The organism is Dysgonomonas sp. Marseille-P4361, assembly GCF_900343125.1.
GTDB lineage: Bacteria > Bacteroidota > Bacteroidia > Bacteroidales > Dysgonomonadaceae > Dysgonomonas.
In genome coordinates, this window is the sequence record NZ_OPYL01000005.1 from 1 (window position 1) to 57,671 (window position 57,671).

50 protein-coding genes and 3 tRNA genes (1 of these 53 running past the window's edge) are annotated in these 57,671 nt (G+C 37.6%); 29 read left to right on the forward strand and 24 right to left on the reverse strand.

Translation table 11 applies throughout. The features are described 5' to 3' along the window. From DHU68_RS14460 to rpsU, 16 genes are all read right to left on the reverse strand, one after another. Positions 1 to 222 (reverse strand): Arm DNA-binding domain-containing protein (locus tag DHU68_RS14460; RefSeq protein WP_369831338.1); only part of this gene is annotated, 222 nt, incomplete at its 3' end. Between the two features lie 388 nt (positions 223 to 610). Then, positions 611 to 4,894, reverse strand: a complete 4,284-nt coding sequence (gene rpoC, locus DHU68_RS10210; protein WP_108822897.1) for a DNA-directed RNA polymerase subunit beta' — start codon at positions 4,892 to 4,894, stop codon at positions 611 to 613. A gap of 114 nt (positions 4,895 to 5,008) precedes the next feature. Then, positions 5,009 to 8,821 carry a DNA-directed RNA polymerase subunit beta gene (gene rpoB / locus DHU68_RS10215; RefSeq protein ID WP_108823083.1) on the reverse strand — a complete coding sequence of 1,271 codons (3,813 nt, stop codon included), beginning with the start codon at positions 8,819 to 8,821 and terminating at the stop codon, positions 5,009 to 5,011. A gap of 104 nt (positions 8,822 to 8,925) precedes the next feature. Next, on the reverse strand, positions 8,926 to 9,300 hold the full coding sequence (rplL, locus tag DHU68_RS10220; RefSeq protein ID WP_108822898.1) for a 50S ribosomal protein L7/L12: 375 nt from the start codon (positions 9,298 to 9,300) through the stop codon (positions 8,926 to 8,928). A gap of 50 nt (positions 9,301 to 9,350) precedes the next feature. Then, positions 9,351 to 9,863, reverse strand: coding sequence for a 50S ribosomal protein L10 (gene rplJ, locus DHU68_RS10225; protein WP_108822899.1), 513 nt, complete (start codon positions 9,861 to 9,863; stop codon positions 9,351 to 9,353). 17 nt (positions 9,864 to 9,880) lie between these two features. Beyond that, positions 9,881 to 10,576 (reverse strand): 50S ribosomal protein L1, encoded by a 696-nt coding sequence (gene rplA / locus DHU68_RS10230; protein ID WP_108822900.1) that lies wholly within the window; start codon positions 10,574 to 10,576, stop codon positions 9,881 to 9,883. Between the two features lie 19 nt (positions 10,577 to 10,595). Further along, positions 10,596 to 11,039: a 50S ribosomal protein L11 gene (gene rplK, locus DHU68_RS10235; protein WP_108822901.1), complete on the reverse strand. Its 444-nt coding sequence runs from the start codon at positions 11,037 to 11,039 to the stop codon at positions 10,596 to 10,598. Positions 11,040 to 11,106: 67 nt separating this feature from the next. Continuing rightward, positions 11,107 to 11,649: a transcription termination/antitermination protein NusG gene (gene nusG / locus DHU68_RS10240; protein WP_108822902.1), complete on the reverse strand. Its 543-nt coding sequence runs from the start codon at positions 11,647 to 11,649 to the stop codon at positions 11,107 to 11,109. An 18-nt stretch (positions 11,650 to 11,667) separates the two neighbouring features. After that, the gene (gene secE / locus DHU68_RS10245; RefSeq protein ID WP_108822903.1) at positions 11,668 to 11,862 is read right to left on the reverse strand and encodes a preprotein translocase subunit SecE; all 195 of its coding nucleotides are present in this window, start codon (positions 11,860 to 11,862) and stop codon (positions 11,668 to 11,670) included. Between the two features lie 20 nt (positions 11,863 to 11,882). Beyond that, positions 11,883 to 11,954: transfer RNA gene (locus DHU68_RS10250), tRNA-Trp, on the reverse strand. Positions 11,955 to 12,002: 48 nt separating this feature from the next. After that, on the reverse strand, positions 12,003 to 13,190 hold the full coding sequence (tuf, locus tag DHU68_RS10255; protein WP_108822904.1) for an elongation factor Tu: 1,188 nt from the start codon (positions 13,188 to 13,190) through the stop codon (positions 12,003 to 12,005). A 76-nt stretch (positions 13,191 to 13,266) separates the two neighbouring features. Next, positions 13,267 to 13,338 (reverse strand) — tRNA-Thr (locus tag DHU68_RS10260). A gap of 123 nt (positions 13,339 to 13,461) precedes the next feature. Then, a tRNA-Thr gene (locus DHU68_RS10265) sits at positions 13,462 to 13,535 on the reverse strand. A gap of 184 nt (positions 13,536 to 13,719) precedes the next feature. After that, positions 13,720 to 14,019 (reverse strand): ribosome hibernation-promoting factor, HPF/YfiA family, encoded by a 300-nt coding sequence (hpf, locus tag DHU68_RS10270; RefSeq protein WP_108822905.1) that lies wholly within the window; start codon positions 14,017 to 14,019, stop codon positions 13,720 to 13,722. Between the two features lie 14 nt (positions 14,020 to 14,033). After that, on the reverse strand, positions 14,034 to 14,927 hold the full coding sequence (locus tag DHU68_RS10275; protein ID WP_108822906.1) for a tyrosine-type recombinase/integrase: 894 nt from the start codon (positions 14,925 to 14,927) through the stop codon (positions 14,034 to 14,036). A 73-nt stretch (positions 14,928 to 15,000) separates the two neighbouring features. Beyond that, positions 15,001 to 15,192, reverse strand: coding sequence for a 30S ribosomal protein S21 (gene rpsU / locus DHU68_RS10280; RefSeq protein ID WP_108822907.1), 192 nt, complete (start codon positions 15,190 to 15,192; stop codon positions 15,001 to 15,003). Positions 15,193 to 15,629: 437 nt separating this feature from the next. Between rpsU and prfB the strand changes: the two genes are divergently transcribed. The 5 genes from prfB to DHU68_RS10305 all read left to right on the forward strand — a co-directional run bounded on the left by prfB (position 15,630) and on the right by DHU68_RS10305 (position 21,433). Further along, positions 15,630 to 16,743, forward strand: a protein-coding gene (gene prfB / locus DHU68_RS10285) for a peptide chain release factor 2 (protein ID WP_108822908.1) whose coding sequence is annotated in 2 segments (ribosomal slippage) — positions 15,630 to 15,692 and positions 15,694 to 16,743 — 1,113 coding nt in all. Because the reading frame shifts where the segments join, the coding sequence is not laid out codon by codon here. 21 nt (positions 16,744 to 16,764) lie between these two features. Beyond that, entirely contained in the window at positions 16,765 to 19,533 is a 2,769-nt protein-coding gene (locus tag DHU68_RS10290) for a S9 family peptidase (RefSeq protein WP_108822909.1), read from the forward strand. Between the two features lie 121 nt (positions 19,534 to 19,654). Further along, on the forward strand, positions 19,655 to 20,734 hold the full coding sequence (locus tag DHU68_RS10295; protein WP_185117508.1) for a metallophosphoesterase: 1,080 nt from the start codon (positions 19,655 to 19,657) through the stop codon (positions 20,732 to 20,734). 144 nt (positions 20,735 to 20,878) lie between these two features. Beyond that, positions 20,879 to 21,175, forward strand: coding sequence for a GNAT family N-acetyltransferase (locus DHU68_RS10300; protein ID WP_108822911.1), 297 nt, complete (start codon positions 20,879 to 20,881; stop codon positions 21,173 to 21,175). 39 nt (positions 21,176 to 21,214) lie between these two features. Beyond that, the gene (locus DHU68_RS10305) at positions 21,215 to 21,433 is read left to right on the forward strand and encodes a (4Fe-4S)-binding protein (RefSeq protein ID WP_108822912.1); all 219 of its coding nucleotides are present in this window, start codon (positions 21,215 to 21,217) and stop codon (positions 21,431 to 21,433) included. Between the two features lie 74 nt (positions 21,434 to 21,507). On the opposite strand, the gene DHU68_RS10310 is transcribed toward DHU68_RS10305, so the two are convergent. Together DHU68_RS10310 and DHU68_RS10315 are read right to left on the reverse strand one after the other, a co-directional pair. Then, positions 21,508 to 22,212 carry a tol-pal system YbgF family protein gene (locus DHU68_RS10310; RefSeq protein WP_108822913.1) on the reverse strand — a complete coding sequence of 235 codons (705 nt, stop codon included), beginning with the start codon at positions 22,210 to 22,212 and terminating at the stop codon, positions 21,508 to 21,510. Between the two features lie 90 nt (positions 22,213 to 22,302). Beyond that, a complete protein-coding gene (locus tag DHU68_RS10315) occupies positions 22,303 to 23,589 on the reverse strand; it encodes a M64 family metallopeptidase (RefSeq protein ID WP_108822914.1) in 1,287 nt (428 codons plus the stop codon). Positions 23,590 to 23,788: 199 nt separating this feature from the next. Between DHU68_RS10315 and DHU68_RS10320 the strand changes: the two genes are divergently transcribed. Genes DHU68_RS10320 through DHU68_RS10335 form a run of 4 tightly spaced genes read left to right on the forward strand, consistent with a single transcriptional unit; the run spans position 23,789 to position 30,126 of the window. After that, positions 23,789 to 26,536 (forward strand): putative LPS assembly protein LptD, encoded by a 2,748-nt coding sequence (locus DHU68_RS10320; RefSeq protein ID WP_108822915.1) that lies wholly within the window; start codon positions 23,789 to 23,791, stop codon positions 26,534 to 26,536. A gap of 34 nt (positions 26,537 to 26,570) precedes the next feature. Further along, complete coding sequence (locus tag DHU68_RS10325; protein ID WP_108822916.1) at positions 26,571 to 29,243, forward strand: transglutaminase family protein; 2,673 nt, start codon at positions 26,571 to 26,573, stop codon at positions 29,241 to 29,243. Between the two features lie 23 nt (positions 29,244 to 29,266). Further along, a complete protein-coding gene (locus DHU68_RS10330) occupies positions 29,267 to 29,800 on the forward strand; it encodes a hypothetical protein (protein WP_160111119.1) in 534 nt (177 codons plus the stop codon). Continuing rightward, positions 29,782 to 30,126 (forward strand): hypothetical protein, encoded by a 345-nt coding sequence (locus tag DHU68_RS10335; RefSeq protein ID WP_108822918.1) that lies wholly within the window; start codon positions 29,782 to 29,784, stop codon positions 30,124 to 30,126. Before DHU68_RS10330 ends, DHU68_RS10335 begins: the two co-directional genes overlap by 19 nt. A 54-nt stretch (positions 30,127 to 30,180) precedes the next feature. Here DHU68_RS10335 and sufB read toward each other — a convergent pair whose 3' ends face one another. Then, positions 30,181 to 31,638, reverse strand: a complete 1,458-nt coding sequence (gene sufB, locus DHU68_RS10340; RefSeq protein WP_108822919.1) for a Fe-S cluster assembly protein SufB — start codon at positions 31,636 to 31,638, stop codon at positions 30,181 to 30,183. 301 nt (positions 31,639 to 31,939) lie between these two features. Here sufB and DHU68_RS10345 point away from each other — a divergent pair, with 301 nt between their 5' ends. The 3 genes from DHU68_RS10345 (at position 31,940) to DHU68_RS10355 (ending at position 34,388) form a co-directional block, all read left to right on the forward strand. Beyond that, positions 31,940 to 33,004 (forward strand): aldose epimerase family protein, encoded by a 1,065-nt coding sequence (locus tag DHU68_RS10345; protein ID WP_108822920.1) that lies wholly within the window; start codon positions 31,940 to 31,942, stop codon positions 33,002 to 33,004. An 83-nt stretch (positions 33,005 to 33,087) separates the two neighbouring features. Continuing rightward, complete coding sequence (locus DHU68_RS10350; RefSeq protein WP_108822921.1) at positions 33,088 to 33,741, forward strand: hypothetical protein; 654 nt, start codon at positions 33,088 to 33,090, stop codon at positions 33,739 to 33,741. A 38-nt stretch (positions 33,742 to 33,779) separates the two neighbouring features. Then, positions 33,780 to 34,388, forward strand: a complete 609-nt coding sequence (locus DHU68_RS10355; protein ID WP_108822922.1) for a hypothetical protein — start codon at positions 33,780 to 33,782, stop codon at positions 34,386 to 34,388. A gap of 1 nt (position 34,389) precedes the next feature. On the opposite strand, the gene coaA is transcribed toward DHU68_RS10355, so the two are convergent. Further along, complete coding sequence (coaA, locus tag DHU68_RS10360; RefSeq protein ID WP_108822923.1) at positions 34,390 to 35,331, reverse strand: type I pantothenate kinase; 942 nt, start codon at positions 35,329 to 35,331, stop codon at positions 34,390 to 34,392. 253 nt (positions 35,332 to 35,584) lie between these two features. Here coaA and DHU68_RS10365 point away from each other — a divergent pair, with 253 nt between their 5' ends. The 6 genes from DHU68_RS10365 to folK are packed head-to-tail and all read left to right on the forward strand — an operon-like array spanning position 35,585 to position 39,830. After that, entirely contained in the window at positions 35,585 to 36,463 is an 879-nt protein-coding gene (locus tag DHU68_RS10365; protein ID WP_108822924.1) for an ABC transporter permease, read from the forward strand. Positions 36,464 to 36,466: 3 nt separating this feature from the next. Further along, on the forward strand, positions 36,467 to 36,715 hold the full coding sequence (locus DHU68_RS10370; RefSeq protein ID WP_108822925.1) for a DUF3098 domain-containing protein: 249 nt from the start codon (positions 36,467 to 36,469) through the stop codon (positions 36,713 to 36,715). 31 nt (positions 36,716 to 36,746) lie between these two features. Beyond that, on the forward strand, positions 36,747 to 37,562 hold the full coding sequence (locus DHU68_RS10375; protein ID WP_108822926.1) for an undecaprenyl-diphosphate phosphatase: 816 nt from the start codon (positions 36,747 to 36,749) through the stop codon (positions 37,560 to 37,562). Between the two features lie 3 nt (positions 37,563 to 37,565). Continuing rightward, positions 37,566 to 38,258, forward strand: a complete 693-nt coding sequence (gene truB, locus DHU68_RS10380; protein ID WP_108822927.1) for a tRNA pseudouridine(55) synthase TruB — start codon at positions 37,566 to 37,568, stop codon at positions 38,256 to 38,258. A 31-nt stretch (positions 38,259 to 38,289) separates the two neighbouring features. After that, positions 38,290 to 39,339 (forward strand): tRNA preQ1(34) S-adenosylmethionine ribosyltransferase-isomerase QueA, encoded by a 1,050-nt coding sequence (gene queA / locus DHU68_RS10385; protein ID WP_108822928.1) that lies wholly within the window; start codon positions 38,290 to 38,292, stop codon positions 39,337 to 39,339. Then, the gene (folK, locus tag DHU68_RS10390; RefSeq protein ID WP_108822929.1) at positions 39,339 to 39,830 is read left to right on the forward strand and encodes a 2-amino-4-hydroxy-6-hydroxymethyldihydropteridine diphosphokinase; all 492 of its coding nucleotides are present in this window, start codon (positions 39,339 to 39,341) and stop codon (positions 39,828 to 39,830) included. Before queA ends, folK begins: the two co-directional genes overlap by 1 nt. Positions 39,831 to 39,832: 2 nt before the next feature. On the opposite strand, the gene DHU68_RS10395 is transcribed toward folK, so the two are convergent. From DHU68_RS10395 to DHU68_RS10410, 4 genes are all read right to left on the reverse strand, one after another. Then, entirely contained in the window at positions 39,833 to 41,287 is a 1,455-nt protein-coding gene (locus DHU68_RS10395; RefSeq protein WP_108822930.1) for a glycoside hydrolase family 10 protein, read from the reverse strand. Positions 41,288 to 41,302: 15 nt separating this feature from the next. Continuing rightward, positions 41,303 to 42,625 carry a TldD/PmbA family protein gene (locus tag DHU68_RS10400; RefSeq protein ID WP_108822931.1) on the reverse strand — a complete coding sequence of 441 codons (1,323 nt, stop codon included), beginning with the start codon at positions 42,623 to 42,625 and terminating at the stop codon, positions 41,303 to 41,305. A gap of 1 nt (position 42,626) precedes the next feature. Continuing rightward, positions 42,627 to 44,054 (reverse strand): TldD/PmbA family protein, encoded by a 1,428-nt coding sequence (locus DHU68_RS10405; RefSeq protein ID WP_108822932.1) that lies wholly within the window; start codon positions 44,052 to 44,054, stop codon positions 42,627 to 42,629. A 93-nt stretch (positions 44,055 to 44,147) separates the two neighbouring features. After that, complete coding sequence (locus tag DHU68_RS10410; RefSeq protein ID WP_108822933.1) at positions 44,148 to 45,530, reverse strand: MATE family efflux transporter; 1,383 nt, start codon at positions 45,528 to 45,530, stop codon at positions 44,148 to 44,150. A 371-nt stretch (positions 45,531 to 45,901) separates the two neighbouring features. On the opposite strand from DHU68_RS10410, the gene lysS reads away from it, so the two are divergent. The 11 genes from lysS to DHU68_RS10465 all read left to right on the forward strand — a co-directional run. Next, a complete protein-coding gene (gene lysS / locus DHU68_RS10415) occupies positions 45,902 to 47,629 on the forward strand; it encodes a lysine--tRNA ligase (protein WP_108822934.1) in 1,728 nt (575 codons plus the stop codon). 29 nt (positions 47,630 to 47,658) lie between these two features. Further along, positions 47,659 to 48,657 carry an NAD(P)H-dependent glycerol-3-phosphate dehydrogenase gene (locus DHU68_RS10420; protein ID WP_108822935.1) on the forward strand — a complete coding sequence of 333 codons (999 nt, stop codon included), beginning with the start codon at positions 47,659 to 47,661 and terminating at the stop codon, positions 48,655 to 48,657. Positions 48,658 to 48,669: 12 nt separating this feature from the next. Further along, positions 48,670 to 50,016: a glucose-6-phosphate isomerase gene (locus DHU68_RS10425; RefSeq protein ID WP_108822936.1), complete on the forward strand. Its 1,347-nt coding sequence runs from the start codon at positions 48,670 to 48,672 to the stop codon at positions 50,014 to 50,016. 71 nt (positions 50,017 to 50,087) lie between these two features. Next, positions 50,088 to 51,107 (forward strand): 23S rRNA (adenine(2503)-C(2))-methyltransferase RlmN, encoded by a 1,020-nt coding sequence (gene rlmN, locus DHU68_RS10430; RefSeq protein WP_108822937.1) that lies wholly within the window; start codon positions 50,088 to 50,090, stop codon positions 51,105 to 51,107. 11 nt (positions 51,108 to 51,118) lie between these two features. After that, positions 51,119 to 52,204: a 4-hydroxythreonine-4-phosphate dehydrogenase PdxA gene (gene pdxA / locus DHU68_RS10435; RefSeq protein WP_108823084.1), complete on the forward strand. Its 1,086-nt coding sequence runs from the start codon at positions 51,119 to 51,121 to the stop codon at positions 52,202 to 52,204. A gap of 48 nt (positions 52,205 to 52,252) precedes the next feature. Beyond that, entirely contained in the window at positions 52,253 to 52,948 is a 696-nt protein-coding gene (locus DHU68_RS10440) for a sugar phosphate nucleotidyltransferase (protein ID WP_108822938.1), read from the forward strand. A gap of 32 nt (positions 52,949 to 52,980) precedes the next feature. Further along, a complete protein-coding gene (locus DHU68_RS10445) occupies positions 52,981 to 53,850 on the forward strand; it encodes a hypothetical protein (RefSeq protein WP_108822939.1) in 870 nt (289 codons plus the stop codon). 28 nt (positions 53,851 to 53,878) lie between these two features. Next, positions 53,879 to 54,796: a CDP-alcohol phosphatidyltransferase family protein gene (locus DHU68_RS10450; RefSeq protein WP_108822940.1), complete on the forward strand. Its 918-nt coding sequence runs from the start codon at positions 53,879 to 53,881 to the stop codon at positions 54,794 to 54,796. A 5-nt stretch (positions 54,797 to 54,801) separates the two neighbouring features. Next, entirely contained in the window at positions 54,802 to 55,527 is a 726-nt protein-coding gene (locus tag DHU68_RS10455) for an HAD family hydrolase (RefSeq protein WP_108822941.1), read from the forward strand. Between the two features lie 233 nt (positions 55,528 to 55,760). Then, the gene (locus tag DHU68_RS10460; RefSeq protein ID WP_108822942.1) at positions 55,761 to 57,056 is read left to right on the forward strand and encodes an inositol-3-phosphate synthase; all 1,296 of its coding nucleotides are present in this window, start codon (positions 55,761 to 55,763) and stop codon (positions 57,054 to 57,056) included. A gap of 332 nt (positions 57,057 to 57,388) precedes the next feature. Continuing rightward, positions 57,389 to 57,671 carry the 5' portion of a sulfide/dihydroorotate dehydrogenase-like FAD/NAD-binding protein gene (locus tag DHU68_RS10465; RefSeq protein WP_108822943.1) on the forward strand. It continues 500 nt past the right edge of the window, so 283 of the gene's 783 nt are visible here — the first part of the coding sequence; the start codon lies at positions 57,389 to 57,391; its stop codon lies beyond the right edge, outside the window.

A 57,671-nucleotide genomic window follows, 5' to 3' on the forward strand; every position in this document is an offset into this window, starting at 1 on the left:
CAAAACTATGCGTGAATTTTCATCATCCCATTCTTCCTGCATTAATTTTAGTCCGGTGGCAACCTGACGCGTCTGACGTTTATGATAAATTCGGAGACTGAGAAAACCTTCTTCTTTGTTTTTTTTTGATGGTCGGAATACTATACGTATACTCATAGGTATGTTTTTTAGGTTAAAAGATAAGAGGCAAAAATAGAATAAAAAACGATGCTCTCTTAGCATATCATCAAGACTATTTGTACAAACAAAGTTAAGAATCTCTATCTTTTTTTATCTAAAAAGTTGCTTGTAACTTAAGCTTTTATTAAACAAATGAAAATTTTGTACAGGAAAGCTCTCTGTATTAATATAAGGTAAGGTCTTATTTTGTTAGTTTCATCTTGGGATAATGCCTCTTTTTTAATGAAAAAGAGAGACAAATAGCAAAAAATATACACAAAAGATTAAAGGATAGTTTTGTAGAGATCTCAGTATAGTGTATCACGAACGTAAAGGGATACTTATAAAATTAGGATTGTATAAGAAATAAAGATATTTACCCTATAAAAATTGAAGGGGGAACAATGCATATACGTTGTTCCCCCTTCTAACTATATAAAAGAATAATTAATTATTCAACTGAATCGAAGTCAACAACAGTTTTTCTTGTTGCAGCTATTCTGTCAAAGTCCTCTTTAGTACCCACTACAAGTTTTTCGAATTCACGCTGACCAGTACCTGCAGGAAGTAAGTGTCCGCAGATTACGTTTTCTTTCAAACCTTCCAGTCTGTCCACTTTTGCATGGATAGCAGCGTCGTTCAGTACTTTCGTTGTTTCCTGGAACGAAGCAGCAGACATAAAGCTTTGAGTTTGAAGGGCAGCACGTGTAATACCTTGAAGTATCTGGTTTGCAGTAGCCGGAACAGCTTCGCGTACAATCACCGGACGAAGGTCTCTACGTTTTAGCATAGAGTTTTCATCTCTTAGTTTACGAGCTGTAACAATCTGTCCTGGTTCGAATGTAGAAGAGTCTCCGGCGTCAACAACAACCTTCTTACCCCATATTCTGTCATTCTCTTCCATTACATCGTATTTATCGATTACTTGTTGCTCTAGGAAGCGAGTATCTCCCGGATCCATCACTTCTACCTTACGCATCATCTGACGTACGATAACTTCGAAGTGCTTATCGTTGATCTTCACTCCTTGTAGACGATATACGTCTTGTACTTCGTTAACAATGTATTCTTGTACAGCTGTAGGTCCCATAATTGCAAGGATGTCGGATGGAGTTGTAGCTCCGTCAGATAGTGGCATACCTGCTCTTATAAAGTCATTTTCTTGAACAAGAATTTGTTTCGAAAGAGGAACAAGATATTTCTTAACCTCTCCAAGCTTTGAAGTAACGATTACCTCTCTGTTACCACGCTTGATCTTACCGAATGAGATTTCTCCATCGATTTCAGATACAACCGCAGGGTTAGATGGATTACGTGCTTCGAATAGCTCAGTAACACGAGGAAGACCCCCTGTGATGTCACCTGCTTTACCTACAGCACGAGGTATTTTTACTAAGATATCACCTGACTTGATAGTGTCATTATCATCTTTAACGATGTGTGCACCTAGAGGTAAACTGTATGTTTTAATGGTTTTACCTTTTTCGTCAAGAATATGTGCTTCCGGAGCTTTAGTCTTATCACGCGATTCGATGATAATTTTCTCTTTCAATCCTGTTTGTTCGTCAGATTCTACTTTGTAAGTAACCCCTTCGATAACATTTTCGAATTTGATACGTCCGGCAGCCTCAGAGATGATAACTGCGTTAAATGGATCCCATTCACAGATTAAATCATCTTTCTTCACTTTATCTCCATCTTTGAAGTAAAGTTTAGAACCATAAGGTATATTATGAGTAAGCAATACGATCTTAGTATTTGGATCAACTAAACGAAGTTCAACCAAACGGCTAATCACGATTTGTGTTTTCTTGCCTGCTTCATCTATTGAATCTACAACACGTAGGTCGTCAATTTCTAATACTCCATCATATTTAGCACGGATGCTGCTTTCTGTTGCAATATTGGAAGCGATACCCCCAACGTGGAAAGTACGTAGTGTCAACTGAGTACCCGGCTCTCCAATTGATTGTGCTGCGATAACTCCCACAGCTTCTCCTCTTTGAACCATACGGCCTGAAGCTAAGTTACGACCGTAACATTTGCCACATACACCTTTTTTAGATTCACAAGTAAGAACCGAACGAATTTCGACACTTTCTATTGGTGAGTTTTGGATCATTGTTGCATTTTCTTCAGTGATTTCTTCACCCGATCTTACAATCAATTCTCCTGTTTGAGGATGATATACATCATGAACAGAAACACGACCTAAGATACGTTCGTAAAGAGATGCAACAACTTCTTCATTATTTTTAAGTTCAGTAGCCACAAGTCCGCGTAGTGTACCACAGTCTTCTTCGTTGATGATCACATCTTGTGATACGTCAACAAGACGACGAGTTAAGTAACCGGCATCGGCAGTCTTCAAGGCTGTATCGGCAAGACCTTTACGCGCACCGTGAGTAGAGATAAAGTACTCTAGTACCGAAAGACCTTCCTTAAAGTTAGATAAGATCGGGTTTTCAATAATTTGTCCACCTTCCGATCCGCTCTTTTGAGGTTTTGCCATCAAACCACGCATACCTGATAACTGACGAATCTGCTCTTTCGATCCACGGGCTCCTGAGTCTAGCATCATATATACAGCATTGAAACCTTGGTCATCTTCTGCCAATTGTTTCATCAGGATATTAGATAGCTTAGAGTTGATGTGAGTCCAAGTGTCGATGATCTGGTTGTAACGCTCGTTGTATGTAATGAATCCCATATTATAGTTATTCATTATATGTTCAACTTCGCTATAACCTTGAGCTACCAATTCATCTTTTTCTTTAGGGATGATTACATCCTCCAAGTTAAATGATAGACCTCCACGGAAGGCCATTGTGTAACCCAGATCTTTTATATCGTCAAGGAATTGAGCCGTTCTGGCAACTCCACATTTCTTAATTACATTACCAATAATGTCGCGAAGAGATTTCTTAGAAAGAAGTTCATTAACGAATCCTACTTCTACAGGTGTTTTCTCGTTAAAGATTACACGACCTACTGTAGTTTCACGCATTACGTTGATGATATTTCCATTCTCGTCGATATCTTCTACATATACTTTGATAGGAGAGTGGATATCCACTTTGCCTTCGTTGTATGCGATTACTGCTTCTTCCGGACCGTAGAATGTAAGACCTTCACCTAACGCACCTCTACGCATTTTAGTGATATAATACAATCCAAGAACCATGTCCTGAGAAGGTACTGTAATAGGAGCACCATTAGCAGGGTTAAGAATGTTGTGAGAACCAAGCATCAACATTTGAGCTTCAAGAATAGCTTCATTACCTAACGGTAAGTGAACAGCCATCTGGTCACCGTCGAAGTCGGCATTGAACGCCGTACAAGATAGTGGGTGTAGCTGAATAGCTTTTCCTTCAATCATTTTAGGTTGGAAGGCTTGGATACCCAAACGGTGAAGGGTAGGGGCACGGTTGAGAAGAATTGGATGTCCTTTCATTACATGCTCTAGAATATCCCAAACCACAGGTTCTTTGCGATCTACAATTTTCTTCGCAGACTTAACTGTTTTAACGATTCCACGTTCAATAAGCTTGCGAATGATAAATGGTTTGTAAAGCTCAGCCGCCATATCCTTAGGAATACCACATTCGTGCATCTTTAATTCAGGACCAACGACAATAACCGAACGTGCAGAATAGTCAACACGTTTACCTAACAAGTTTTGACGGAAACGACCTTGTTTACCTTTCAAACTGTCAGATAGAGATTTTAACGGACGGTTAGCATCTGTTTTAACAGCGCTTGATTTACGAGAGTTATCGAATAGTGAGTCAACTGCTTCTTGAAGCATACGTTTCTCATTACGAAGGATAACCTCAGGAGCTTTAATATCAATAAGTCTTTTCAGACGATTGTTACGTATAATAACACGACGATATAAGTCGTTCAAGTCAGATGTAGCAAAACGACCTCCATCTAATGGAACAAGCGGACGAAGTTCTGGTGGAATAACCGGAACGATTTTTACAATCATCCATTCAGGTTTATTCTTTCCTTTCGATCCACGGAAAGCCTCTACAACTTGTAGTTGTTTCAAAGCTTCGTTTTTACGTTGTTGAGAAGTATCTGTATTTGCTTTATGACGTAGGTTATTTGCCAACGAATCTAAGTTGATACGTGACAATAAATCATAGATTGCTTCAGCTCCCATTTTAGCAATAAACTTGTTTGGATCTGAATCATCTAGAAGTTGATTCTCTTTAGGAAGAGTATCTAAGATTTCCAAGTATTCATCTTCAGTAAGAAGATCTTTAACTGCAACCCCGTCTTCAGCTTTGATCCCCGGTTGGATAACTACATAACGTTCGTAATATATAATTGTATCCAATTTTTTAGTAGGAATACCTAGCAGATAACCCATCTTGTTAGGTAGAGAACGGAAATACCAGATGTGAGCCACCGGAACTACAAGATGGATATGTCCTGTACGTTCACGACGAACTTTCTTTTCTGTTACTTCAACCCCGCATCGGTCGCAGACAATACCTTTATAACGGATTCTCTTGTATTTTCCACAATGACATTCGTAGTCCTTTACAGGTCCGAATATACGTTCGCAGAAAAGTCCGTCGCGTTCAGGTTTGTATGTACGATAATTGATTGTTTCGGGTTTCAAAACTTCACCGCTCGATGCTTCCAGAATTTCTTCCGGTGAAGCAAGACTTACAGTTATTTTTGAAAAGCTACTCCTTACTTTATTTTCTTTTCTAAAAGCCATATACTTTTCTTTCTTTAAAAGCTGTTAGCTACAGTCAGATACTGATAGCTGTTTGTTAGAGTATTTAGAAATCCGTTAGTTTACAACCAAGGCTATAAACTAACGGTATATAATTTAGTCAAGCGAAACGCTTAGGCCCAGACCTCTCATCTCATGAAGAAGAACGTTTAGTGATTCTGGTATACCTGGTTGTGGCATAGGTTCACCTTTAACGATTGCTTCATAAGCTTTAGAACGTCCTACTACGTCATCGGATTTGATTGTCAAGATTTCTCTCAAGATGTGAGCAGCACCGAATGCTTCAAGTGCCCAAACCTCCATCTCTCCGAAACGTTGACCCCCGAATTGAGCTTTACCTCCAAGTGGTTGTTGAGTGATAAGTGAGTATGGTCCGATAGAACGAGCATGCATTTTATCTTCAACCATGTGACCTAGTTTCAGCATGTAGATAATACCTACTGTTGCATGTTGGTCAAATTGTACTCCGGTACCACCATCAATCAGACGTACTTTACCATATCTTGGCACACCAGCTTTATCAGTCCATGAATTCAAATCATCGAGACTCGCTCCGTCGAAGATTGGTGTTGCAAATTTAACACCTAATTCTTTTCCAGCCCATCCTAATACTGATTCAAAGATCTGACCAAGGTTCATACGAGAAGGTACACCTAGTGGATTTAATACGATATCTACCGGAGTTCCATCAGGTAAGAATGGCATGTCTTCTTGACGAACAATACGGGATACAATACCTTTATTACCGTGACGACCCGCCATCTTATCACCAACTTGTATCTTACGTTTCTTAGCGATGTAAACTTTAGCGATCTGGATAATACCAGAAGGAAGTTCGTCTCCAATAGTTAAGTCGAAACGTTTACGTTTCAATTCGGCATCAAGTTCTTTGAATTTATGTAGATAGTTTACAATTACGTCTTTTATTAAGTCGTTTTTGTGCTCATCAGCAGTCCAATTGCTCACCTGGATAGATTCATAATCTATGTTTTCAAGAGCGCTCTTTGTAAACTTGCTGCCTTTAGCGATAACTTCTACATTTAAATAATCTTTTACTCCTTGAGATGTCTTGCCTTCAGTCAGTACTAATAGTTTGTCTACTAATACTCCTTTAACTTTAGCTATCTTTTCTTCATATTCTTCATCTAGTTTAGGTAAAAGGGCTTTGCTCGAAAGTTTAGTTTTACCTTTCTTAGATGCTTTAGAGAATAGGTTTGTATTTACTACAACACCTTTTAGAGAAGGAGATGCTTTTAACGAAGCGTCTTTTACATCACCAGCCTTGTCTCCAAAGATAGCACGAAGTAATTTTTCTTCAGGAGAAGGATCTGATTCACCTTTCGGAGTAATCTTACCTATAAGAATGTCACCAGGACCCACGCGAGCTCCGATACGGATGATACCTCTTTCGTCAAGATCTTTTGTCGCTTCTTCACTAACATTAGGAATGTCGGAAGTAAGTTCTTCAACTCCACGTTTTGTGTCACGCACCTCAAGTGCAAACTCTTCAACGTGAACAGAAGTAAAGATATCTTCGCGAACGATACGTTCATTCAATACGATAGCATCCTCAAAGTTATATCCTTTCCAAGGCATGAACGCTACTTTAAGGTTTTTACCTATAGCTAATTCTCCTTTTTCAGTAGAATAACCTTCTGTAAGGATTTGATCACGCACTACTCTGTCGCCTTTTCTACAGATTGGGCGAAGGTCGATAGTCGTATTCTGGTTTGTTTTTCTAAATTTAGGAATTGTATATGTTGTTATTGCATCATCAAATGCAACGAAGTCTTGATCTGGTGTACGGTCATATTTAATTTTGATCGTATCAGCATCTACATATACAACTTCTCCTGCACCTTCAGCTACGATTTGTGTACGTGAATCGCGGATCAATTGACCTTCGATACCAGTACCTACAATAGGAGCTTCGGTACGTAATAATGGAACTGCTTGGCGCATCATGTTGGATCCCATCAGCGCACGGTTGGCATCGTCATGTTCCAAGAATGGAATCAGTGATGCAGCAATAGATGCAATCTGAGTAGGAGATACGTCCATCAGTTCTACTTCTTCAGGACCTACTACAGGGTAGTCAGCATCCTGACGAGCTTTAACGCGTGTACGGATAAATGTGCCATCATCATTTAATGGAGCATTACCCTGTGCAATAATTTTATCTTCCTCTTCTTCAGCAGCAAGGTACACAATGCCGTTGTCTGATAAGTCAACTTTTTTGTCAGCTACCTTACGGTATGGAGTTTCGATGAATCCAAGGTCGTTGATTTTTGCATATACACAAAGAGAAGAGATCAAACCAATGTTTGGTCCCTCAGGAGTCTCAATCGGACAAAGACGTCCGTAGTGAGTATAGTGAACGTCACGCACTTCGAAACCAGCTCTTTCGCGAGAAAGACCACCAGGTCCTAGTGCAGACATACGACGTTTGTGAGTAATCTCAGCTAATGGATTAGTTTGGTCCATAAATTGAGATAATGCATTCGTTCCGAAGAATGAATTTACTACAGAAGAGATCGTTTTTGCATTGATCAAATCGATAGGAGTAAATACTTCATTGTCACGAACGTTCATTCTTTCACGAATGATACGTGCCATACGGTTAAGACCAACTCCAAATTGATTGAAAAGTTGTTCTCCTACTGTACGTACACGACGGTTGCTCAAGTGGTCAATATCATCGACGATAGCTTTAGAGTTAATCAGCTCGATCAAATATTTGATGATCTCGATGATGTCCTCTTTAGTCAGTACTCTGATATCGTCACTAGTTTGCAAACCTAGTTTTTTGTTTAGTCTATAACGACCTACTTCTCCTAGATCGTAACGCTTTTCAGAGAAGAACAAGTTGTTTATAACCTCACGTGCACTTGTGTCATCTGCAGGCTCAGCACTACGTAGCTGTCTGTAGATGTGACGAACTGCATCAATCTCCGAGTTACTAGGGTCTTTTTGTAGGGTGTTGTAGATTATAGTATAATCAGAATTCTGATGAGAGTCTTTATGTAACAAAATAGTAGACACTCCTGATTCCAGAATAAGATCTAAATGTTCTTTTTCTAGAATTGTTTCGCGTTCAAGAATAACTTCGTTACGTTCTATTGATGTTACCTCACCAGTATCTTCATCTACAAAATCTTCCATCCAAGATCTTAGGATTCTGGCAGCAAGCTTACGTCCTAAGGCCTTCTTGATATTCTGTTTTGTAACTTTTACTTCTTCAGCAAGGTCGAATATTTCAAGGATATCTTTATCGCTTTCAAATCCGATTGCTCTAAGAAGAGTAGTTACAGGTAATTTCTTTTTACGGTCGATGTATGCGTACATAACACTGTTGATGTCTGTCGCAAACTCAATCCATGAACCTTTGAATGGAATGATACGTGCCGAGTAAAGTTTCGTTCTGTTGGCATGCTGAGTTTGTCCAAAGAAAACACCAGGTGAACGGTGTAACTGAGACACGACTACACGCTCTGCTCCGTTGATGACGAACGTTCCTTTTTCGGTCATATATGGAATCAGCCCCAAGTATACATCTTGGATAACTGTATCAAAATCTTCATGATCAGGGTCTGTACAATAGAGTTTTAGTTTGGCCTTTAGCGGAACGCTGTATGTCAGACCTCTATCGATACATTCCTCGATAGTGTAACGAGGCGGATCGATGAAATAGTCTAAAAACTCTAATACAAAGTTGTTTCGTGTGTCGGCTATAGGGAAGTTTTCAGCGAAAACTCTGTATAAGCCTTCTTTTTTCCTTTTCTCAGGAGGTGTATCCAGCTGTAAGAAGTCGCGGAATGACTTTAGCTGCACTTCAAGTAAATCCGGGTAGGGAAGTGGATTCTTGATTGAAGCGAAATTGACTCTTTGATTTGTATTTGTTGAAGACATGTAGTAACCAATTTTATTGAACTTATTATTTTGACGCAAAAAGGTTAAGAACCTCCCTCTGCGAAGGTTCCTAACCAAATATCCTTTTTACAGGACTATCTTCCTTACTTAAGTTCAATTTCAGCTCCAGCTTCTTCTAGTTGTTTTTTCAATGCGTCAGCTTCATCTTTAGCAACTCCTTTTTTCAATTCGCTAGGAGCTCCGTCTACTAGATCTTTTGCTTCTTTCAAACCAAGTCCTGTAAGTTCTTTTACAGCTTTAACTACTTGTAATTTGTTTGCACCTGCAGCTTTAAGGATTACATCGAAAGATGTTTTTTCTTCTGCAGCTTCAGCAGCAGGACCTGCAGCTGGTGCAACAGCAACTGCAGCAGCAGCTGGTTCAATACCGTATTCAGTTTTTAGAATTTCAGCTAATTCGCTTACTTCTTTTACAGTTAGATTTACTAGTTGTTCTGCAATAGCTTTTATATCTGCCATTTTTGTATAGATTAAAATTGTTATTATTCTTTTATTTTAAAAATATAGGATTATTTCTTAGATAGTGTTTCTAAGACGCCATGAATTGTATTTCCACCTGATTGAAGGGCAGTGATAACATTCTTAGCTGGAGATTGAAGTAATCCGATAACGTCTCCGATAAGCTCGTTTTTGCTCTTGATGTTTTCTAGTGCTGAAAGGTTTTCTGCTCCTAGGTAAACACTTTCTTGAACATATGCAGCTTTTAGAGATGGAACTCCTTCTTTTTTGTACTTAGCAATAAGCTTAGCTGGTGCATTAGCTGTGTTTGAAAACATGATAGCTGTATTACCTTTCAACGCTGGGCTCAGCTCTGAGTAATCGCCTTCAAGTGAATCAAATGCTTTTTGCAATAGGGTGTTCTTAACAACCATCAACTTGATTTCTTGCTTAGCACATTCTCTTCTTAATTCGCTAGTTTTAGCAGCATTAAGTGTTGCAATGTTAGTAAGATAGAAATTGTCGTATCCTTTGATTGTTTCAGCTATAGCTTCTATAATTGTGCCTTTATCTTCCTTTCTCATTTTCAGTCAATTTTAAATTAGTTTTCTACTGATTTAGGGTCAATTTTAATACCCGGACTCATAGTGCTTGAAAGAGAGATGCTTTTCACATAAGTACCTTTAGCAGCTGTTGGTTTCAATTTGATAAGCGTACTGATGAATTCTTTCGCATTATCTTTGATTTGATCAGCAGTGAAAGTTACTTTACCTACAGAAGCATGAATGATACCAGCTTTGTCTACTTTGAAGTCAATCTTACCAGATTTTACTTCTTGTACAGCTTTAGCAACATCTACAGTTACTGTTCCACTCTTTGGGTTAGGCATAAGACCGCGAGGTCCTAAGATACGTCCCAAAGCTCCAACTTTACCCATAATAGCAGGTTGTGTGATGATTACATCAATATCAGTCCAACCTCCTTTTATTTTTTCAATATATTCGTCCAATCCTACATAGTCAGCTCCAGCTTCTTTAGCAGCTGCTTCTGCATCCGGTGAACATAATACCAAAACTCTTACTTGTTTTCCAGTTCCATGAGGTAGAGATACTACACCTCTTACCATTTGGTTAGCTTTACGTGGGTCTACACCTAAGCGTACATCTAAATCGACAGATGCTTCGAATTTAGTTGTTGTAATCTCTTTTACAAGAGCTGACGCTTCAGCAAGTGTGTATAATTTCCCTGCTTCAATTTTGCTGAAAGCTAACTTTTGATTTTTTGTAAGTTTACCCATTTCTCAATTGAAGTTTAAATTATTGAACATCAGGGAAGGCCCCTTTTACGGTGATACCCATACTTCTTGCTGTACCAGCAACCATCTTCATGGCTGATTCTATTGTAAAGCAGTTTAGGTCGCTCATTTTATCTTCAGCGATAGCTTTAACCTGATCCCAAGTAATTTCTGCTACTTTTTTACGGTTAGGTTCTGCTGAACCACTCTTTGTTTTAGCTGCTTCAAGTAATTGAATAGCTACTGGTGGTTGTTTTACAATAAAATCAAAAGACTTGTCAGTATAATAGGTAATTACTACTGGTAATACTTTTCCTGCCTTGTCTTGAGTTCTGGCATTAAATTGCTTACAGAAATCCATAATGTTGATCCCCTTAGATCCTAAAGCAGGACCTACTGGTGGTGATGGATTTGCTGCACCGCCTTTGATCTGTAATTTTAATTGTCCAGCAATTTCTTTAGCCATTTCTTTTTTAAATTTTAGTTTTGATTAAAAACTTAGATTTGAATAAAATGATTGCGTAACCAATCTATTATTCTTTTTCGACTTGTGTGTAATTCAATTCGAGCGGAGTTTTCCGTCCAAATATCTTTACCATTACTTTTAGTTTCTTTTTCTCTGCATTTACTTCTTCAATAAGTCCTGAAAAACCCGAGAAAGGTCCGTTTGTAACTTTCACGTTTTCTCCAACGAAATACTGAACATCCATGCCTACTTCTTGTTCTTCCAACTCGTCCATCGTTCCAAGTATTCTGTTAACTTCAGATTGGCTCAATGGCTGCGGGTTAGTTGTATTAGGTAGGAATCCTGCAACATAATTAATGTTGCGAAGTTCATGGATAACTTCTCCTACTAGAGCTGCCTCAATTAAAATATAACCGGGAAGATAAGCTTTTTCTTTCAAAACTTTCTTTCCGTTACGCATAATATAAGTCTTCTCTGTGGGAATAAGAACTTGAGAGATATACTTTCCTAAGTCAGATTTCTTTATCTCAGCTTCAAGATATTCTTTGACCTTATTTTCTTTTCCACTAACAGCACGTAGAACGTACCATTTTTTTTCGATTTCAGTCATTGCTTTTGATAAGGATTATTATAGACTAATACTATAGAAAAGTTTGACCACGTTTTCAAATGCTAGGTCAACACCCCAAACAACTATTGACATAATGATGGAAGCTATCATGACAATAACTGCACTACTGGTTAGTTCAGCACGCGATGGCCAAGAAACTTTGTAAACAAGTTCGTTATAGGAATCTTTAATATAATTAATTATCTTTTTCATTACTCATTTGAGTTTTTTAGCACGGGCGGAGAGATTCGAACTCCCGACATTTGGTTTTGGAGACCAACGCTCTACCACTGAACTACGCCCGTAAATAAAGTCGGTTGTTTTTCAAACCGACTTTTATAGTAATTCTTTAATTAGCTAAGAATTTCTGTGATTTGTCCAGCACCTACTGTACGTCCACCTTCGCGGATAGCGAAACGAAGACCTACGTTACATGCTACTGGGTAGATCAATTCTACTGTAATAGTTACGTTATCACCAGGCATTACCATGTCTGTTCCTTCTGGAAGAGAGATTTCACCTGTAACGTCAAGAGTACGTAGGTAGAATTGAGGACGATATTTGTTGTGGAATGGAGTGTGACGTCCACCTTCTTCTTTTTTAAGGATATAAACCTCAGCTTTGAATTTAGTGTGAGGAGTTACTTTTCCTGGGTGAGTGATCACCATACCACGTTTGATTTCGTCTTTATCGATGCCACGAAGAAGAAGACCTACGTTGTCACCAGCTTGACCTTCGTCAAGGATTTTGCGGAACATTTCTACTCCTGTAACAACTGATTTTTTGTTTTCTGCTCCAAGACCGATGATAGCAACTTCTTCACCAGATTTGATGATACCTGTTTCGATACGACCTGTTGCTACTGTACCACGACCTGTGATAGAGAACACGTCTTCAACTGGCATCAAGAATGGTTTATCTACATCGCGTGGAGGAAGTGGAATCCAAGAGTCTACATTAGCCATTAGTTCCATTACTTGTTCTACCCATTTTTCAACACCGTTAAGTGCACCAAGAGCAGATCCACGGATTACTGGAGTATTATCGCCGTCGAAATCGTAGAATGAAAGAAGTTCTCTCATTTCTAGTTCAACTAGTTCTAGCATTTCTTCATCTTCAACGATATCACATTTGTTCATGAAAACAACTAGTCTAGGTACGTTTACCTGACGAGCTAGTAGGATGTGTTCGCGAGTTTGAGGCATAGGACCATCAGTTGCAGCAACTACGATGATTGCACCGTCCATTTGAGCAGCACCAGTAACCATGTTTTTAACGTAGTCGGCGTGACCAGGACAGTCAACGTGAGCGTAGTGACGGTTAGCTGTTTCGTATTCAACGTGAGAAGTGTTGATAGTAATACCACGTTCTTTTTCCTCTGGAGCGTTGTCGATTTTATCGAAATCTACTGCTTGAGAAAGACCTTTTGAAGACAGTACTTTTGTGATAGCAGCAGTCAAAGTTGTTTTACCGTGGTCAACGTGACCGATAGTACCGATGTTAACATGCGGTTTCGCCCGGTTAAAATGTTCTTTTGCCATAATTAATCTTCTTATTATTTAGTTAAAGTATATATTTAATTCCATTGAATTTATATTCATATGCCTATGAAAATAGAGCCCATGACGGGATTTGAACCCGTGACCTCTTCCTTACCAAGGAAGTGCTCTACCACTGAGCTACATTGGCATTGTCTTTTTTTGCTTACATTGTCGTGTATACATGAATTTTTTAAGCAAAAAAATGAAGGCTGAACATGTTTCAATTAAGAATTATAACTATTTGTTCAGATCTTCTAATTCTTTATAGCTGAGCCTCTTGTCGGATTCGAACCAACGACCCCGAGATTACAAATCACGTGCTCTGGCCAACTGAGCTAAAGAGGCATAAAATCTAATTTTGTCGCTTCAAACACTTTTGAGGGTGAAACGGCGACAAAATTAGAAATTATTTTTTACAATACAAATATTTTATGTGTTTATTTTAAAGTTAATTTAAATATTCTGTTTTGTGAAGCTTTGCTTCTTTATTTTGACAACGTTTTGTGTTGTTATATAATGGATGTTTATTTTATTTAGCGCTTATTTTTTCTTTAGTTTTTAATATTTGTTTTTCCAGAGCTTCCGTGGCTTGCATTACTGCTTCTTCGAATGTATCTGCTGTTTTGTTGGCGAATAGGTCACCATTCTTGATGTTTAGTTTGATCGAAGCTTCTTTGTTTTTGGCTGTTTCTGGTTTTATTACCTTTAGTATTACTTCAGCGTCTATGATTAAATCGGAAAATTTATCCAATTTAGATAGTTTCTTTTCAATAAACTCTTTTAACTGAGTTGATGCATCGAAATGTACTGATTGAATTGAAATGTTCATAGTGTTCCCTCCTTTTACTTTTCGGCTCTTGGGTGAGCCTTGTTATAAATCTTTTTTAATTCTTCAAACGAAGTGTGTGTATACACTTCGGTAGCAGCAAGGCTAGAGTGTCCTAGTAGTTCCTTTACCGCATTGATGTCAGCTCCATTGTTTAGCATACTGGTTGCAAAAGTGTGTCTTAGTACATGTGGACTCGTTTTTGACAACATAGATATGCTGCTCAGGTTCTTTGTGATAATGCGATGAACTAGCATAGGGTATAGTTGCTGTCCATCTTCTCTAACAAATAGGAAGTCGGATAAGTTTTCGATTTCTTTCTTTTTTGTAGTTATATATATATTTAAAGTTATTTTTAGATTATTTCCTATTGGGATAATGCGTTGTTTGTTTCTTTTTCCGGTAACTTGTATAGTTCCGGCTTCAAGGTCTATGTCTGTATCTTTTAATGAAATTAGTTCGGCGCGACGGATTCCTGTTTCGTAAAAAAGACTGATGATGGTATGGTCTCGCAACGACTCGAAAGAACTGTCTAGAGGTTCTTCGTCTAAAATCTTATCCATGTCTTTGTTATTTACGAAAGAAGGGATAGGTTTGGAAGTTTTAGGGCCTGTGATTCTCTTCGTGGGGTTGTTGGTCGATTCGCCGATGCGTATCAGGTATTTGTAGAATGATTTTAATGAGCTGAGTTTTCGGTTGACACTTCGTGGTGAAAGTTTTTCGCTCATGAGTTCTATGACCCAAGTGCGAATGATATCACTATCCACTTCTTTGATATCAGTTTCTGGATAGTGTGCTCTTAGGAAATCAGAGAATTGATAAAGGTCTTTAGAATAAGAAATCTCCGTATGCGAAGAGTAATTCTTTTCATAACGGAGATATCTGATATATTTTTCTATTAACGTCATCATTCGTCCGGATTAATACCTTGAATGACGAAGTTAAAAATATTTTGCAAAAAAGGCAATAGTCTTTGAAAGACTTTTATTCTTCTAGGCGACGCATTTTTTGTACATAAACAGCATGCATTCTGTCTGCTCTTTTTGTAACAGATGGTTTGCGGAATTCTTGGCGTCTTCTAAGTTCTTTAACAACACCAGTCTTTTCGTATTTTCTTTTGAATTTCTTTAATGCTCTTTCTATGTTTTCGCCTTCTTTTAATGGTACAATAATCATGATTGTATATTTTTATTTGTTTTCTTAATTTAATTTCTTGTGATTTTTTATTTGGAAGAGGTGATTGTCTTCACCTGAGGTTTTTTGTTATACTTTCTCTTATGGTTGTATATGGATCTTCTGAACGTCGCTATTGATAGCGATATTAAGCAAATAGTTCAATATGTACTGTTCAAAAGATCATTTAACCTCCTCTCTATTTTTCGGGGTGCAAATTTATGACATAATATTTTTATATCCAAGAGATTTGTTGATTAATTCCTTTTATGTGAGGTGGAGGATATTGTGTTATGCTTTGTGGGGCAGATTAAATGATGAGAGAGATTTCTTTGTTTTTTTGTTAGTGTATAACTGATTGATTTATCATATTATGGTAGTTTTTTCTTACATTTGCACCTCAAAATAGAGTAAATAGTAAAAACAAAAAATCAGAATTAATGATTACAATAGACCAACTAAAAGAAGTGTTGGAACGCGAGAGCGCGTTGAGGGGGTACCTTTGACGTCGATGCGAAGAGAATACAATTAGAAGAAGAGGAACTTAGAACTCAAGCTCCCGGATTTTGGGACGATTCTAAAACAGCCGAAGCTCAAATGCGAATTATTCGTGGGTTGAAAGGCTGGATCGAAGGATACGAAGAGGTGAAAAGCGCAGTGGAAGAATTGCAGCTGGCATTTGATTTCCAAAAGGAAGGAATTACTTCCGAAGAAGAGGTTGATGAAGCATACAATAACGCCATTGTCTTGGTTGAGAATCTTGAATTGAAAAATATGCTTCGCCGCGAAGAGGATAAGCTTGGAGCGGTATTGAAAATAAACAGCGGAGCCGGAGGTACTGAAGGTCAAGATTGGTCTTCGATGTTGTTCCGTATGTATCAGCGATGGTGCGAAGATAAAGGGTATAAAACAACTGTGACCAACTGGCAAGACGGAGACGAAGCAGGTGTCAAGACAGCTACACTTCAGGTAGAAGGGGAGTATGCTTATGGATACCTTAAGTCTGAAAATGGAGTGCATCGTTTGGTTCGTGTTTCTCCTTTCAATGCGCAAGGAAAGCGTATGACGTCTTTTGCTTCGGTGTTTGTTGTGCCATTGGTTGACGACACGATTGAGATTGATGTTAATCCGTCGGATATTACATGGGATACGTTCCGTTCGAGTGGAGCCGGAGGTCAGAATGTAAATAAAGTAGAGACAGGGGTTCGTCTGCATTATAAATATAAAGATCCGGAAACTGGAGAAGAAAAGGAGATCGTGATTGAGAATACCGAAAGTCGTTCTCAGTTCGGGAATAAGGATAATGCTATCCGTCTCTTGAAGTCTCAACTTTATGAAATGGAACTGGAAAGACGTAACCGTGAGATATCGAAGGTGGAAGCCGGGAAAAAGAAAATCGAATGGGGTTCGCAGATCCGAAGTTATGTTTTTGACGACCGTCGTGTAAAAGATCATCGTACAAATTATCAGACATCTAATGTTAATGCAGTGATGGATGGGGATATCGATGAGTTTATCAAAGCATATTTGATGGAATTTGGCGGAGAAGCTTAATCTGTAAAATATTTACATATCATGATAAAGACAGCACATCTGAAATGTGCTGTTCTTGCTATAGGACTACTGGTCTCATTATCAGGAACGGCACAGAAAAAAGTATTGGATCATAGTGTATATGATTCGTGGAAAAATATAGCGAATGTTACTGTTACCGATGACGGTAAATATGTAGCTACTGTAGTAAGGGAGCAAGAGGGTGACGATTATCTGCTCGTTCGCGATCTGCAATCGAAGCGAGAATTTATTCTCCCTCGAGGATATATGTACTCGGTCACTCCCGATCAGAAGTATATCGTAGCTCAGATTAAAGCGCCCTATGCCGCAACACGTCAGGCGAAGATAAAGAAAGTGGCGACCGAAAAAATGCCTAAAGATTCGTTAGCTATCATATCGCTGGAAAAACTATCAGTGACTAAAATTCCTAATGTAAAAAGCTATAAGCATGGGAAGGATTTTTCTGACTATATAGCTTATGCAATTGACGATTCGGTAAAAGCAAAAGACAAAGAAATCAAGGCAAGAACATTGTTGCTTCGAAGCCTGAAGACCGGGATCGAAGACACATTGAAAAATGTAGCTGAATATCAATTTAGCCGCAATGGAAAAGGATTAGGGTTGATTGTAAAACCAAACGATAAGGATAGTACAAGTAAGTCGGGTGTGATGTATATCGACTTGAATACTCAAAAAAGACAAATCGTATCCGAAGGAAAAACTATTTATAAAAGTCTTAATCTGTCAGAAACAGGAGCTAAGCTTTCCTTCTTGGCAACAGCAGATAGCCTGAAGAAAGAGATAAAAGACTATAGCTTGTTCTATTTTGCTAAGGGTGGTGATTCGGCTATTGTAGTTGCAGATAAGAACAAAAAGACTATGCCTGACAAATGGGATGTAAGTGAAAACTATTCTCCTTTGTTTAGTAAAGATGAAAAACGTCTGTTGTTCGGGATTGCTCCTATTGTTTTGCCCAAAGATACAACTATACCTGATTTTGAAAAAGCTCAACTTGATATTTGGCATTGGCAAGAACCTCAGATTCAGCCTATGCAGCTTGTGCAACGTGATAGAAAGCTGAAGCAAACCTATTTGTCTTATATAGATCTGGAAAATACGTCAGAACTTTATCAATTAGGTAGCGAAGAAGTTCCGAATGTATCTATTTCGAACGAGAATAATGGTAGATATGCGCTAGGGCTTTCTAATGAAAAATATCAGTTCGAGACACAATGGGATATAAATGCTCGAATAGCTAATGATGTTTGGATTTTCGATCTGGAAACGAATGCGAAGAAGCAGATAAAGACAAGGAATGTTGGTCCTATACGAATGTCTCCTCTGGGGAACTATGTGATATGGTATAACATGGAGGATAGGCAGTATTATGCTTATTCGGTAAAGGATGATAAAGAGATATGTCTGACCGAAGGTTTATCTGTTAATTTTTGGGATGAAAAACATGATACCCCATCTTCTCCAGCCCCGTATTGGATTGCCGATTTTACGGAAAATGACGAAGCTTTGCTCGTTTACGATGCGTATGATATATGGAAGTTTGATTTAGCAGGTGAGAAGAAACCTGAGAATCTGACTAAGGGAATGGGGAGAGAAAAGCTTCTTACATTTCGTTATCTGAAAACAGATCCCGAAAGTAAATTTATTAAGTCGAATGAGAAACTTTTGTTATCAGCATTTGATAATACGACCAAAGAGAAGGGTTTTTTTGAATTAAATAAATCTAATCTCAACCCTCTGATTCTGGATAAATTCTCTTTCTCTGATCCGGTAAAAGCAAAGAATAAAGAAGTTTATTGTTTTACCAAAAGTAATTTCAATACATCTCCCGATTTGTATGTTACTTCAAATCTATGGAAAACTTCGGAGAAGCTTTCGGATATAAATCCGCAAATGAGAGAATATAATTGGGGAACAGCGGAGCTTGTGTCGTGGACAACCTTTGACGATAAGCTTACACAAGGAATTGTGTATAAACCCGAAGATTTTGACCCGAATAAAAAATATCCGGTAATGATATATTTCTATGAAAAACATTCAGATGAATTGTATCAATATTTTGCTCCGGTTCCAAGTCGGTCGATTATAAATATTCCTTTTTATTGTAGTCGTGGATATATTGTATTTACTCCCGATATTCAATATACAACCGGTTATCCTGGCGAAAGTGCTTACAACTCGGTAGTGTCCGGAGCTGAAATGTTAATGAAGTATCCGTGGGTAGATAAAGATAATATGGCTATTCAGGGGCAAAGCTGGGGAGGATATCAAGTGTCCTATCTGGTTACGCGTACTAACATGTTTAAGGCAGCAGGCGCAGGTGCTCCCGTTTCCAATATGTTGAGTGCTTATGGCGGAATCCGTTGGGAGAGCGGTATGAGCCGACAATATCAATATGAGCAAACGCAGTCGCGTATAGGTGATACCATGTGGAATGCTATGGATTTGTATATAAAAAATTCGCCTGTATTTTTTGCCGATAAGGTAGAAACTCCGCTTCTTATTATGCATAACGATAAGGATGGTGCTGTGCCTTGGTATCAGGGAATAGAGTATTTTATGGCTTTGCGCAGATTGGGTAAGCCTGTGTGGATGCTTCAGTACAATAATGAAGCACATAATTTGCGTGAGAGAAAAAATGCGAAAGATTTGTCAATTCGATTGCAGCAGTTTTTTGATCACTATCTGAAGGGAGATCCAATGCCTGTGTGGATGAAAAAAGGAGTTTCTGCTGTAGAAAAGGGACAAACTTATGGCTTCGAATTAGAATAAAATCCGAATTTAAATAATGAGAGGGGTGGCGGATAGTCATCCCTTTTTTTTGTGTTTACTTTAAGTTTATGCCATCGTTTTTTCGTATATTTGTAAGTACTGTTAATGCCAAATAAATCTAATTATGAAAAAAACGTTTATTCTGTCTTGTTTGTTTTTATTCCTTTCTTTTAGTATTAATGCTCAGAAACAACCCGTAAAAGTAGAACTCAGTGATAAGGATTCGTATACAATGATTATGATTCCCGATCCTCAGACTTATATTAAGTTTGATGTGAATCAACCTATCTTTGAACTGATGACAGCTTGGGTTGCCAACAATATAGAAGATTTGAATATGGCGGCGGTATTGTGTACCGGCGACTTGGTTGAGCAGAATGATCAGCCGATTCCTGAGGGCAGAAATGGAAATCAGACCGGACGTCAGCAGTGGGAGAATGTTTCCCGCGCATTTGAAAGACTCGATAATAGAATTTCTTATGTAAATGCTACGGGTAATCATGACTATGGTTATGTGTCAGCAGAAAATAGATTTAGTCAATTCCCTGAATTCTTTAGACCAGAAAGGAATACTTGCTGGAGAAAGAGTTTGGTGAGTGTGGGTAGAAATTGGGAGGAAAAGCCAACGCTAGAAAATGCTGCTTACGAGTTTGAGATGGGTAATTGGGGCAAAGTGCTAGTCGTGTCTCTCGAGTTTGCTCCAAGAGACGAAGCCTTGGATTGGGCAAAGAATCTGGTGAATAGTGAAAAATACAAAGATCATAAGGTAATTGTATTAACACATTCGTATATGAATACGAAAGGAGTTGTTTATGAAAAGGAAAACTATAAAGTTACACCTGCCAATTATGGACAAGCCATATGGAATAAGCTTATTGCTCCTTCCCCAACCATAAGAATGGTGCTTTGTGGACATTCGGCAATTGCGGATGGGGATGATTATGAAAAGAATGTAAGTTTCAGAGTCGATAAGAATCAAGCAGGGAAAGATGTTGTTCAGATGATGTTTGATGCGCAGACTGCAGGAGGAGGATGGCATGGTAATGGAGGTGATGGCTGGTTGAGGATATTGGAATTTATGCCTGATGGAAAGACTGTTAAGGTAAGAACGTTTTCTCCGTTTTTCGCGATCTCTCCCACTACAGCAAAACATGCATGGAGAACGGCTTCGTATGATCAGTTTGAATTTGTAATTGATTGATATCTAGTTGTTTATGGAGTTCTGTTGATCTATTGATTGTCAGTGTAATGGTTGTTGTAGCTTGTAAAAAGCTTAAATGACCTGTAAAAAACCTTCAAAGAAAATCAATGTTCTATATATAAACCCTTTAAACATAAATAAGAAATGGAAGATTACACACTAGTTGATAACAAAGAAAAGAAACAATACGAGTTTCATATTGGAGAATATATGCCAAAGATAGAGTATATAAAGTCGGAAACAGGTGAGATATATTTGACGCATACCGAAGTCCCTGTTGCTCTTGAAGGACAAGGTATAGGCAGCCAGTTGATAAAAAAGGCTTTGGAAGATATTAAGTCTCAAGGATTGCGATTAGTGCCTCTTTGCCCTTTTGTTGCTGGATATATCCAAAAGCATCCCGAATGGCGTAGTATTGTAATGAGAGGAATAAATGTTTGAAATTGAAATAAGATAAACAAAACTATCAAAAGATTAAGTATGGAAAAAGTAATTGAGTATACCAATGGAGAAGTTACTGTTATTTGGAAACCTGAAATGTGTCAACACGCCGGAGTCTGTGTGAAAATGTTGCCTAATGTATATCGTCCGAAAGAAAGACCTTGGGTAAGATTAGAGCTTGCAACTACAAAAGAGATAATCGATCAAGTTGCCAAATGTCCATCAGGAGCGTTGACGTATAAGATGAACAAAAAATAGGTTTTATTGATAATACAAAAGCAAAAGGCTTTACTCTGAGAGTAAAGCCTTTTTTATATTAAGCGTAAAAATTCTTATTTCGCTTTTAGTAGAGTAGCTTCTTCTATGTATTTGTCAGCTTCACCAGCAAGCATAGAGTTAGCATATTGGTTTTTGATAATAGTGAACACTTCGATCACTTTATCATGGTTGCCTTGACTTCTGTAGATAAGTCCTGCCTTCTTGTAAAGGATTGGGCTTTGAGAAGGATTGTCAACTTGTTTTGCTGCTTTGATATAGTATGAAACTGCTTCGTCAGATTTGCCCGTGTTGTCTAGGCAATCACCGATAGCTCCATTTACAAGTGGAGATATTGATATGTCATCTCCGCTATAACCTTTAAGGTACTCCATAGCTTTGTCGTATTGCTCTAGGTTTGCATAGCTAAGACCAGCATATAGTTTCGCTAATTTACCAGCTTTCGTAGAACTATAATCTTTTGCTATAGTTACAAAGCCAACATAGCCATTCCCGTCACCTTCAACAGCAATAGAGTCTTGCCCATTTCTGAAGTATTGCTCTCCTTTGAATAATGCTACTTGAGCTTCTTTGTTTTTAGGCTCTAGATATAGTTGTTTGTATGCAAGGAATGCACATACAACTACTACTACAACACCAATCCCAATTAATAATTGTTTTTGATATTTCTCAATGAAGTGTCCCGATTCTTTAACTGCAGAATCAATCTTTTCCCACTCCTGTTCTTCACGTAATTCGGCTTGTTTCTTTTTAGAAGACATTGTTCTATAGATTATGTATTATTTTTTATTGTATTCAAAATTAGCAGCGACAAAAATAGTTGTTTTATCCTTATAAATAAAATCTTAACTCTATTTTTTTTGCTCGGTATAGAATTTCACAAGCTCTTCTATTGCTCTTTGGCAAACAGGACAGAAATTCTTGCATGTGTTCGTTTTCATTCTACAGTCTGTTGCAGGGCGAAATATTCCTTTAGCAGAATAGCCTGCGCCTTCGTATACGCCTACATCGTATTTATTCGCAAGTTTCGGATCGGTCGGAATAGGAGTGTTTTCTTTTAGCATCTTTTTCCATTTGGTAGAAAAGTTGACCAAGGTGGTTATATTAGCTTCCCACGGCTCTGTTTCTAGGTCATATGTGTTATCCAGAACATCGCTGTCATAAAAATATTCATCGCCCAATCCTGCAAAACTATGACCAAATTCGTGTACTACGACTGGTTTGAAGTCTGGATGATGAGTAGTTGTTAGTGTATAAGAATTAAAAATTCCCCCTCCTCCATATGTGTCGGTATTTGCCAGTATAATAATATGTGCATAAGGAATGCCCGCTATTGCGTCGTGTATATCTTTAACATGAGAAGTAGTGAGGTATCTATCGGAATAAAATGTGTCGAAGTGGGAACTGAAAGCTGTATCCTTCCATATATTCTTTCTAGGAATACTTACTCCGGAGTCTTCCGATATTGTTTCTACAGCATAAAAATTAAACTTGTCCTTTAAAGTTTTGAATGGATCATGTTCAAATATAGCATCACAAGTCGTCTTTGCGTGTTCTCTGAAAGTGTCCATTTCGGAAGAGGTATATCCTTCGGCAAGGATAACGACATTGATCGCTTTATCTATGGCTCCCCCCTGATGGATTGCTGTGTAATTAGGGATGTCTTTCAAGCCTTTCTTTTTTATTAATATGTCATTAGGGTCTATCTCGTGTTCCGAAAATTTGACATAGGTTCCTTTTCTGTCTCGCAAACTGATTTCTACCAAAATTTTATTCTTTGGGAAAGGTACCAAAAATGTGTTCTCAAAACTTCTCTTCGCTGTGTTCGCTTCCGGGATAGTTATCCATTCTTGAAAAAGAGTGCTGAATGCATCTGTGTAAATGCATTTGTTGCTTGCTACGTCGGTTACTTTTATCTGTCCGTTTCCTTCTCTGAGTATTTCAGATAAGTTATGTCTCCGTCCAGCCCATAAAGGAAGTTGAGATAATTGATCTAAAAAAACATGTTGGTTTTTACTATCACCGGCAAAACTGTAGTCTATTCTAAGAGTTTTGTCTACAAAAAAGGTGTCGAAATCTTGAGAAAAAGACAGCAATATGGATAAGAAGAAAAAACTAATGAGTGTGAAATATTTCATAATAAGGATCGTTAAGCATGTAAGTGGTAAACTGCAAAGTTATCCAAAATACAAGAATGACCGCTCTGTTGGGCGTGAATATTATTGGTTAAATTAGGAAAGGGAAGTGAAATTTAAACTTTTTTTGATTTTTCATATTATTCTTTCATGTATAAATGATTAGCTTTGCATCCGAATAGAAAGTATTAGGTCTTTATAGATGAGAAAAATTCGCATCTTAGCGTACATGTTTTTGTGTATATTGTTCTCTGTGCCTTTTTTAGGTGCCCACTATTCTTATACGCAAAATTTAAATGAGCTTTTTATTCTGATTGATACAATTCAGCCCAGATTAGACTCTCTGTTCTCTCCTTCAGATTCCATAAAACTTCCAGTCGATTCTCTCTCTTCAGATAGTGCAAAGCAAAATAAGAATGCATTGGATGCTATTGTAGATTATTCAGCGCAAGATTCTATAATTCTTACAGCGGATAAATGGGGGTATCTGTATGGAGAAAGTGAGGTTAAATATACCGATCTCGTTTTGAAAGGAGAGATCATATCCATGAATATGGATAGTAGCCTAGTGTATGCAAATGCTGGGGTTGACTCTGTTGGCAAAGAGTTCGGTTTTCCTGTTTTTTCGGACAAGGGCACAGAACTGGAATCGAAAACGATGAAGTATAACTTCAAGACGAAAAAAGGTTATGCTACTGGTAGTATTACAAATCAGGGCGAAGGTTATGTTGTGGCTGGACGTGCGAAAAAGAATGATGACAATTCTTTCTTCATGCGGGAGGGTAAATATACTACCTGCGAAGATCATGAGCACCCTCACTTTTATCTGGCTCTGACCAAAGCTAAAGTTAAACCGAAGAAAAATGTTGTAACAGGTCCTGCTTACTTGGTTATTGAAGGACTCCCATTACCGATTGGTTTACCATTTGGTTTTTTCCCTTTCTCTGAAAAATATTCTTCGGGAGTGATTATGCCTTCTTACGGGGATGAAATGGAACGAGGATTTAATCTTCGTGGAGGAGGATATTATTTTGCAATAAACGATAATATTGATTTAGCCCTTACCGGAGAAATATATACAAAAGGTTCGTGGGGACTGAATGCCCGATCAAATTATAGAAAGCGTTATAAATATTCCGGAGGTTTCGATCTGGGATATCTGGTAACTAAGACCGGAGAAAAAGATGTGAACTATTCTGTGGCTAAAGACTTGAGAATAAATTGGACTCATGCGCAAGACCCAAAGTCAAATATGTTCAGAACGATTTCTGCCAATGTGAACTTCTCTACAAGCTCTTATGATCGCAATGACTTAAATATGGCTTATACTCCCGCAGGGACTAGCAATACTAAGAGTTCGAGTGTGAACATAACTCAACGAATACCAAACTCTCCTTGGAGTTTATCTGCTTCGATGAATATTGCTCAACGTAGCCGAGATTCGACCATTTCGCTAACGCTTCCTAACTTGATGATAACAATGAGTCGTATTCAGCCTTTTAAGAAAAAAATGGCTGCAGGATCTGAGCGTTGGTATGAAAAGATTCAAATGAGTTATTCCGGTGAATTCAGAAACAGCATAGATACAAAAGAGGATAAATTACTAACATCAAATTTTCAGAAAGATTGGAGAAATGGGTTTAAGCACAGTATTCCTGTTTCTGCAACATTCTCAGCTTTCGATCATCTAAATATTACACCTTCTATCAACTATACAGAAAGGTGGTATACTAGTAAAATTAATAAGGGTCTGAATGATGATGGAGAGTTTGCTCCATTAGATACTGTGTCTTCGGTGGGCAGAGCTTATGATTTTAGTGCAGCGTTGAGTTTTCAGACAATGTTGTACGGGATGTACACTCCCATTTTTTCTAAGTCAACAAAAATCCGTCACGTCTTTTCTCCGAGCATAAGTTTTAGTTATAACCCAGACTTTAGTGATCCTATGTGGGGAATGTATAAAGAGTCTGATATTATAGACTCTTATGGACGTTATGAGAGTGTCCGTTGGTCTCCGTATGAGAAGGGAATGTTTGGTGTGCCATCCCCAGGTGCAGCGGGTATGATTTCCTTTAACTTTGATAACAACTTAGAGATGAAAGTTGCATCAGAGAAAGACTCTACAGGTTTCAAGAAGATTAGTTTGATTGATAATCTGAGCATTAATTTCAGTAAGAACCTAATGGCTGACTCTCTGAAGTGGAGTGATATTGCCGTAAACTTACGTCTGAAGTTTAGTAAATCTTTTGTTGTCAATCTTGGTGCAGCTTTCGATCCATATATGTATCAGAAGGATGAGTATGGCAGAGTACGCCAAGTGGATCAATTGCGAATAAAGAATGGTAAAGGTTTCGGGAAACTAAAAAGCACAGGGTATTCTATATCTCCATCTATCAATCAAGATACCTTCAAAAAGTGGTTCGGAAAGGATAAGGATAAGAAAGATTCTGAAAATACGAACGAGGGAAGTCCTCCAAATAGTGACCTGACTGCTGAAGCAACAGAACATAAAGGAAGTCTTCTGGAAGGGAAGAAGGATGATAAAGAATACGATGAAGATGGTTATGTGAAAAATGCCGTTACATGGAATCTGGGAATGAATTTCTCTATGAACTACTCTTGGGATCAAAGTCGGATTACGGAAAAAGGGAAATATGTGGAATATAAAGGAAGGTTAACGAAAACCTTTGGGTTGAACGGAAGCCTTCAGCCTACCCGAAACTGGAATTTCTCGTTTAATGCCAATTACGATTTTGATGCAAAAAAAATAGCATATATGAGTTGTAACCTGACGCGTAATCTTCACTGTTGGTCTATAACTGCAAGCTTTAATCCTGTAGGTCCATATAAATCATATTTTGTGTCGTTAAGAGCAAGTTCTTCTATGCTGCAAGACCTGAAATACGAGCAACGAGGGCGTTCTTCAAGTTACGATCCTCATTGGGATTAGTTTAAAACTATCCGAAACCTTAATACAGATGATTATGAAAAAACTAAATACTACTATTCTTTTATTATTAACGCTAACAATGATGTTCTCTTGCGCATCATCGGATAAGCATTTTCTCAAAAATGAGGAATATCGTTTAAAAGTTACTGAGCAATTCGAAAAAAGAAAAGAATTAGCCTCAAAGCGTAGCCAGCAGCTATTTTCAGTTTTTGATCGGTCTGATTTAATTTTACAGGAAAAAGAAGCTTTAGAATTTCTCTATGCTTATATGCCTTTGTCAGATTTAGCGGATTATGATGGTGAGTTTTTTCTAGGGCAGGTAAGATCAGCTTTCGAAGCTCGTGACTATTTTGATTGGGGGAAGAAAATTCCAGATGATGTTTTTCGTCACTTTGTCTTAGTAAGCAGAGTGAATAATGAAAATTTAGATACAGCTCGTCAGGTTTTCTTCGATGAATTGAAAGATCGTGTAAAAGGGTTAACGATGGAACAAGCTGTTTTGGAAGTCAATCATTGGTGTCACGAGAAAGTCACTTATCGGGGGACTGATGGAAGGACTTCTTCTCCTCTGGCATTAATGAAGACATCGTGGGGACGTTGTGGTGAAGAATCGACCTTCGCAACGGCAGCCTTGCGTGCTGTTGGTATTCCAGCCCGTCAATGTTATACTCCTCGCTGGGTGCATACTGATGATAATCATGCATGGGTAGAAGCATGGGTGGATGGTGAATGGCATTATATCGGAGCCTGTGAGCCTGATGCGGAATTAGATGTAGCATGGTTTTCTGCTCCTGTAAAGCGAGCAATGATGGTGCATACAAATGTCTTTGGCTTGTATGACGGCCCCGAAGAGAAAAATGTGCAGACAGAACTCTATTCTGTAATTAATCTACTGGAGGATTATGTTGATGCTGATAATCGTAGAAAGGTAGAGGTAAGAGTTGTTGATGAAAATACTGGAAATGTAGTAGAGGGCGCTGAGGTTAAATTCATGGTCTATAATTATGCAGAATTTTATCCTATATCTACTGCTATGAGTTCAGGAGATGGTAAGGCTTCAGTAACTACAGGTCTGGGAGATGTCTTGATCTGGGCGAATAAAGGAAGTGCTTATGGTTATGTGAAATCTGTAGCAGGAGATACTACTATAGATGTTATAATTTCAGATAAAGGTATTCAGCAGACTGTTGAAAATCTTACAATAAATGTTCCTTTAGAAAAACCTATAAAGGAATTATCGTCAGATAAAATCGCTGAAAATGCAAAACGATTGGCATATGAAGATTCTATTCGTAATGCCTATATGTCTACATTTATCACTGAAAATAAGGCTCGTGAGTTTGCTAAAGAAAATGACCTAAATGGAGATAAGACATGGAATATCTTAAATAAATCGCAAGGTAATTGGCAGTCTATTGTGAATTTTATGTCAGCGAATAAATCGAATGGGTATCTCTTCCCTTTCCTTGAATCTTTGTCGGATAAAGATCTGCGAGATACAGCTAGTGATGATTTGATGTCTCATATAAGTGCAGCGAAAGCCATAGGCTCGGATCAAACGAATAATCTTCTATATCAGGAATACGCTAGATATGTATTGTCTCCTCGTATTGGATTGGAGTTAATTCGTCCTTGGAGAATCTTCCTAAGAGACAAACTGCCTCAAGACTTTGTATTAAAGGCAAGAGAAGAAATAAAGACAGTAGTTGATTATATTAACGAAACTATCAGCTTAGATGAAGAACAAAATTATTACAAATGTCCTATTTCTCCTCGTGGAGTCTATGAGTTAGGTATTGCAGACTTAAAATCAAGGGATGTGTATTTTGTGGCTCTTTGCCGTTCCATGGATATTATGTCGCGTCTTGATCCGGTAACAGGACGACCTCAGTATAAAGAAGATGATAAAAGTGTATGGAAGGATGTGTTCTTTGAAAAACAAGCCGAAGAGCAACCTAAAGGAGAATTAATAATAAAAGGAGATAATACTAATATTGTTAAACCCGGTTATTATACTCATTACACTATAGCACGGATGGAAAATGGTAATTTTGTAACATTGAATTACGAGAATGAGATTAATAAATTTCCAGCGAAGTTGTTATTGGATACGGGATTTTATCGTTTGATGATAGGTAGCAGAGCAAATGATGGCTCTGTAGCTGTTGAGACTCGTTACTTTGATATAAAGGAAGATCTCTTAGAGTCTGTAGTGATCTCATTGCCTAAGGTGGAGAAAGGTATTCAGGTGCAAGGAATTGTTGATCCTAATACAATAGTAACTCTAAGTGATGGCAGTAAGAAAACCTTAAAAGAGATGACTAATAAGAAAGGTTTGTTTATCTGTTTTTCCGATCCGGATAAAGAACCAACAAAACATATTTTGCAAGATCTTCCTGCTCATCAGCAATATATTGAAGAATGGGGTGGAGGAGTGCTTTTCGTTGTTCCTGATGATAAATTGAGTTCCGCTTTCGATGCGTCTGCATTTAAAGGTTTACCTGAACAGTCTTTATGGTTGACAGATGCGAATAGAACTTTATTAAATTCAGTAGCCAATGCTCTGCAGATTGAATTCTCGAATAACTTCCCTTTGGTAATATACCTGTCTACTAACGGCGGAATATTGTATTCTTCTCAAGGATACCGTATTGGTATAGGTGAAAATATCGTGAAGACAATAGAAGAAGAGAAATTGACGAAATAAGGTCAACTTAAAATATAAGAGGAATGAAACGATTAGTGAGTTCTATTATGATAAGCGCTGTGCTTTTATTTGCTGTCTCTTGTACAAAACAGCAGAATTTATCACAACAGCTTGCGTTCTCTTTTGAAGAAGGAGATTATACTCCTGCTGAAGCAGATAATACATTGAGCATTATCAAGGAGCGCTTTAATTCTTATGGTTGTGCTAATGATATACAGCATGATGCTTCGACAAAATTATATACGCTTAGTCTGCCTGAAGAAGCTGATTCTATTATGGTAAAAAAGCTTCTAACAACTAAAGGGCGGTTAGAGTTGAGGGAAAGTTGGAATATCAATTTAAAGGATATCTTTGTTCCAACAGATAGTGTGTTTCGGTACGCAATGAAGACTCGTGATGAAAATCCTACTTTTATTGTTCATGTAAATGATACTGCAAAAGTGAAAGATATATTGGAGACTTGTAGAGAAACAAGAAAAGAATGGCCTAAGGATTTATTCTTTTTATGGGGATCTAAGTCCATCGATAAAAAGGGGAAATGTTTGAATTGTATTTGATTCATTCTGTAACCTATCCGCAAGAACCGATTTTATCAAATTCCCATATCCGTAAAGCTTATTCAGATGAAGTGTCAGGCAATTGGTCAATACAGATTCAATTGAATGACATTGGAGCAGAGAGATTTGAAAATGTTACAAGTCGAAATATTGGTAAAATGTTGCCGATTGTGATAGATGATGGGGTTTCTGGTGCACCTGTTGTTAATACTGCAATAACAGGGGGGAGATTAGAGATAACTGGAGGTTTTACTAAAGAAGAAGCAGAGGAATATGCCTTGATGTTTAGATTTAAGCCATTGCCTTTAACAGTTGTGCTAAAATAAATAAAAAGACGACTTTCAAAGTCGTCTTTTTTCATAAATATAATAGAATATTAATTATCCTACACTACCTTCTAGGCTAATTTGAAGTAGTTTTTGAGCTTCTACAGCAAATTCCATTGGGAGGTTTTGCATTACTTCTTTTGCATATCCATTTACGATAAGACCTACAGCCTCTTCTGTTCCAATACCTCTTTGGTTGCAATATAGAATCTGATCTTCACTGATTTTTGAAGTTGTAGCTTCATGTTCTATGATTGCTGTTGGATTGGCAATGTCTGAGTAAGGGAATGTGTGAGCTCCACATTTATCTCCTAATAGTAAGCTGTCGCATTGAGAGTGGTTGCGAGCGCCTTCAGCTTTTGCTGAAACTTTTACCAGTCCTCTGTATGAGTTTTGGCTAAATCCGGCTGAGATCCCTTTTGATACAATACGGCTTTTTGTGTTTTTACCTAAGTGTATCATTTTAGTCCCGGTGTCTGCTTGTTGGTAATTGTTAGTTACCGCAACAGAGTAGAATTCGCCAATGGAATCATCTCCGGCAAGAATGCATGAAGGATATTTCCATGTGATGGCTGATCCTGTCTCTACCTGAGTCCAGGAAATTTTAGAACCACGACCTTTACATAGACCGCGTTTAGTAACGAAGTTGTAAATACCTCCCTTTCCTTCTTTATCTCCAGGATACCAGTTTTGTACTGTCGAATATTTTACTTCTGCGTGGTCTAAAGCTATAATCTCAACTATAGCAGCGTGTAGTTGGTTTTCATCGCGCATAGGAGCTGTACATCCTTCCAGATAACTAACGTAAGCATTGTCGTCAGCTACGATTAATGTACGTTCAAACTGTCCGGTATTGGCTGCGTTGATTCGGAAGTATGTTGATAATTCCATAGGACAGCGAACGCCTTTAGGAATATATACAAACGATCCGTCACTAAATACAGCAGAGTTTAATGCGCCAAAAAAATTGTCGCGGTACGAAACAACTGTCCCTAAGTGTTTTTTTACCAGTTCCGGGTATTCTTGTACAGCTTCGCTGAACGAGCAGAATATAATCCCTTTTTCGGAAAGAACTTCTTTGAATGTGGTTTTAACAGAAACACTATCTACTACAGCATCTACGGCCATTGTTTGTACTCCGGCAAGTATTTCTCTTTCATGGAGAGGTACACCCAGTTTGTCGAATGTTTTTAATAATTCGGGGTCTACTTCATCAAGGCTCTTAGGCCCATCCTTTTTCTTCGGAGCGGCAAAGTAGCTAATGCTTTGATAGTCTATTTCGGGAATGTCCAGATGAGGCCATTTAGGCATCTCCAGAGTTAACCAATGACGGTATGCTTTAAGTCGGAACTCAAGCATCCATTCTGGTTCATTCTTTTTTGCCGAAATCAAACGAACGACATCTTCGTTTAATCCGACCGGAATAACTTCAGTTTCAATGTCAGTTACAAAACCATATTTGTATTCGCTGGAGGTAACTTCTTCTAAAATTTTATCTTGATCTTCTTGCATTATTTTATTCGTTGCGAAACCTTCGTAAGGCTTCTAATTATCGGTTACAAAGATACTATATTCTGCCTATAAAATTGCATATATAAATATTTTACATCGATGATAGAACAAATAGAATAAGCTTTTGTTCTCGCATTTTAGTTTAAAAAAATGAATGAGATTTAGAGGTTTTCTGTTTTTGCTTTTTTAATAAATTGATAATCATAATCAGAGAAACTCTGGTATTTAACATTAGAATATTGTTGTATATTTGTGTTTAACATCATTTTTAAGAATATATAATTAACCGTATAATAATATCATGCAAACAAAATCAGGATTGAACCCTGCCGGATTTTCCGGTAAAGTAGATGGACAAGACGTACAAATGTACATCTTGACAAATAGCAAAGGAGCTGAGGCTACAGTAATAAATTATGGAGCAAAGATAGTGTCACTCTCTGTGCCGGATAAAAATGGAAATTTGGTCGATGTCGTTTTAGGGCATAATAATTTAGATGAATATTTAAGTTCGGAAGAGCCTTACTTCGGAGCTGTATGCGGACGTACAGGGAATCGTATTGCCAAAGGGAAATTCGTATTGGATGGTGTTACTTATCAATTAGCTATAAATAACGGACCCAATAATCTTCATGGAGGATTGAAAGGTTTTAATGCCGTTGTGTGGACGGCAAAGCAGCTTGATAGCCAGACGTTGGAGTTAACGTATCTGTCTAAAGATGGAGAAGAAGGTTTTCCCGGAAGTTTAAATGTGAAAATCGTCTATAAGCTTACAGATGAGAATGCTTTTGAAATAACTTATGAAGCTACTACGGATAAGGCTACTATTCTTAACTTGACAAATCACTCTTATTTCAATTTGTCGGGTGAGGGAGACCCTAGTGTGAATGATCACTCTCTTGTTATGCACGCTTCTACTTATCTTCCTACGGATGATACGGCAATACCATATGGTAAACCGGAAGATGTGAAAGGTACTCCGTTTGATTTTCTTACAGCTCATACAATTGGCGAGCGTATTGATGACGATTTTGAGCAGCTGCATTTTGGTAAAGGATACGATCACACTTTCGTTCTTGATAAAAAGGATGGAGAGTATGCTTTGGCTGTGGAGTGTAGCTCGCCTAAAACCGGGATAGAAATGAAAGTTTATACAACCGAACCCGGTGTTCAGGTGTATACAGGTAATTGGATGTCAGGTAACTTTGAAGGAAAGCATGGGCATCGTTATCCGGCAAGAGCTGCTGTTTGTTTCGAAACACAGCATTTTCCTGATAGTATCAATAAGCCTGAATATCCTAGCGTGGTGCTCAGACCAGAAGATACATTCAAAAGCAAGACTGTTTTTGCTTTCTCTGTAAAATAAAATATAGAAATAGTCCTATACTGAGGAGGAGTGAGGATGTGTATGTCCTCGCTCTTTTTGTTTTATTTAAACTTTACAACTATATGAAAACAAAAATAATTGGAGTTGCCCTGATTCTTATTTTTTCAATTCAAGGGGTATGTGCTCAAACCTTAGAGGATGAGTTTGCTGACTTAATGAATAAACAAGACTTCTTCGCGCTGCAAGAGCGGTATGATATAGCGAAAGATAGTTTACAATCCGAGACGGTAAAATTATTGGCGGAAGCCTTTTTAAATACAGCCTTTAATCAGTTGGATAAAGCAAACTTAAAGTTAGATACAATCTTGCTTGCTCATCAGGAATATTTAGGAATGAGTGGTGTTGTAGCTTCGATTGTTACTATGAGCGACAATCTCAAACGTCAAGGGAATTATCGTCAATCAGCAGATTTATTGCAGTCTTTTTTGGATCAAACTGCAGCTTTTGATGGACTTGATTCTTTGACAAGGAAAGAATTAGAGAAACTTACCTTATGGGGAGCTTTAGGTGATGGGATGAAACCTGAAATTATTCGTCCTGAAAGAGATTGTGAAATATCCTACTTTGATGGACATGAAACGTTTAAAAATATCATTTATGTTGATGTTGAGTTGAATGGGAATGTTGTAGATTTTGTGTTTGATACGGGTGCTGATGGGTATGATACAAATCTGGTGAGTGAAGGCTTTGCTCGTCAGAATGGATCCGTGTTTTAGATGACTCGGTTGTTATAACAGGAACAGCAGAGAGGTATGTGAAACTGGGTGTGGCCGATAGTATGAAGATAGGAGATGTTGTCTATAAAAATGTAGCTTTTACTGTGGCTCCGGGTGATAATATTCTGCCAGTTGATACTCTTTTTATGGATGCGATATTGGGCTCGGTTTTTATGAAAGCTATAGGCGAAATTCAGATATACCCCAAAGAAAAAAGAATGGTATTCCCTTATAGAGAAAGTAAGATGCCTTTTGAGAAACCAAACATGATGTTTGTGGGAGGACAGCCTTATATAGAAGGGTATTCAGGTAAAGAACGTTTGTTGTTACATTTCGATACAGGAGGAGGTATTGGCTTATCCTCTAAATATTATGCAAGCCATAAAGAAGAAGTTGAATCAAAAGGACGATTGTATGATAAGGGAGGTGTTGGAGGCTTTGGTGCGATGGTACATATGAATCAGTATATTTTGCCTTCTTTCACATTGCGAATAGGATCGCATGAAAAAGAGCTTAAGGATGTTTATGTACTTGCAGGAGATAGTTTCCCCTTTGTTATAGGGGATGGTAGTTTAGGAAATGATTTTATTAAACTGTTCGATAAAGTAACTATCAACTATAATCAGATGTTTATAAATTTTGAGTAGGTTATTTCCGTAGTCTAACATAATCAACAGTGTGATTCTCCCCTTTGTGTAAAATTAAGCTTGCCCGTTCGCGAGTAGGAAGTATATTTCGGCGAAGGTTCTTTCTGTTGATTTCTCTCCAGATTGTTTTGGATGTTTTTATAGCTTCCTGCTCTGTTAATTGAGCAAAATTGCGAAAATAAGATTTCGGGTCGGTAAAGGCTCCTTTTCGGAATTTCATGAAGCGTGAAATGTACCATTTTTCAAGCATTTGCTCTTCAGCATCTACATAGATGGAAAAGTCAACAAAGTCGGAAACGAAAATCCTTGGTTTCTCATTGGGGTAATCCATTCCACTTTGTAAAACGTTGAGCCCTTCTATGATTAGGATGTCTGGCTGTTCTATAGTTTGATATTCATTAGGAATAACATCATAGATGAGGTGAGAGTATTTTGGAACTTTGACGATTTTTTCTCCCGATTTTAGGTTTGTGACAAACTTTAATAATGCTTTTATATCATAAGATTGAGGAAACCCCTTTTTTAGCATGATTCCTTTTTCCTCCAATACTGCATTTGGATAAAGAAATCCGTCTGTCGTTACAAGTGCTACACGGGTGTTCTCTTTCCATCGGCTGAGCAATGCTTGCAAAACACGGGCAGTTGTACTTTTTCCAACCGAAACGCTCCCTGCTATGCCTATGATAAATGGAATTTTCTGCCTTTCCTGACCCAGGAATTTCATCAGAATGGTTTGTCTGCTTGTTCTCGCATTTACATAATAGCTCAACAGGCGTGATAGGGGAAGGTATATTTCTTCCACTTCATCTATCGACAATTCGTGATCAATGCCTTGTAGAGTCAATAGCTCTTCGTAAGTAAGAGTCATCGGTTCTGATTCTCGCAGAGAAGCCCATTGTTCTCTTGAAAATTGCATGTATGGACTGCTGGGGATAGCGCTCATTTAAATCTTCTTTTTTCGAGCTTGTAAAGTTAGGGGTTTATGTGATAAGATTGAACGATTTGTCTCTTTAATTGTTCTTTTTATGATGTTCGTTAAGAGGATAATCGTAAAATAAAACGAAAAAACATAAGTGAGTCTTTTGTTTTATTAAAAAAGATAAAAATAATGCTGTAAGAACTATTTATTTTGTTTCTTTGCAGCGAATTTGGGTGCATTGTATTGTGTCAGCATTAAATTCTCGTTTGTTATTATAATGTCTAAGAATCGTCAACTTAAAACTGTTTCTTTATTTACGTCAGGGGTTATTACTACCATAAGTATTACTCTTGTCCTTTTTTTGCTGGGTTTGACTATTTTGTTAGGTTTTACAGGAAAAGGATTGGCTACGTATTTTAAAGAGAATATGGGCATATCTATCGAACTGACAGGTAATATGAATGAAGATGCAGTGGCAAAGACGAAGAAGAAAATAGAGGCTATCCCGTATGTTAAATCTGTAACCTATATCAGCAAAGAAGAGGTTAAAAAACAACTTTTAAGCGATTTGGGAGGAGATCCGGAAGAGGTTTTGGGTTATGACCCCTCCAGAAGCTATTTTGATGTTTTTATTAAGTCCGAATATGTTAATAGCGATAGTCTGAAGAAAGTAGAGGCTAGCTTTAAAGATTTTAATCTATCCAAAGGCTTTTCATTCAATGAAGAAGATCTTGCTGAAGCTAACAATACGATATCTAAAGTAGGTTCTGTATTGCTAATCCTAGCTATAATCCTTATTGTAATTTCTTTTACACTGATCAGGAATACGATTCAGTTAAATATATACTCTAAGCGCTTTCTTATCAATACAATGAGATTGGTCGGGGCTACTAATGCTTTTATCAGACGCCCTTTTATTACAAGTACAGTGTTGTCGGGTATTTTAGCTGCTATTATAGCTAATGGTGCTATTACTGGAGTTGTGTACTATTTTGTAAAAGAATACCCTGAATTGATTTCTATTGTTCATCAGAATGAGCTTTTAATCGTTTATGGACTTGTTCTTTTGTTGGGAATACTTCTGACTGCTTTAGCTACGATATCGGCAGTAAACAGGTATCTAAGAATGACTACAAATAAACTTTATCATATTTAAATTATGGATAAAATAAATTTCGCATTTGGCAAGATGAATTATCTCATCTGTGGAGTATCCGTTCTTCTTATTATATTGGGCTTTGTACTGATGACTGGTCCTGCATCGACTATTGAAGGAGGGTTTGAACCAGATGTTTTTAGTACGAAGCGAATTGTTATTGCACCTATGGTGTGCTTTTTCGGTTTTTTGTTAATGATTGTTGGAATTCTATTCCCTCGCAAGAGAACTGAGGCAAACGAACAGAACTAACACAGTATTTATAAAAAAGATATATTGATTAATGAGTATTATTGAAGCAATAATCATTGCTATTGTAGAGGGCTTAACGGAGTTCTTGCCAGTTTCGTCAACTGGTCATATGATTATAACACAGGGAATTTTAGGTATAAAAAGTGATGATTTTGTAAAGGCTTTTACTATCATTATTCAATTTGGAGCCATTTTGTCGGTTCTTGTTTTATATTGGAAACGATTCTTTCAATCTGTAAATTTTTACATAAAACTTTTGATCGGTTTTTTACCGGCAGCAGTGTTCGGACTATTGTTTAGTGACTATATAGACAGCATGTTAGAGAATGTTTATGTAGTAGCTGTGATGCTTGTACTGGGCGGTATTGTTATGCTGTTTGTCGATAAATGGTTTAATAATCCGGATGAGAGCAAGCAAGAGATAACTTACAAGAACGCATTTACTATTGGGCTCTTCCAGTGTATTGCAATGATACCCGGAGTGTCTCGCTCTATGGCAACTATTGTAGGGGGTATGAGCCAGAAGCTGACACGGAAGAATGCAGCGGAATTTTCCTTCTTCTTAGCAGTACCTACAATGGCAGCGGCTACAGGATATAAAGTATATAAGCTGATAAAAGTCCCTGATGGAGGACTATTCGATTTCGATTTCAGTATATTGATCGATAATATGGCAGTCCTTATCGTTGGTAATGTAGTTGCTTTCATAGTGGCTATGCTTGCTATAAAATTCTTTATCAATTTTATTTCCAAATATGGATTTAAGCTATTTGGTTGGTATAGAATTGTGGTAGGACTTTTAATCTTGATCTTGCTGGGTTTTGGTGTACAATTAGAAGTAGCATAATAAATGGATTTCATCTCAGGAGAGGTTTTATATATAAATAAACCACTAGAGTGGACATCATTCACTTTGGTACGGAAATTGCGGAATAAACTTTGTCGCAAGTTAGGTGTTAAGAAACTAAAGGTTGGTCATGCTGGGACTTTAGATCCTTTAGCAACAGGTGTGATGATTGTTTGTACAGGAAAGAAAACTAAATTGATAGAGACTTTTCAGTATCAGACAAAAGAATATATTGCAACAATAAGGTTAGGAGAAACAACTCCCTCTTTCGATTTAGAAACAGAGGTAGATGCTTCTTTCGAAACTGAACATATAACTAAAGGACTTGTAGAGGAAACCTTGAAGCAATTTGTGGGAAGAATAGAGCAGATTCCTCCAGCGTATTCGGCTTGTAAGGTAGAAGGTAAGCGAGCTTACGAATTAGCCAGAGAGGGACAAGAGGTTGATCTTAAGCCCAAGATATTGGTTATTGATGAAATAGAACTTCTGGAGTATCAAATGCCGACGATAAAGATACGTGTTGTGTGCAGTAAAGGTACTTACATCAGAGCTTTGGCTAGGGATATAGGATTGGCTCTTAATTCGGGAGGGCACCTCACAGCATTGGAGCGTACGCGTATAGGTGAAGTTACGCTTGACCAGTGTATTGATGGTAAGCTTATCGAGGAATTTGTAGACGCCATAATTGTAGATTAAAAAAGAATAATAATAAATTAATATATAGGATATGAAACTTTCTCAATTTAAATTTGACCTTCCGGAGGAGCTGATTGCTACTCATCCAGCCAAGAATAGAGATGAGTCTCGTTTAATGGTTGTAAATCGTAAGACCGGAGAAATTGAGCATAAGGTATTTAAAGATATCATCAATTATTTTGATGATAAAGATGTATTTGTCTTTAATGATACAAAGGTGTTCCCTGCTCGTTTGTATGGAAATAAAGAGAAGACAGGGGCTACTATTGAGGTTTTCCTTCTGCGCGAGTTGAATGAAGAATTTCATCTTTGGGATGTATTGGTAGATCCAGCTAGAAAAATTCGTATAGGTAACAAACTATACTTTGGAGAAGACGAATCTATGGTAGCAGAGGTTATAGACAATACAACATCGAGAGGACGTACACTACGTTTCCTTTATGATGGACCATCTGAGGAATTCAGAAAAGCTCTATACGCTTTAGGAGAAACACCAATACCGAAGTATTTGAATAGAGGCGAAGAGGCAGATGATAAAGAGCGCTATCAAACTATTTTCGCTCAAAAAGAAGGAGCTGTTGTTGCTCCTGCTGCTGGATTGCATTTCAGTAGAGAACTGCTGAAACGTCTTGAAATTAAAGGTATAGAATTCTCATATGTGACTCTCCATTCAGGATTGGGTAATTATAGAGATATCGATGTTGAAGATTTGACAAAACATAAGATGGATTCTGAGCAGTTAGATATTACCCAAGAAGCTGCAGATATTGTAAACAAAGCAAAAGATGCCGGTCGCCGAGTTTGTGCTGTGGGTACTTCTGTTATGAGAGCAATAGAGACTGTTGTGAGTACAGATGGGCATTTGAAGGTAAATACAGGATGGACGAATAAATTTATTTTTCCCCCTTACGATTTTGGTATTGCTGATTCTATGGTTACAAACTTCAACTTGCCTCAGTCAACACTATTAATGATGACAGCTGCTTTTGGTGGGTATGATCGTATAATGGATGTGTACGAATTGGCTGTGAAAGAAAAATACCGTTTTGGTACATATGGTGATGCAATGTTGATAATCTAATGTCATATAAAGAAAAGTTACATGATGTCTATCTGGGTTTAGGCTCAAATTTAGGAGATAGGGGAGAGAACCTTCATCATGCAATTGATAAAATAGAAGAGCGGATTGGTGAGATAGTCGCCACATCCGCTTTTTATGTTACCGATCCGGCAGGCTTTGTCTCGGAGAATCAATTTCTGAATGCAGCATGTTTGGTGAAGACACCTTTAAGCTCATTTGAAGTCTTGACTATTACTCAAGATATAGAAAAAGAGATGGGGCGACAGGTGAAGTCTCAGAATAATATATATATAGACCGCATAATTGATATTGATATCTTGCTCTATGATAAAGAAATTATAGATACAGATGCATTAACGATTCCTCATCCCAATATGAATAACCGTCCATTTGTTATTCTCCCTTTGTCTGAAATAGCCGCTCAGGTAGTTCATCCTATATTGAATAAGACAATCGAAGGTATTTGGTCTGAATTAAAAGTGAATAGCTAAAATTAGTGTTCGTCCTCGGAATGGACAAAAAATCCGGGGAAGCATGCTATACTTTCGTTGTGAAAACGATTTGACGCTGTTACGAAATAATACACTCCAAATTCGCCACTATTTATAGGGAAAGAATATGATTTAGTTCTTAGCCCTGTTACTAAAATATTTTTAGGGTCATTCGTATCTATTTCTTCAGTAAAGGATACATAGATAGTGTAGGTATAGTCTGAGGTGTCGTCAGGAGCTTCCCACTCAATATTCAATGTGTCTCCTTTGCTTCTGTAAAGACGAAGGTCTATTGGAGAATTAGGAGCAGTGTCGTTTAACCAGGTAAGAGGTGGTAGCTTAGCAGGGGTTGGGTAAAAGGAATTTATAGAGTCTTTTATTCCTTTTAAATTAGATAGAACATTTTGTGTGCGAAAATAAGCTTGACCTGTTATATTCTTGCTACGAGTGTATTGCATTTGCTTAATGATGTCTTCCAGAGGCCAGCTTTGTTCATCCATCTGATATATTCCCAATCCGGGTACTACAATTCTACCATTGCTATTCTTGATCCAGTCGTCAAGATACGGGAAAAAATATTTTTCGCGATGGTACATCATCGGAAAGGTAAGGTCGTGTTTACCATTGTTCATCCAATGGCCTACATCCTGAAATACGGTTTCGTATGCAGTCCATCCATCATTTGGAGCTATTTCTGGTAAAACCCTATATCTGCCTAGTGGAGAGCTGCTAACTTGTACCCACTTTTTGATAGATTTAACCTCGTCGTATATGTCGCTCACCAAAGTGTTGATATTATTACGTCGCCAGTCGTATAGACTCATCCCGTTGCCGTATTTCTTAAAAGTATCCTCATCAGGGAATTTCTTTGTATTGCTAGGATAACGTATGTAATCAAAGTGAATGCCATCTACATCATAGTTTGATACAATCTCTTTTACAAGCATCTTGATGAGGGATTGGGTTTCGGGTCTGCCTGGATCCAGATACCAAGTACCATTCATCTCTTTGTAGTAATCGGGCTTTTTATCTACTATCTGTGCTCTTCTTCTTTTCCCTTTTCCGGTATATTTTACTTTAGCTTTTTCCATTGTGTAAGTAACTATCCAGGCATGGCACTCCATTCCTCGTTTATGACACTCTTCGATAGCAAATGCCAAAGGATCAAAGTTGTTACTATGATTGAAAAAAGGACTGAGTGGCTCTATTTTTGATCTGTAAAAAACACTTCCTTGCGCTCTTGCCTGAAAAAGTACGACGTTGAATTTTTCAGCTTGGAGCTGGTCGAGTATTTTTTGTAGCTCTTTTTTTTGCGAATCAACACTGGTCCCTTGTGTAGGCCAATCTAGGCCCCAGTTGGTTGTGAGCCAGGCGGCTCTGACTTCAATAGCCGGAGCTTGGGCATAGATTTGCAATGAGAAAAATAATAAAATAGATAGTATGGTTGATAATCTCATAAAAGAGCAATTAGTTTATAGACCACTGAAATTAACATTGCTGAAAAGTAAACTTGGTATTCTCCAAGATGTATTAGTACGGGGATCATTCCCTGCTTCTTCAAGACTAGTCCAAAGTTCAAGCATATTTCCCGTAATGTTCATCTCGCTGACAGGTGTGGATATTTTTCCTTTTTCGATAAGGAAACCTTCTACTCCGAATGAAAAGTCTCCGGTTGTGGGGTTGCTATTACCTCCATTAAAACCAGTAACCCAAATCCCCTTCTCTATCGATAAGAGTATCTCGTCAAAGCTTCTGTTCCCTTTGGCTACATTTAGTATAGAAGGAGATCCTATTGTTGGGTCTATTCCCATTTTTAGGGAATTGTAAGTGTCTATGAAATAGGTGTGAAGTACACCTTCCTTTATTATATCCCGTTGACTTGTAGCTACACCTTCTCCGTCGAACCTTCTTGCACCAAAAGCTTTCTTTAGATGAGGAGTGTCTCTTATGGTTAGTTTCTTGGATGTGATTTCTTCTCCAAGTTTATCCAATAAAAAAGAATTTTTCTGCTGTAGAGAGCTACCATACATTGCGGCAATCATAGGAGAAAGGAGTCTGAATGATAGCGTATTGTCTAATAACATTTGATACTGACCAGACTGTATTTTTCTTTGTCCTATTTTTTGTAAGGCTCTGTCAAATGCTTTTTTGCCAATTCCCTCTTTTATTAAATCATTCCAATAAATCGAATTGTCGTACCAGTACGATTCTGCGCGTGCATCCCCCTCTGTTTTAAGAGATACAGAGGCTACAAGACTAAAAGCAGAATCGTAACTTTCAGCCTCGAACCCGTTGCTGGTAACCATATATTCAGCACCTATTCCATCATCGTAGGAGGCAGAAATAGATATAATTCGTTCGTCTTTATCGTATATTTCTTCTACTACTTGCTTTGTTATCTCAAGCTTATTTGAGGTTTTTATGCTATCAAAAGAATTATCGCAGAGATCAAGATCTTCTCCGTTAGATTTGTAATATCTATCTGCATTAGGCAGTTGACGACATAAGTCGGGAGCCAGATAGCGTGTCGATAAAATACCATCTTTTATAAAACTTTCTATTTCATGCTTATCGTTGATCCTGTTAGTTGAGAAAGATCCATATTTACCGTCGACGAAAAGTTCTATGTATAACTTATTTTCGGTACTTTGCTGCAATTTGTCTAACTGAAGATCTCTGTATTCAAAAGAATTGTTGTTTGCGGTAATGATAGAAATTCTTGTTGCCTGACAGCCATTCTTTAGTGCAAAGGTCATTGCCGACTGGGCTATATCTTTATGTTGCTTAGTTATCATATTATTCTCCTCCTACAGTCAGTTTGTTGATTAGTACAGATGGTAATCCTTGTCCCACAGGAACGCTTTGACCATCTTTTCCACAAGTCCAAGAGCCTTCGTCTATCTTAAGGTTGTTTCCTACCATACTGATGTCGGCTAAAGCTTTAGCTCCATTGCCTATGATGTTTATATCTTTTATTGGTTGGGTTAACTTACCATCTTCGATCAGGTAACCGGTCTTTACAAAGAAAGTAAAGTCTCCGGCGCCAATCTGAACTTGCCCATTGGTAAAGTTGTCGACATAGATTCCTTGTTTGACGGATGCTATAATGTCAGATTCCGGAATATTTCCCTGCTCCATATATGTAACTCTCATACGTGGAAGCGGAGTGTGTCTGAATGATTGTCTCCGCCCGTTTCCGGTAGGATCTACTCCATAATATTTTGCACTAATACGGTCGTGAATATAACTTTCCAAAATACCATTCTTTACAATATATGTTTTCTGACTTTCTATTCCTTCATCGTCGAAGTTGATAGTACCTCTGGAATTCTCTATTGTTCCATCATCAATAACATTGATGTTAGGAGAACATATTTGCTTACCTAACTGATCGGAGAATATAGATGTTTTTTTTCTGTTGAAGTCTGCCTCAAATGTATGACCTATAGCTTCGTGTAGTAATATGCCCGAACTTCCGGCACCCATGACTACCGGCATTTCTCCTCCTTTAGGTTTGACGGCTTCGAACATGAGTGCTGTTTGTTGTACAGCCTCATTTGCCATTGTAGCAATAAGGTCATCATTCAGAAATTCAAAACCTTTTCTATGAGCTCTGGAAGTATATCCGTTTTCTATCTTCCCGTTTTGTTCCATTGTGCATGAGCTACCTATTATTGCCATAGGGCGATAGTCCCATGTTAATAAACCTTCGGAGTTGAAGAATAGAATGTAAGATGTACTATCAGTCAGATTTGCTGTTGCTTTAATAACTCTCGGGTCTAATTTGAAAATATGATCGTTGAGTTTTTGCACATAGTCTTTTTTATCAGCCACCGATGTGTCTAACCAAGGTTTGTCAATCTTATAATAGTTAGGAAAATGCTTTTCCTTGATTTCTATAGATAGGTTGTTCTTGTTTTGATCAGAAGCTATGCTTGCAGCCGTTTTTGCTGCCTGAATAAGTTGTTTTATTTCGGTATTCTCTACATAAGCATAGCCTGTTTGATCGCCCGAAACAACTCGGATGCCCACTCCATAATCGATGTTCGAAGCTATTCTGTTTACCTCACCATCTCTCAGAGCGATACTGTTGCTGAAAGTATGTTCGAAGAATATATCGGCATAATCGCCTCCTTTACTCAACGCTTCTTTGATGACTAAGAGCAGTTCGCTCTCGGTTACAGAAAAATGTTGAAGTATGTATTGTCTTGTTATATCTGTCATTGTTTGATTTTTGAAACTAGTAAAGCTAACAAATTAGATGCATGTTTAGTTTATAGACCTCGATGCTTTTAAGAAATTCTAATGTTAGAGATATTATATGTTAGGCGAAATTTGATTGTTTACTTCTATTTTTTTGAATGTTCTGATCTGCATTATAAATAAAATGGCAGTCAAAGCTGTTGCCAGAAAATCAGAAACGGGTAGTGATCCCCATACTCCGTCTAATCCAAAAAGATTAGGTAGAATCATTAAAGCAGGGAGAAGTAATAAAAATTGGCGTGATAAGCTTAGGAATATTGCTTTTCCTGCCATACCTATACACTGGAAGAAGTTTGTTACTACAATCTGGAAGCCCACTAAAGGCAACATAAGAGTTACTATGCGTAATCCTTTGGCTGACTCTGTGGCTAGTGCCGGAGATGGGTTGAATGGAAGCACAACGATCTCGGGTAAGAGTAGTCCTATTGCAAGTCCTATGCAGCCGATTACAATGCCCACTTTTATGGTATAGTTGAGTGTCTCTTTCACTCTTTGTATCCGCTTAGCTCCATAGTTGTATCCGACAATTGGTTGCATACCTTGAGTAAGTCCGACCATGATCATGATGATAATCATAACTAAAGTGTTAGCTATGGCAAAAGCTTCTATGGCTACATTGCCACCAAAAGCTTTCAGCTTATTATTTATAAGAAAAACGACAATGGAAGAAGCAACCTGTATAAAGAAGGGTGATAGTCCGATACTTACTATTGCCCATACTATTTTCGGATTTATTCCAATATTTTTTTTACGCAGGCGAAGCATGCTGTTTTGGTTCATAAAGTGGTACATGACAAAGCATAGACCAATAAACATTGATATGATGGTAGCTATAGCAGCACCCTTTATCCCCCATTCTAAGGCAAAGATAAATATAGGAGCAATTATTATGTTAGCAACGACTCCAATTAACATTGTCACCATCGCCTTAGTTGGGTAGCCCGAAGCGCGCATCATACTGTTGAAGTTGAAGCACATCGTTAAGAATATATTGCCGGGTAAATAGTATAGTAGAAATTCTTTAGCATATGGAAATGTCTCCTCTGTGGCCCCTATCATCATAAGGATAGGGTCTAGAAAAAGTAATAAAAAGAAGATCAATGTTCCTGTAAGAATTAGCGTCATCAGAAAGGAATTTCCTATGATTTTCTCTGCAGTCTCTTTGTCTCCCTTGCCAAGGCATATTGATATGCGACTTGCCGATCCTGCACCTACCAGCATTCCTACTGCGGCAGTTAAGTTCATGACAGGGAGTACAATTCCTAAACCACCGATAGCATGGTCTCCCAGATCAGGGCCATGTCCTATGTAAATTCGGTCGATAATATTGTAAAGAGCATTTACCATTGTTCCCACAATGGCAGGTAATGCATATTGCCAAAGAAGTTTGCTTATTTTTTTGTTCTCTAGTTCGTCTATATTTGCGGTTTTCAACATTTCAAAAAACTGTTTTTAGTCGTTGAAGAGCATGCAGCTCTCTTTTTTTTAGTGATGCAAAGGTACAAAATCTTATCCCTATTTAGAAAGTTGAGGTATTTCTATTTTCTAATAAAAAATACTTATCAAGAATAAAAGGGTTCGTGCTAATTCGTGGTCTGTATACAAAACGTCAGAGGAGTGTATTCTTTTGTTGATTTTTGGTGTGAAATGTTTTTGTAATTGTTAAAATGAAGAGATTTATGCTTGCTCTTCTTATTAAAATGAAGAATACCATACTTGTATGTTATTATATTTTTTAACTTTGCGAGGTTATTCCTTTGGGAAAATAAATTGTAAGTTTTGTGTAAAAATCTGAAGATAGATTGATAATGAATATATTAGAATTGAGTGAACAAGAAATTGTTCGCCGTCAGAGTTTGGAAGAACTAAGAAAGTTAGGAATAGAGCCATATCCGGCAGCGCTATATGAGGTAGATGCATACACCAAAGATATCAAAGACGACTTTAAAGATGATGCAGAACGACGTTATGTGTCAATTGCAGGGCGTGTTATGGGACGTCGTATCATGGGGAAAGCATCTTTTATGGAATTGCAGGATGCCGAAGGGCGTATTCAGGTTTATATAACAAGAGATGAGCTTTGTCCTACTGAAGATAAAGAACTTTATAATACAGTATTTAAGAAATTACTAGATATCGGTGACTTTGTAGGTGTGAAAGGTTTTGTGTTTCGTACACAAATGGGAGAAATCTCTATTCATGCCGAAGAGTTGACTGTCTTAGGAAAATCGCTTCGCCCTCTACCGGTAGTTAAGGTAAAAGACGGAGTTACTTACGATGGTTTCACCGATCCGGAACAACGCTATCGTCAACGTTATGTTGACTTAGCAGTTAATGATGGAGTAAAAGATATATTCATTAAACGAACAAAAATATTCAACGCTATGCGTAACTTCTTTAATGAAAGAGGTTACCTGGAAGTTGATACACCTGTGTTACAGGGGATTCCTGGAGGGGCGGCAGCTCGTCCATTTATCACGCATCACAATGCATTGGACATTCCATTGTATTTACGTATTGCGAATGAACTTTATTTGAAGCGTCTGATTGTTGGAGGCTTCGACGGAGTCTATGAGTTTTCTCGTAACTTCCGTAACGAAGGTATGGATAGAACTCATAATCCTGAGTTTACAGCAATGGAGATCTATGTGGCCTATAAAGACTACAACTGGATGATGGAGTTTACAGAGCAAATGCTTGAGAAAATATGTCTTGATGTGCTAGGAACGACAGAAGTGGAAGTCGGCGGGAAGAAAATTAGCTTCAAGGCTCCATATCCTCGTGTAACAATGATACAAGCGATCAAAGATCATACAGGAATAGATATTGCCGGTATGAATGAGGCTCAATTGCGAGATGTTTGTAAGCAATTGGGGATCGATCAGGATGAGACAATGGGTAAAGGAAAGCTTATCGATGAGATATTTGGAGAAAAGTGTGAAGGGAATTATATACAACCTACATTTATAACTGATTATCCAATCGAAATGTCGCCATTGACAAAACGTCATCGTAGCAATCCGGAATTGACGGAGCGTTTTGAACTGATGGTAAACGGTAAAGAATTAGCAAATGCTTATTCCGAATTGAATGACCCTATCGATCAGCGTGAACGTTTCGAAGAACAAATGAAATTGTCAGAAAAAGGAGACGATGAGGCGATGTTTATCGATCAGGATTTCCTTCGTGCGTTAGAATATGGTATGCCTCCTACATCGGGTATGGGGATCGGAATGGATCGATTGGTTATGTTGTTGACCGGTCAGACTTCTATTCAGGAAGTATTGTTATTCCCTCAAATGAGACCTGAAAAAACAGCGAAGAAAGATGCTGTTGCCAAATATGTAGCATTAGGAGTTGCCGAAGAGCTTGTTCCTGTAGTACAAAAAGCAGGATATCCTACTATTGAAAGTCTGAAAGAAGGTAAAGCTCAAAAAATCAGACAAGACTTAGGTGAGGTAAATAAAAAATATAAACTGGAACTATCATTGCCTTCGGTAGAAGAAATAGAGGGATGGCTTACAAAGATTAACTAATCCCATTTTCTAACTAATTTGAATAAAGCATGAGTTTTCCGGGAAGAATAGCGGTTTTAGGTGGCGGAACATGGGCTACAGCATTGTCTAAGATAGTGTTGAGTCACGAAAAGCATATCAACTGGTATATGCGTCGCCCTGAACAGATTGAAGAATTTAAAAGAATAGGACACAATCCGTCTTATCTTTCAAATGTAGATTTCAATCTGGACAGAATAACCTTCTATTCAGACATAACAGAAGTCGTTAATAATTCGGACACGCTTATCCTGGCAGTGCCCTCTCCTTTTCTGAAAAGTCATTTAGAAAAACTGCAAGTTTCTATCAGCGATAAGTATATTGTCTCTGCAATAAAAGGGATAATTCCTCCCGAAAACCTTCTTGTGACAGATTATTTAATGCAGCAATATAATATTCCGGCAGAGAATATTGCCGTTGTAGCAGGTCCTTGTCATGCAGAAGAAATAGCCCTCGAACGATTGACCTATCCTACTATCGTGTGTGAAGATATTGAAAAAGCTAAGACCCTTTCAGCTATTTTCAATAACCGCTATGTTCGTTCTTCGGTTTCGCGGGATGTGGCAGGTGTAGAAATAGCAGCAGTGTTGAAAAATGTTTACGCTATAGCTTCGGGTATATGTCATGGGCTAAAGTATGGTGATAATTTTCAGGCAGTATTAGTCTCTAATGCCATTTCTGAAATGGAGCGATTCGTAAATGCTGTATCTCCAATGGATAGAAGAATACAAGACTCTGCCTATTTGGGAGATTTATTGGTCACTTGTTACTCAAGCTTTAGCCGTAACAGAACATTTGGTTCTATGGTCGGAAAAGGATATTCGGTTAAAGCTGCTCAAGTAGAGATGGAAATGATTGCCGAAGGGTACTACGGAACTAAATGTATTATGGAGATGAGCCAGAATTATGATGTGCAGATACCTATTGCAGATATGGTTTATCGTGTATTGTATGAAAATCGTCCGGCAAAGGAAGAAGTAAAAATGTTAAGAGAACAAATATTAAAATAACATATAAAGATTATGGATAAAGTTATTAAACTAGACATAAGTAAAACTTTAGGCTTTATAAATCAAGCAGACATTGATGGACAAGCAGCGTTAGCTAAAAAATGTAACGAAACATTGCATGACGGATCAGGTAAAGGAAACGATTTCCTTGGATGGTTAAATCTTCCGTCTTCTATAACAGATGCCGATCTAAAAGATATTGAAGAGACAGCAGCTGCGCTAAGATCTAAATGTGAAGTGATTGTTTTAGTAGGAATTGGGGGTAGCTATCTGGGTTCTAAAGCTGTGATCGACTCTCTTTCAAACTACTTCGACTGGTTGCAAAAAGACCGTAAGAATCCTGTGATTCTTTATGCCGGAAATAATATAGGTGAAGATTATCTTGTTGAGATATTGGCTTATCTACAAGGAAAATCTTTCGGTATTGTAAATATCTCAAAATCGGGAACTACTACAGAACCTGCTTTAGCTTTCCGTATATTGAAAGCAGAGCTTGAAAAAACAGTAGGAAAAGAAGAAGCTAAAAATCGTATTGTAGCTATTACTGATGCAGCTCGTGGAGCTTTGTTTACCTTAGCTACTAAAGAGGGATATAAGAAATATATAATTCCTGATAATGTTGGAGGACGTTATTCTGTGCTTACTCCTGTAGGTTTGCTACCTATCGCTTTAGCGGGAATTGATATTCGTCAACTTGTAGCTGGAGCAGCGTATATGGAAAAAGAAACAGCACCGTCTGTTCCTTTTGATAAGAATATTGCTGAAATCTATGCTGTGACTCGTAACGAGCTTTATAAATCAGGTAAAAAAATAGAAATACTAGCAAACTTCAATCCTAAATTGCACTATATTGCTGAATGGTGGAAACAACTTTACGGTGAGAGTGAAGGAAAAGAAAACAAAGGTATTTTCAATGCTTCTGTTGATTTTACTGCAGACTTGCACTCTATGGGTCAATGGATTCAAGAAGGAGAGCGTTCTGTTTTCGAGACAGTTATTTCTGTCGCTCAACCTAACGAGACATTAAATGTGCCAACGGACGAAGAAGATCTAGATGGATTAAATTTCCTTGCCGGAAAACGAGTTGATTTCGTTAATAAAATGGCAGAGCTTGGTACTCAAATGGCTCATGTAGATGGAGGAGTCCCAAATATCAAGATTGAGTTGCCTAAGCTAGATGCTTATAGCATTGGTCAGCTACTTTATTTCTTCGAAAAAGCTTGTGGTATCAGTGGATATATCTTAGGGGTAAATCCTTTTGATCAACCAGGAGTTGAAGCATATAAGAAAAATATGTTTGCTCTTCTTGATAAGCCAGGTTTCGAAAAAGAAAGTGCTGAAATTAAGAAGAGAATATAAAAAATAAATATTGGCTTTTAGCATCTAAGTGGAGAATTGCTAAAAGCCAATGCTTTTTAAGAAACTGATATATGTCAGAAAGGAAACACTTGCTAGGAATGACCTTGGACGAATTGAAAGAAGTCGTTCTGGAGTGTGGTATGCCTAAATTCTCTGCAAAACAAATTGCAGATTGGGTATACAATAAACGAATTTTGTCGATAGATGACATGACGAATATCTCTGTAGCTAACAGAGAGAAATTGTCCGAAAAATATGATGTCGGGCGATATGTTCCGACAGAATTTCAAGAGTCTGTAGATGGAACAGTAAAATATCTGTTTAGAACAGAATCCAATAAACTGATCGAGACGGTTATAATTCCCGAAGATGAAAGAGTGACCATATGTGTGTCCTCTCAGATGGGATGCAAATTTAATTGTTTATTCTGTATGACAGGTAAGCAAGGATTCAATGGGCATTTGACAGCAAATGAGATTTTAAATCAGGTCTATTCAGTTCGTGAGTCCGAGAAACTAACCAATATCGTATTTATGGGAATGGGTGAGCCTCTCGATAATTACGATGAGGTGAAAAAAGTTCTTGATATAATGACAGCAGATTACGGGTTGGCTTGGAGTCCGAAGAGAATAACTGTTTCCACAACAGGTGTAACGCCTAAGTTGAAACGATTCTTGGACGAAAGTAATGCTCATTTAGCAATAAGTATTCATAGTCCCGAAAGTACGCAGCGTTTGACAATAATGCCAGCCGAGAAAGCGTATCCTATAGAAGGGGTGATTGAACTGCTTAAACAATATGATTGGTCGAAACAAAGACGCGTGTCTTTCGAATATATAATGTTTGATGATTTTAATGACTCTTTACTACATGCTAAGAAGCTACAGCAACTATTAAGAGGAATCGATTGTCGTGTAAACTTGATACGCTTTCATGCTATTCCAAATGTAGACCTGAAAACATCAACAAAGGAGAAAATGGAAGCCTTTCGTGACTTCTTAACGAATAAAGGAGTTACTTGTACTATACGTTCATCACGAGGCGAAGATATATTTGCTGCGTGTGGTATGTTGTCAACAATGAAAAAGTAAAAAATATTTCTATGATAAAAGTAGGGATTACACATGGTGATATAAATGGTATAGGATATGAAGTTATCCTTAAAACTTTTGCCGATATACGTATGGCTGAAATTTGCATGCCGGTGGTATATGGATCACTCAAAGTCGCAGCCTTTCATCGCAAAACAATGGATTTGCAGCCAGTATCTTTCAATCAGATAAGTGATGCAAAAGATGCAGTGGAAAATAAAGTGAATATCATTAACTGTGTTGCTGATGATGTGAAAATAGAGCTGGGAGAATCTACTAAGGTAGCTGGAGAATCTTCTTATGCATCATTAGAAAGAGCCGTTGCTGATTTGAAAAAAGGATTGATTGATGTTCTTGTAACAGCACCGATCAATAAGAATAATATTCAAAGAGAAGATTTTCAATTTCCCGGACATACCGAATACTTAGAGGAGCGTTTTGGAGAAGAAGGAGACAAAAGCTTAATGATTTTGGTGAAAGATTCTCTTCGAGTTGCTCTTGTAACAGGGCATTTGCCATTGGCAGATATATCGAAGGAACTGACTAAAGAGAAAATCGTTGATGCTGCAATACGTTTCGAAAAAAGTTTGAGAAAAGATTTTCGTATAGGAAAACCCCGTATCGCAGTACTTTCTCTCAATCCACATGCCGGAGAAAATGGATTACTAGGCAGTGAAGAGCAAGATGTGATTAAACCGGCATTGGAAGAATTATTACATAAAAAAGTTTTATGTTTTGGCCCTTATCCGGCAGATGGATTCTTTGGCTCTGGTGATTTTTCTCACTTCGATGGTATATTAGCTATGTATCACGACCAAGGCTTAATTCCATTTAAAACGATTGCAATGGAGGATGGTGTGAATTTTACAGCTGGACTTCCAATTGTAAGAACGTCTCCCGCTCATGGAACAGCATATGGTATTGCAGGACAAGGGAAAGCCTCAGAGGATTCTTTTAGACAAGCTATTTATATGGCTATAGATACATTTGAGAATAGAAAAGCTTTTGACTTAGCTCATGCTAATCCTTTGAGGAAATTATATATAGAGAGGGGAAATGACAATGAAGTCTTAGATTTATCAGGAAGCGAAGAATAAAATTAAACCTTTTTGAATAAACGAAGTCTAAATCCGTTAAACTAGAATATGAATTATGCTATAATAGCAGCCGGAGAAGGTTCCCGGCTTGCACAAGAAGGTGTCTCATTGCCAAAGCCTTTAGTAAAACTAAATGGTAAGGAGATGATACGCCGTTTAATTGATATATTTCTTGAAAACGAAGCTACATCCATTAGCATTATTGTTAATGAGGAAATGAAGCAGGTACAAGAGTATGTCTCTGCTCTGAAATTAGATATTCCTTTGAATATTGTAGTTAAATCTACACCAAGTTCAATGCATAGCTTTTTTGAATTGAGAAATTTTTTGAGGGAAGGGAAATTTTGTCTGACTACAGTTGATACCATCTTTAAAGGAGAAGAATTCTCTCGTTATATAAAAGCTTTTATCGAAGATAAAACCTCGGATGGAATGATGGCGGTGACAGATTTTATTGACGATGAAAAACCTCTTTATGTAGATGTAGATGCGTCGATGCATATTAAAGGTTTCTTAGATCAGTCAGCAGATTGTAAGTATATATCGGGAGGAATATATGGATTGACCCATAAGGCAATAAATACATTAGAAGCTTGCCTAGACTCAGGGCAATCACGCATGCGCAATTTTCAAAGACAATTAGTCGCGGATGGATTAGTGCTAAAAGCACACCCTTTTGCCAAGATCGTAGATGTGGATCATGCAGAAGATATAAATAAAGCAGAACAATTTTTAAATAGCTAAAGAATACAAGCAAGAGAAAGCTTAGAAAAAATATGTCGAAAATTAAAGTAGCAGGTATAAAAAGAAAGACTAAATATTCTCCAAACCATATTGGAAATGATGGGATGATATTTAGTATGACTGCCGAAAGTCTCAGAAATATGGGATATGATGTTGTAGAGTACACGGAGTCCGAATTTGTATTAAGTGAAGAGAAAGAAAGATATATCTTCAATATGGCCCGAGATAAGGGTACAATAAAAAGGCTGAAACAATGTGAAAAGGATAATGTAGTCATTATCAATTCAGGGACGGGTATTGAAAATTGTACTCGTGAAGCAATGACTCGTCTGTTGTTAGAGAATGGGATTCCGCATCCGGCTAGTATTATTGTAGATGTAGCTGATGATCCTACAAAAGGTTTGGAAGCTATGGATGCACCTGCGTATTGGATTAAAAGAGGAGATTCTCATGCAATACATCGCGAAGATGTGACATATGCACGTAATATACCGGAAGTGAAATCAATATTACAAGAATTTGCCCTGAGGGATATTCCTAATGCTGTGATAAATGAACACTTAGTGGGAGACTTGGTGAAATTTTATGGAATTGCAGATACTGACTTTTTTTACTGGTTCTATCCATTCGATTTGAGTCATAGCAAATTTGGGTTGGAGGCTATAAATGGAGCAGCTAAAGAATTCTCTTTCGATGTAGATGCATTAAAAAAAGCATGTGATAAAGCCGGAGAAGTTCTGGATGTAAAAGTATATGGAGGAGACTGTGTTGTAGCAGAAGATGGCTCATTTAAAATTATTGATTTTAATGATTGGCCAAGTTTTGCTCCATGTAGAGATGCTGCCGCACCTAAGATTGCAGAATGTATTCATAAACAAATTCAGAAAGACCTGAATAAATAATAAAAATAAAGTTACTTTTCATTATTATATGGAGAATCAACAACCATCGTTGGAGTCTACTCTGAAATCGACAGATACAGAAGAACCTATAGATATTTATTTCTACCGGCCTATAGGATATCGTTGGGCTTTGTTGTTTCAGAAGTTGGGCGTTAGTCCTAATGCTGTTACAATAGCCAGTATATTTCTGGGAGTAGGAGCCGGTATTTGTTTTTACTTTGATAATATCTGGATATCTCTGTTGGGTATTTTTCTGCTGGTTTGGGCAAACTCATACGATAGTGCCGATGGGCAATTGGCCCGAATGACGAAGCAGTTTTCTGCATTAGGTCGTGTACTGGATGGATTTGCAGGAAACTTATGGTTTGCATCTATTTATATTGCTATCTGTCTTCGACTTTATCCCGAGTGGGGAGGTTGGATATGGGGATTAGCCATAGTAACGGGCTATTTTCATTCTAAGCAGGCTGCGATGGCTGATTATTATCGGAATGTACATCTGTTATTTTTGAAGGGTAAGTCAGGGAGCGAGCTTGATAATACCACAGAATTGACTCAGAAGTATAGCGAGCTGAGTTGGAGCAAGAACTTTGGGGCTAAACTTGTTGTTTTCTTCTATAGAAATTATACAAAAGGGCAAGAAGGATCTTCTCCTAGATTGCAAGAACTTCTTGCATTGATAAAAGAGAAATTCGGAGAGGTTGCACCTGAACCGTTTAGACGTGATTTCAGAGAAAAGAGCCTGCCTCTGATGAAATATACAAATATATTGTCATTCAATACGAGAGCCATTGCACTATGTATATCTATATTAATAGGTTTGCCTTGGGCTTATTTCGTGTTTGAATTGACAGTGTTGAATGTCCTGCTTGTGTATATGATCACTAAGCATGAGAGTATATGTAAAGCTTTTATTGCTGATATAGAAAGTGGGAAATATAATTAATTGAAATGTTTGATTTAAGTAAAGTAAAAGGGGTAATCTTTGATTACGGAGGAACTATAGATAGTAACGGGAAGCATTGGGCTGAAGTATTATGGGAAGCTTATCAGGATCAGGACGTACCTGTTACAAAGGTACAATTTAGAGAAGCTTATGTCTATGGTGAACGTTATCTTGCAACAAACCTTGTAATATTGCCTGAAGATAACTTTTATGTTCTGTTAAAAAAGAAAACCGAACTACAGATGGGGTATCTGTTGGATAAAGGATTCTTAACAGATGAAAATAAAACAAAAGAATATAGTCTTGCTATTTCAACTCAATGTTATAACTTTGTAAAATCTTTAATTGAGAAAGAAATACCTGTATTGCAAGCCTTGAAAAACCGTTATCCAATGGTCTTAGTATCTAATTTTTACGGGAATGTACAGGCTGTGCTTGGAGACTTTGATTTATTAAAATACTTTGATAATATTATAGAATCAGCAGTGGTTGGCGTACGAAAACCCGATCCTGCTATATTTAGGTTAGGAGTCGAAGAATTGGCTTTGCCTGGAGATTCAGTTGTTGTTATTGGAGATTCTTACTCAAAAGATATCGTTCCCGCATCCCAAAATGGTTGTCAGACTATTTGGTTGAAAGGCTTAGGTTGGGGAGACGATGAAGAAGATGCAACGGCTGATTTGATTATAACAGACTTCATGGAGTTGAAGACTGCTTTTCAGCTAGATTGAACAATTACTTGTACTTGATAATATAACAGAGTCGGTCTGATTATCTATCTTAACAATGGATGCCACTTGTACGGCGGAAAATTCCGGGTTGGAAGAATAAAATAAGATAAATATTCACTGAAGCTGTTCTATTATAGGTCTATATGGAATCTGGAGATAATATCTTGAGGATGTGTAGTCCACGTGTTTAAAGGATTGCTGCGGGTTGCAGTGTATTTTAAAATTTAATTAAAATGGAAAAAGTACAAATTAAAGAAGCCAAAGGTAAACTTGGTGTTCTAACGGTAGGTATTGGAGCAGTAGCTACCACATTCATGGCAGGAACGTTACTAACTCGTAAAGGATTAGGTGTACCTGTAGGGTCAATTACTCAATTGGCAACAATACGTTTGGGAAAAAGAGAAGAAAATCGTTTCCCTAAAATTAAAGATGTTGTGCCTTTGGCCAACTTAGACGATGTAGTATTCGGAGGATGGGATATCTTTGAAGATAATGCATACGAAGCTGCAGTACATGCAGAGGTCTTGACAAAAGAAGACCTTGACAAGGTGAAAGATGAAATGATCGCTATTAAGCCAATGAAGGCTGTATTTGATCAAGAATTTGTAAAAAGACTTCATGGAACTTGGGTTAAGTCTGCTCCTACTAAATGGGATCTGATGGAACAAGTAAAACAAGACATCGAAAACTTTAAAAAAGAAAATGGCTGCGATCGTGTAGTTGTTATTTGGTGTGGTAGTACCGAAGTTTTTACTCCTCTTGGTGAAGTTCACAAGACTTTAGCTTCTTTAGAAAAAGGGATGAAGGAAAATCATAAAGATATAGCTCCTTCAAATATCTATGCTTATGCATGTGTGTCAATGGGGATACCTTATATCAATGGAGCACCTAACTTGACAGTTGATATTCCTGCAATGTGGGAATTAGCAGCAAAAACAAACACTCCAATTTGCGGAAAAGACTTTAAAACAGGACAAACAATGTTGAAGACAGTATTGGCTCCAATGTTGAAAACTCGTATGTTGGGTCTTAGCGGATGGTTCTCTACAAACATATTGGGTAACCGTGATGGAGAGGTTCTTGACGATCCGGGTTCATTCAAAACAAAAGAAGAGTCAAAACTTTCAGTTATTGATACAATCTTACAGCCAGATCTTTATAATGAACTTTATGGTAATGTATATCATAAAGTGCGTATCAACTACTATCCTCCTCGCAAAGACGATAAAGAAGGATGGGATAACCTTGATATTTTTGGTTGGTTAGGCTATAAAATGCAATTGAAAGTAGACTTCCTTTGTAAAGACTCTATCTTAGCCGCACCGTTATGTCTCGATCTTGTATTGTTTACAGATTTGGCACAACGCGCAGGTATGGGAGGAATTCAAGATTGGTTGTCATTCTACTTCAAGAGTCCAATGCACGAGCCGGCAAAAGTTGCAGAGCACGATTTGTTTATTCAATATGTAAAATTGAAAAATACACTTCGGACTATGATTGGAGAAGAAACAGTGGATTTTATCGATTAATAAAGTTTCTATAATGAAAAGAGGTCTGGATATTTTATTCAGGCCTTTTTTTATAAAACGTTATATTAAAACATGAAAGATTGAGGGGGAAATCTCTTTTTTTAGCCATATTTATAGTCGATATCATCAAATAATGATATAAATTTGTGTATCATGCATTTTATTAAGAATTTGGCTGTAAATTATTCTGATTTTTAGTTAAATTTGAGGTGAAATTTCATTTTGATATAAAAAGACGTAGTTTTTTGTGCTTTTACTGCTATTATGCCCATAGTGTAGGATAAAAGTTTAAAATCTATTTGTGCGGATCAAAACTAATAAGGACTATTTGAATGAATAAAATTGTATCTAAAGAGTATTTCTCTGAGAATGTTGTAAAATTTGAAGTTGAAGCACCTCTTATCGCTCGAAGCCGTAGAGCCGGACACTTTGTGATAGTAAGAGCCGGAGATAAAGGAGAACGAATTCCTTTAACCATAGCTGCTTCGAATCTGGAGAAGGGAACAATTACTATTGTTATTCAGGCAGTAGGAGCTTCTTCTCGTAAAATTTGTGCCTTGAATGAAGGTGATTATATTACCGATGTTGTAGGCCCTTTGGGTCAAGCAACGCATA

Bases quoted from the DNA above. Each gene is read 5' to 3' on its own strand.
- hpf (WP_108822905.1), bottom strand. From the start codon at position 14,019: ATGAACATTTCAATTCAATCAGTACATTTCGATGCATCAACTCAGTTA.
- DHU68_RS10410 (WP_108822933.1), bottom strand. From the start codon at position 45,530: ATGTTGAAAACCGCAAATATAGACGAACTAGAGAACAAAAAAATAAGC.
- rplA (WP_108822900.1), bottom strand. From the start codon at position 10,576: ATGGGTAAACTTACAAAAAATCAAAAGTTAGCTTTCAGCAAAATTGAA.
- nusG (WP_108822902.1), bottom strand. From the start codon at position 11,649: ATGACTGAAATCGAAAAAAAATGGTACGTTCTACGTGCTGTTAGTGGA.
- DHU68_RS10440 (WP_108822938.1), top strand. From the start codon at position 52,253: ATGAATTATGCTATAATAGCAGCCGGAGAAGGTTCCCGGCTTGCACAA.
- rplJ (WP_108822899.1), bottom strand. From the start codon at position 9,863: ATGAGAAAGGAAGATAAAGGCACAATTATAGAAGCTATAGCTGAAACA.
- DHU68_RS10275 (WP_108822906.1), bottom strand. From the start codon at position 14,927: ATGATGACGTTAATAGAAAAATATATCAGATATCTCCGTTATGAAAAG.
- DHU68_RS10370 (WP_108822925.1), top strand. From the start codon at position 36,467: ATGGATAAAATAAATTTCGCATTTGGCAAGATGAATTATCTCATCTGT.
- rlmN (WP_108822937.1), top strand. From the start codon at position 50,088: ATGTCAGAAAGGAAACACTTGCTAGGAATGACCTTGGACGAATTGAAA.
- DHU68_RS10420 (WP_108822935.1), top strand. From the start codon at position 47,659: ATGAGTTTTCCGGGAAGAATAGCGGTTTTAGGTGGCGGAACATGGGCT.
- DHU68_RS10395 (WP_108822930.1), bottom strand. From the start codon at position 41,287: ATGAGATTATCAACCATACTATCTATTTTATTATTTTTCTCATTGCAA.
- DHU68_RS10325 (WP_108822916.1), top strand. From the start codon at position 26,571: ATGAAAAAACTAAATACTACTATTCTTTTATTATTAACGCTAACAATG.
- rpsU (WP_108822907.1), bottom strand. From the start codon at position 15,192: ATGATTATTGTACCATTAAAAGAAGGCGAAAACATAGAAAGAGCATTA.
- coaA (WP_108822923.1), bottom strand. From the start codon at position 35,331: ATGAGCGCTATCCCCAGCAGTCCATACATGCAATTTTCAAGAGAACAA.
- DHU68_RS10405 (WP_108822932.1), bottom strand. From the start codon at position 44,054: ATGACAGATATAACAAGACAATACATACTTCAACATTTTTCTGTAACC.
- queA (WP_108822928.1), top strand. From the start codon at position 38,290: ATGAAACTTTCTCAATTTAAATTTGACCTTCCGGAGGAGCTGATTGCT.
- secE (WP_108822903.1), bottom strand. From the start codon at position 11,862: ATGAAAAAGATAATTAATTATATTAAAGATTCCTATAACGAACTTGTT.
- lysS (WP_108822934.1), top strand. From the start codon at position 45,902: ATGAATATATTAGAATTGAGTGAACAAGAAATTGTTCGCCGTCAGAGT.
- DHU68_RS10320 (WP_108822915.1), top strand. From the start codon at position 23,789: ATGAGAAAAATTCGCATCTTAGCGTACATGTTTTTGTGTATATTGTTC.
- DHU68_RS10345 (WP_108822920.1), top strand. From the start codon at position 31,940: ATGCAAACAAAATCAGGATTGAACCCTGCCGGATTTTCCGGTAAAGTA.
- DHU68_RS10300 (WP_108822911.1), top strand. From the start codon at position 20,879: ATGGAAGATTACACACTAGTTGATAACAAAGAAAAGAAACAATACGAG.
- DHU68_RS10350 (WP_108822921.1), top strand. From the start codon at position 33,088: ATGAAAACAAAAATAATTGGAGTTGCCCTGATTCTTATTTTTTCAATT.
- DHU68_RS10330 (WP_160111119.1), top strand. From the start codon at position 29,267: ATGAAACGATTAGTGAGTTCTATTATGATAAGCGCTGTGCTTTTATTT.
- DHU68_RS10455 (WP_108822941.1), top strand. From the start codon at position 54,802: ATGTTTGATTTAAGTAAAGTAAAAGGGGTAATCTTTGATTACGGAGGA.
- DHU68_RS10335 (WP_108822918.1), top strand. From the start codon at position 29,782: ATGTTTGAATTGTATTTGATTCATTCTGTAACCTATCCGCAAGAACCG.
- DHU68_RS10445 (WP_108822939.1), top strand. From the start codon at position 52,981: ATGTCGAAAATTAAAGTAGCAGGTATAAAAAGAAAGACTAAATATTCT.
- DHU68_RS10365 (WP_108822924.1), top strand. From the start codon at position 35,585: ATGTCTAAGAATCGTCAACTTAAAACTGTTTCTTTATTTACGTCAGGG.
- DHU68_RS10305 (WP_108822912.1), top strand. From the start codon at position 21,215: ATGGAAAAAGTAATTGAGTATACCAATGGAGAAGTTACTGTTATTTGG.
- rplL (WP_108822898.1), bottom strand. From the start codon at position 9,300: ATGGCAGATATAAAAGCTATTGCAGAACAACTAGTAAATCTAACTGTA.
- rplK (WP_108822901.1), bottom strand. From the start codon at position 11,039: ATGGCTAAAGAAATTGCTGGACAATTAAAATTACAGATCAAAGGCGGT.
- DHU68_RS10425 (WP_108822936.1), top strand. From the start codon at position 48,670: ATGGATAAAGTTATTAAACTAGACATAAGTAAAACTTTAGGCTTTATA.
- DHU68_RS10400 (WP_108822931.1), bottom strand. From the start codon at position 42,625: ATGATAACTAAGCAACATAAAGATATAGCCCAGTCGGCAATGACCTTT.
- DHU68_RS10450 (WP_108822940.1), top strand. From the start codon at position 53,879: ATGGAGAATCAACAACCATCGTTGGAGTCTACTCTGAAATCGACAGAT.
- DHU68_RS10290 (WP_108822909.1), top strand. From the start codon at position 16,765: ATGATAAAGACAGCACATCTGAAATGTGCTGTTCTTGCTATAGGACTA.
- DHU68_RS10310 (WP_108822913.1), bottom strand. From the start codon at position 22,212: ATGTCTTCTAAAAAGAAACAAGCCGAATTACGTGAAGAACAGGAGTGG.
- pdxA (WP_108823084.1), top strand. From the start codon at position 51,119: ATGATAAAAGTAGGGATTACACATGGTGATATAAATGGTATAGGATAT.
- rpoB (WP_108823083.1), bottom strand. From the start codon at position 8,821: ATGTCTTCAACAAATACAAATCAAAGAGTCAATTTCGCTTCAATCAAG.
- DHU68_RS10460 (WP_108822942.1), top strand. From the start codon at position 55,761: ATGGAAAAAGTACAAATTAAAGAAGCCAAAGGTAAACTTGGTGTTCTA.
- sufB (WP_108822919.1), bottom strand. From the start codon at position 31,638: ATGCAAGAAGATCAAGATAAAATTTTAGAAGAAGTTACCTCCAGCGAA.
- DHU68_RS10375 (WP_108822926.1), top strand. From the start codon at position 36,747: ATGAGTATTATTGAAGCAATAATCATTGCTATTGTAGAGGGCTTAACG.
- truB (WP_108822927.1), top strand. From the start codon at position 37,566: ATGGATTTCATCTCAGGAGAGGTTTTATATATAAATAAACCACTAGAG.
- rpoC (WP_108822897.1), bottom strand. From the start codon at position 4,894: ATGGCTTTTAGAAAAGAAAATAAAGTAAGGAGTAGCTTTTCAAAAATA.
- folK (WP_108822929.1), top strand. From the start codon at position 39,339: ATGTCATATAAAGAAAAGTTACATGATGTCTATCTGGGTTTAGGCTCA.
- tuf (WP_108822904.1), bottom strand. From the start codon at position 13,190: ATGGCAAAAGAACATTTTAACCGGGCGAAACCGCATGTTAACATCGGT.
- DHU68_RS10315 (WP_108822914.1), bottom strand. From the start codon at position 23,589: ATGAAATATTTCACACTCATTAGTTTTTTCTTCTTATCCATATTGCTG.